The sequence below is a fragment of the Chromohalobacter sp. 296-RDG genome (genome assembly GCF_029889885.1).
Classification (GTDB): domain Bacteria; phylum Pseudomonadota; class Gammaproteobacteria; order Pseudomonadales; family Halomonadaceae; genus Chromohalobacter.
The window spans coordinates 1-57,671 of the sequence record NZ_JARANY010000008.1 but is presented as its reverse complement, the minus strand read 5'-3'; the positions used below and the strand labels follow the sequence as shown (position 1 = coordinate 57,671).

At 61.2% G+C, this 57,671-nt stretch carries 48 protein-coding genes, 1 tRNA gene and 1 other RNA gene (1 of these 50 running past the window's edge); 29 read left to right on the top strand and 21 right to left on the bottom strand.

All coding sequences use genetic code 11. From position 1 onward, the window contains the following. Positions 1–88, top strand: the 3' end of a protein-coding gene (locus OP495_RS05275) for a YiiD C-terminal domain-containing protein (protein ID WP_280561884.1). Its footprint begins 392 nt before the window's first position; only the last 88 of its 480 coding nucleotides appear in the window; the start codon falls outside the window, past its left edge; the stop codon is at positions 86–88. Positions 89–194: 106 nt separating this feature from the next. Then, positions 195–282 (top strand) — tRNA-Ser (locus OP495_RS05270). A gap of 68 nt (positions 283–350) precedes the next feature. Here OP495_RS05270 and OP495_RS05265 read toward each other — a convergent pair. Both OP495_RS05265 and OP495_RS05260 read right to left on the bottom strand, forming a co-directional pair. After that, positions 351–1,427, bottom strand: a complete 1,077-nt coding sequence (locus OP495_RS05265; RefSeq protein WP_280561483.1) for a type I restriction endonuclease — start codon at positions 1,425–1,427, stop codon at positions 351–353. Positions 1,428–1,635: 208 nt separating this feature from the next. Further along, the gene (locus OP495_RS05260; protein WP_280567687.1) at positions 1,636–2,160 is read right to left on the bottom strand and encodes a cytochrome b; all 525 of its coding nucleotides are present in this window, start codon (positions 2,158–2,160) and stop codon (positions 1,636–1,638) included. Positions 2,161–2,355: 195 nt separating this feature from the next. On the opposite strand from OP495_RS05260, the gene OP495_RS05255 reads away from it, so the two are divergent. Continuing rightward, positions 2,356–3,570 carry an ABC transporter substrate-binding protein gene (locus tag OP495_RS05255; RefSeq protein ID WP_280567683.1) on the top strand — a complete coding sequence of 405 codons (1,215 nt, stop codon included), beginning with the start codon at positions 2,356–2,358 and terminating at the stop codon, positions 3,568–3,570. A 136-nt stretch (positions 3,571–3,706) separates the two neighbouring features. On the opposite strand, the gene OP495_RS05250 is transcribed toward OP495_RS05255, so the two are convergent. The 6 genes from OP495_RS05250 to OP495_RS05225 form a co-directional block, all read right to left on the bottom strand. Next, a complete protein-coding gene (locus OP495_RS05250) occupies positions 3,707–4,654 on the bottom strand; it encodes a branched-chain amino acid ABC transporter permease (RefSeq protein ID WP_280567680.1) in 948 nt (315 codons plus the stop codon). Next, a complete protein-coding gene (locus OP495_RS05245) occupies positions 4,651–5,520 on the bottom strand; it encodes a branched-chain amino acid ABC transporter permease (protein WP_280567678.1) in 870 nt (289 codons plus the stop codon). Before OP495_RS05245 ends, OP495_RS05250 begins: the two co-directional genes overlap by 4 nt. 3 nt (positions 5,521–5,523) lie before the next feature. Beyond that, on the bottom strand, positions 5,524–6,231 hold the full coding sequence (locus OP495_RS05240) for an ABC transporter ATP-binding protein (protein WP_280561478.1): 708 nt from the start codon (positions 6,229–6,231) through the stop codon (positions 5,524–5,526). Then, on the bottom strand, positions 6,228–7,043 hold the full coding sequence (locus OP495_RS05235; protein ID WP_280567676.1) for an ABC transporter ATP-binding protein: 816 nt from the start codon (positions 7,041–7,043) through the stop codon (positions 6,228–6,230). Before OP495_RS05235 ends, OP495_RS05240 begins: the two co-directional genes overlap by 4 nt. Positions 7,044–7,315: 272 nt before the next feature. Further along, positions 7,316–8,830 (bottom strand): Na+/H+ antiporter NhaC family protein, encoded by a 1,515-nt coding sequence (locus OP495_RS05230; RefSeq protein ID WP_280567675.1) that lies wholly within the window; start codon positions 8,828–8,830, stop codon positions 7,316–7,318. 388 nt (positions 8,831–9,218) lie between these two features. Next, on the bottom strand, positions 9,219–10,448 hold the full coding sequence (locus OP495_RS05225) for a multidrug effflux MFS transporter (RefSeq protein ID WP_280567674.1): 1,230 nt from the start codon (positions 10,446–10,448) through the stop codon (positions 9,219–9,221). 332 nt (positions 10,449–10,780) lie between these two features. Between OP495_RS05225 and OP495_RS05220 the strand changes: the two genes are divergently transcribed. Further along, positions 10,781–11,782 (top strand): aldo/keto reductase, encoded by a 1,002-nt coding sequence (locus OP495_RS05220; RefSeq protein WP_280567672.1) that lies wholly within the window; start codon positions 10,781–10,783, stop codon positions 11,780–11,782. Positions 11,783–12,014: 232 nt separating this feature from the next. On the opposite strand, the gene OP495_RS05215 is transcribed toward OP495_RS05220, so the two are convergent. Together OP495_RS05215 and OP495_RS05210 are read right to left on the bottom strand one after the other, a co-directional pair. Next, entirely contained in the window at positions 12,015–15,119 is a 3,105-nt protein-coding gene (locus OP495_RS05215) for an efflux RND transporter permease subunit (protein ID WP_280567670.1), read from the bottom strand. Beyond that, complete coding sequence (locus OP495_RS05210; RefSeq protein ID WP_280567668.1) at positions 15,119–16,264, bottom strand: efflux RND transporter periplasmic adaptor subunit; 1,146 nt, start codon at positions 16,262–16,264, stop codon at positions 15,119–15,121. The genes OP495_RS05215 and OP495_RS05210 overlap by 1 nt, the downstream gene beginning before the upstream one ends. A 114-nt stretch (positions 16,265–16,378) precedes the next feature. Here OP495_RS05210 and OP495_RS05205 point away from each other — a divergent pair, with 114 nt between their 5' ends. Both OP495_RS05205 and OP495_RS05200 read left to right on the top strand, forming a co-directional pair. Continuing rightward, on the top strand, positions 16,379–17,563 hold the full coding sequence (locus OP495_RS05205; RefSeq protein WP_280561471.1) for an NAD(P)/FAD-dependent oxidoreductase: 1,185 nt from the start codon (positions 16,379–16,381) through the stop codon (positions 17,561–17,563). Between the two features lie 40 nt (positions 17,564–17,603). After that, positions 17,604–18,017 carry a hypothetical protein gene (locus OP495_RS05200; protein WP_280567666.1) on the top strand — a complete coding sequence of 138 codons (414 nt, stop codon included), beginning with the start codon at positions 17,604–17,606 and terminating at the stop codon, positions 18,015–18,017. Between the two features lie 43 nt (positions 18,018–18,060). Here OP495_RS05200 and OP495_RS05195 read toward each other — a convergent pair whose 3' ends face one another. The 4 genes from OP495_RS05195 to OP495_RS05180 all read right to left on the bottom strand — a co-directional run bounded on the left by OP495_RS05195 (position 18,061) and on the right by OP495_RS05180 (position 20,183). Then, positions 18,061–18,351, bottom strand: a complete 291-nt coding sequence (locus tag OP495_RS05195) for a YqjK-like family protein (protein WP_280567662.1) — start codon at positions 18,349–18,351, stop codon at positions 18,061–18,063. Beyond that, positions 18,338–18,733, bottom strand: coding sequence for a phage holin family protein (locus OP495_RS05190; protein WP_280567660.1), 396 nt, complete (start codon positions 18,731–18,733; stop codon positions 18,338–18,340). The genes OP495_RS05195 and OP495_RS05190 overlap by 14 nt, the downstream gene beginning before the upstream one ends. Next, on the bottom strand, positions 18,733–19,065 hold the full coding sequence (locus OP495_RS05185; RefSeq protein ID WP_280567658.1) for a YqjD family protein: 333 nt from the start codon (positions 19,063–19,065) through the stop codon (positions 18,733–18,735). The genes OP495_RS05190 and OP495_RS05185 overlap by 1 nt, the downstream gene beginning before the upstream one ends. A gap of 83 nt (positions 19,066–19,148) precedes the next feature. Beyond that, on the bottom strand, positions 19,149–20,183 hold the full coding sequence (locus tag OP495_RS05180; protein ID WP_280567656.1) for a phospholipase A: 1,035 nt from the start codon (positions 20,181–20,183) through the stop codon (positions 19,149–19,151). 146 nt (positions 20,184–20,329) lie between these two features. Between OP495_RS05180 and mscK the strand changes: the two genes are divergently transcribed. Next, entirely contained in the window at positions 20,330–23,806 is a 3,477-nt protein-coding gene (mscK, locus tag OP495_RS05175; RefSeq protein ID WP_280561465.1) for a mechanosensitive channel MscK, read from the top strand. Positions 23,807–23,819: 13 nt separating this feature from the next. Here mscK and OP495_RS05170 read toward each other — a convergent pair whose 3' ends face one another. From OP495_RS05170 to OP495_RS05150, 5 genes are all read right to left on the bottom strand, one after another. Continuing rightward, positions 23,820–24,578, bottom strand: coding sequence for a TlyA family RNA methyltransferase (locus tag OP495_RS05170; RefSeq protein WP_280567654.1), 759 nt, complete (start codon positions 24,576–24,578; stop codon positions 23,820–23,822). An 83-nt stretch (positions 24,579–24,661) separates the two neighbouring features. Continuing rightward, complete coding sequence (locus tag OP495_RS05165; protein WP_280567652.1) at positions 24,662–25,762, bottom strand: ABC transporter substrate-binding protein; 1,101 nt, start codon at positions 25,760–25,762, stop codon at positions 24,662–24,664. Beyond that, entirely contained in the window at positions 25,759–27,141 is a 1,383-nt protein-coding gene (locus OP495_RS05160; RefSeq protein ID WP_280567649.1) for a sensor histidine kinase, read from the bottom strand. The genes OP495_RS05165 and OP495_RS05160 overlap by 4 nt, the downstream gene beginning before the upstream one ends. Next, entirely contained in the window at positions 27,138–27,827 is a 690-nt protein-coding gene (locus OP495_RS05155) for a response regulator transcription factor (protein ID WP_280567647.1), read from the bottom strand. The genes OP495_RS05160 and OP495_RS05155 overlap by 4 nt, the downstream gene beginning before the upstream one ends. Further along, positions 27,824–28,414, bottom strand: a complete 591-nt coding sequence (locus tag OP495_RS05150) for a helix-turn-helix domain-containing protein (RefSeq protein ID WP_280567646.1) — start codon at positions 28,412–28,414, stop codon at positions 27,824–27,826. Before OP495_RS05150 ends, OP495_RS05155 begins: the two co-directional genes overlap by 4 nt. A gap of 199 nt (positions 28,415–28,613) precedes the next feature. Here OP495_RS05150 and OP495_RS05145 point away from each other — a divergent pair, with 199 nt between their 5' ends. The 10 genes from OP495_RS05145 (at position 28,614) to OP495_RS05100 (ending at position 37,126) form a co-directional block, all read left to right on the top strand. Further along, positions 28,614–29,600 (top strand): tripartite tricarboxylate transporter substrate-binding protein, encoded by a 987-nt coding sequence (locus OP495_RS05145; RefSeq protein WP_280567642.1) that lies wholly within the window; start codon positions 28,614–28,616, stop codon positions 29,598–29,600. Beyond that, entirely contained in the window at positions 29,597–30,049 is a 453-nt protein-coding gene (locus OP495_RS05140; protein ID WP_280561457.1) for a tripartite tricarboxylate transporter TctB family protein, read from the top strand. Before OP495_RS05145 ends, OP495_RS05140 begins: the two co-directional genes overlap by 4 nt. Beyond that, the gene (locus OP495_RS05135) at positions 30,049–31,563 is read left to right on the top strand and encodes a tripartite tricarboxylate transporter permease (protein WP_280561456.1); all 1,515 of its coding nucleotides are present in this window, start codon (positions 30,049–30,051) and stop codon (positions 31,561–31,563) included. The genes OP495_RS05140 and OP495_RS05135 overlap by 1 nt, the downstream gene beginning before the upstream one ends. A 327-nt stretch (positions 31,564–31,890) precedes the next feature. Next, positions 31,891–31,987: signal recognition particle sRNA small type (ffs, locus tag OP495_RS05130), an RNA gene on the top strand. A gap of 170 nt (positions 31,988–32,157) precedes the next feature. Then, complete coding sequence (gene dnaX / locus OP495_RS05125) at positions 32,158–34,230, top strand: DNA polymerase III subunit gamma/tau (RefSeq protein WP_280567636.1); 2,073 nt, start codon at positions 32,158–32,160, stop codon at positions 34,228–34,230. Positions 34,231–34,275: 45 nt separating this feature from the next. Next, entirely contained in the window at positions 34,276–34,602 is a 327-nt protein-coding gene (locus tag OP495_RS05120) for a YbaB/EbfC family nucleoid-associated protein (RefSeq protein ID WP_280561454.1), read from the top strand. A 3-nt stretch (positions 34,603–34,605) separates the two neighbouring features. Next, complete coding sequence (gene recR / locus OP495_RS05115) at positions 34,606–35,217, top strand: recombination mediator RecR (RefSeq protein WP_280561453.1); 612 nt, start codon at positions 34,606–34,608, stop codon at positions 35,215–35,217. A gap of 28 nt (positions 35,218–35,245) precedes the next feature. Beyond that, positions 35,246–36,373, top strand: a complete 1,128-nt coding sequence (rnd, locus tag OP495_RS05110) for a ribonuclease D (protein WP_280561452.1) — start codon at positions 35,246–35,248, stop codon at positions 36,371–36,373. Positions 36,374–36,385: 12 nt separating this feature from the next. After that, entirely contained in the window at positions 36,386–36,676 is a 291-nt protein-coding gene (locus tag OP495_RS05105) for a YcgL domain-containing protein (protein ID WP_280561451.1), read from the top strand. Between the two features lie 3 nt (positions 36,677–36,679). Next, complete coding sequence (locus OP495_RS05100) at positions 36,680–37,126, top strand: YcgN family cysteine cluster protein (protein WP_280561449.1); 447 nt, start codon at positions 36,680–36,682, stop codon at positions 37,124–37,126. A 71-nt stretch (positions 37,127–37,197) separates the two neighbouring features. Here the strand turns inward: OP495_RS05100 and OP495_RS05095 are convergent, their stop codons facing one another. Further along, positions 37,198–39,294 (bottom strand): prolyl oligopeptidase family serine peptidase, encoded by a 2,097-nt coding sequence (locus tag OP495_RS05095; protein WP_280567633.1) that lies wholly within the window; start codon positions 39,292–39,294, stop codon positions 37,198–37,200. Positions 39,295–39,342: 48 nt separating this feature from the next. Here OP495_RS05095 and OP495_RS05090 point away from each other — a divergent pair, with 48 nt between their 5' ends. From OP495_RS05090 to OP495_RS05055, 8 genes are all read left to right on the top strand, one after another. Next, on the top strand, positions 39,343–39,798 hold the full coding sequence (locus tag OP495_RS05090) for a hypothetical protein (RefSeq protein WP_280561447.1): 456 nt from the start codon (positions 39,343–39,345) through the stop codon (positions 39,796–39,798). 38 nt (positions 39,799–39,836) lie between these two features. After that, the gene (locus OP495_RS05085; protein ID WP_280567631.1) at positions 39,837–41,654 is read left to right on the top strand and encodes a vWA domain-containing protein; all 1,818 of its coding nucleotides are present in this window, start codon (positions 39,837–39,839) and stop codon (positions 41,652–41,654) included. Between the two features lie 339 nt (positions 41,655–41,993). Further along, positions 41,994–43,688 carry an AMP-binding protein gene (locus tag OP495_RS05080; protein WP_280567629.1) on the top strand — a complete coding sequence of 565 codons (1,695 nt, stop codon included), beginning with the start codon at positions 41,994–41,996 and terminating at the stop codon, positions 43,686–43,688. Positions 43,689–43,770: 82 nt separating this feature from the next. Then, complete coding sequence (hrpA, locus tag OP495_RS05075) at positions 43,771–47,754, top strand: ATP-dependent RNA helicase HrpA (protein ID WP_280567627.1); 3,984 nt, start codon at positions 43,771–43,773, stop codon at positions 47,752–47,754. Positions 47,755–47,802: 48 nt separating this feature from the next. Beyond that, positions 47,803–48,945 carry a beta-ketoacyl-ACP synthase III gene (locus OP495_RS05070; protein ID WP_280567626.1) on the top strand — a complete coding sequence of 381 codons (1,143 nt, stop codon included), beginning with the start codon at positions 47,803–47,805 and terminating at the stop codon, positions 48,943–48,945. Beyond that, on the top strand, positions 48,945–49,694 hold the full coding sequence (locus tag OP495_RS05065; protein ID WP_280561441.1) for a VacJ family lipoprotein: 750 nt from the start codon (positions 48,945–48,947) through the stop codon (positions 49,692–49,694). Before OP495_RS05070 ends, OP495_RS05065 begins: the two co-directional genes overlap by 1 nt. A 15-nt stretch (positions 49,695–49,709) precedes the next feature. Then, entirely contained in the window at positions 49,710–50,849 is a 1,140-nt protein-coding gene (locus OP495_RS05060) for a PP2C family protein-serine/threonine phosphatase (RefSeq protein WP_280567625.1), read from the top strand. Then, entirely contained in the window at positions 50,842–51,357 is a 516-nt protein-coding gene (locus OP495_RS05055; RefSeq protein WP_280561439.1) for an STAS domain-containing protein, read from the top strand. The genes OP495_RS05060 and OP495_RS05055 overlap by 8 nt, the downstream gene beginning before the upstream one ends. Before the next feature lie 37 nt (positions 51,358–51,394). On the opposite strand, the gene OP495_RS05050 is transcribed toward OP495_RS05055, so the two are convergent. Then, positions 51,395–53,098, bottom strand: a complete 1,704-nt coding sequence (locus OP495_RS05050; RefSeq protein ID WP_280567623.1) for a methyl-accepting chemotaxis protein — start codon at positions 53,096–53,098, stop codon at positions 51,395–51,397. A gap of 246 nt (positions 53,099–53,344) precedes the next feature. On the opposite strand from OP495_RS05050, the gene OP495_RS05045 reads away from it, so the two are divergent. The 4 genes from OP495_RS05045 to OP495_RS05030 all read left to right on the top strand — a co-directional run. Then, positions 53,345–54,562, top strand: coding sequence for a Bcr/CflA family multidrug efflux MFS transporter (locus OP495_RS05045; protein WP_280561437.1), 1,218 nt, complete (start codon positions 53,345–53,347; stop codon positions 54,560–54,562). Between the two features lie 97 nt (positions 54,563–54,659). Beyond that, positions 54,660–55,694 (top strand): PstS family phosphate ABC transporter substrate-binding protein, encoded by a 1,035-nt coding sequence (locus tag OP495_RS05040; protein WP_280567621.1) that lies wholly within the window; start codon positions 54,660–54,662, stop codon positions 55,692–55,694. 113 nt (positions 55,695–55,807) lie between these two features. Further along, positions 55,808–57,064 (top strand): phosphate ABC transporter permease subunit PstC, encoded by a 1,257-nt coding sequence (gene pstC / locus OP495_RS05035; RefSeq protein ID WP_280561434.1) that lies wholly within the window; start codon positions 55,808–55,810, stop codon positions 57,062–57,064. A 17-nt stretch (positions 57,065–57,081) separates the two neighbouring features. Continuing rightward, positions 57,082–57,671 (top strand): DUF3333 domain-containing protein (locus OP495_RS05030; RefSeq protein ID WP_280567619.1); only part of this gene is annotated, 590 nt, incomplete at its 3' end.

Below are 57,671 nucleotides of genomic sequence, written 5' to 3'. Positions count from 1 at the left end.
GCGAGGGCGGATCAAGCTCGTACAGCGTGTCTACTGTGGTGACACCCTCTGCATGGAAGCTCAAGGCCGCTACGCGGTACTCAAGTGATTCCCCGCCGAGACGGAAAATCGCTTGCAAAACAGCACTTAGCTCGATAGTATGTGCGCCGTTCTGACGGACAAGGCCGACGCCATTCGGCGGAACGACAATTTGCGGAGGGGTGTCCGAGTGGTCGAAGGAGCGCGCCTGGAAAGCGTGTAAGTCGAAAGGCTTCGAGGGTTCGAATCCCTCCCCCTCCGCCAGAATTTAAAAAGCCGCTGAGCCATCAGCGGCTTTTTTGTGCCTGACTTTTGGAAAGGCTATGGGCCTTTTATTCGAGATATTCGCTCACAGTCTTTTTCAGTTGGTCCTTGTACTGAAAGAGGTCGCTGACGGAGTCTATCTCGATGCGGCTTTCTTGTTTGTCGCTGAAGAAGCCCACCCGTTTGACGGACTTCGCGTTGAAGTGAAAGCGGCAGATGGGCTTGCGGTTGTTGTCGTCGAGGAGCACTGCGCAGTAGGACTTCGCATCGCGCATGGCGATACGGCTGACATCGACCTGTTCTGCGAGCAGTGATCGAACAATATTATAGGCGTCGATCTCTTCTTGGGTGGTAATGATCCCATCATCATCAGGCTCGGGCTCTTGCGATGCACTTTCGGGAGTCGAGGTAGGGTGGGGCGCATCAGTATCGTTGCTGGCCAGAGCGCCACGTAGTCGTTGGGCGACTTGCTCTTTGATATAGAGCTTGCCCGCTTCCTTGATTATCGGCGTGAATTCTTCGACCACTTGCCGTGTCTGGCGGCCCTCGTAGATCTTGCCCACTACGAACTTGACGAATTCTTCCGGGGTGTCTCGGAAAACTTCACCAATGGCCTGTTTGGCAAGGTTGGTGTACTTGAGCCGGTTGGCCGTACTCAGAATGGCATCAACATCAAAATTGGGCTTGGTGAATTTCTGAAGCTCGTCGATATCCTGTTCGTTAAAGTCTTCCAAGTTGAAAGTGAAAAAGGGGCGGGTGTCCAGCTTGTTCTCGGAGTCCAGATCAGAATAGAAACGGTACTCAAAGCCGTTCGTCAAGATGGCGAATTTGGCATCCGTGCAAGCAAAGTAGCGGTAGAGTTGGTTGTACTGAACGTTGGCGAGGTTGGTGCCTAAGGGCTTACATTCCATGAGAATCGAAATGTTGCCATCTGCGCGGATGGCGTAATCTACCTTTTCACCCTTCTTGGTGCCTACATCTGCTGTGAATTCTGGCACTACCTCTCGGGTGTCAAAGGGGTCATACCCAAGCGAGCTGATGAAGGGAAGCACTAAAGCCGTCTTGGTCGCTTCCTCGTTCTTGATGTGTTCGACCTGTTCCTCACCACGACGTGCAATGCCGTACAGCTTTTCGCTAAAGTCCATGATGCCTCCCTGCGTTTAGTTTTTGGTGTATAAGCAATCTTACACTACTCGACTTTTCCTGCCCTTACCAAAAGACCAAAGTCAAATAAGAGCCTCGTTTTGGCTATTTCCTTGCTTTTATTTGGATGGCCAAGCACGGCCGCTGATTTGGCATCGGCAGGGAGGTGGTCCGTCAGGGGAGAATAGAACGGTACGATACCGTGAACGTTTAGCGCCCGATCATCCGGTGTAGCGTGTCGTCGCGCCTAATCAACCGGTGATAACCCGCCATGACGATATGTCCGGTCACCAGCGTGGAGAGGAACCAGGAAAGAGGCACATGGATTTGGCCGAATGCGGCGGCCCAGGGCACATCGGCGTCGGTCCAATACGCCGTATCGAATACAGAGATGCCGTAGCCCGATCCCCAAGTGGATGCCATACCCGACAGCGGCATTAGCAACAGCACCAGATACATCAGCGCGTGACCCCATATCGCCGCCTTTTGCAGTGCGCCACGGTGCTCTGGCCGGTACCTGAGTTGCGAGATGGCCCATAGCGTACGTATGGCCATCAAGGCGAGAATGCCGACGCCAATGGTCGTATGCCACTGCACGACACCCTGACTGTAGACGTTCCCCTCCCACAGGATATTGAAGAACACGCTGGTCAGTTGAAGGATGACCAGAATCGCGATGAGCCAGTGCAGGCATCGCGTGATGCTGCCGTAGTGGCTGGGTGAGTCACTCAACATGGCGCAAGCTCTTATTAACGATAATGTTTCATTTTCTCATCTTTGGGTTCGGATTTCCTCATCGATGTTCTCTCTTCTCGGTGCTTTGTCTAATGTCAGCGATCCGCTTATGCTGGACGTCGGGTTGATAGCAACATGCAGGGTCATACCCGCCGAACAATGAACAATCAAGGTCTGCAAAAGGAGTCCTCTGCAATGACCGTCAAGAAACCGCTTATCGGTGCCATTTCCGCCGTGGCCTTGGCCACCAGCATTTCCGCTTTTGCCGAACCGCTCAAGATCGGTGTGCTGGTGCCGCTGACCGGCGATTTGCAAAGCTATGGCGAACCCGCGCTCAAGGCAGCGCAACTTGCCGCCAAGGAGATCAATGCCGCTGGCGGCGTGCTCGGCGAAGATGTTGCGCTCAGCAGTGGCGACACCCAGACCTCACCGCAGCCAGGTGTCGCTGCGGCTCAGAAGCTGGTTAATATCGAAGGTGTCGATGCGATCTTCGGCGCGCTTTCAAGCGGTGTCACTATTCCTGTGGCACAAAGCGTCTCCAAGACCGAGCAGATACCGCAGATCAGCAGTGCCTCGACCTCGCCGGTGATCACTTCGCTGGACGACGATGACTTTCTCTTTCGTACCGTGCCGTCGGATGCCTTTCAGGGCGTAGCGCTCTCTGAGGTGACTAAAGAGAAAGGCTACGACAACGTAAGCATCATCTATATCAACAACGACTATGGCAAAGGGCTTGCCGATGCCTTCACCGGCGCTTTCGAAAAAGCGGGCGGTACCGTTTCTGCGACGGTAGCCTACGAGCAGGGCCAGGCGGCCTATCGCGGTGAACTGCAGCAGGCGGCCAGCGACGATGCGGAGGCGCTGGTACTGGTCGGCTATCCGGAGAATGGCCAGACCATCCTGCGTCAGTCGTTGGAAGGCGGGTTCTTCAAGAACTTCGTGTTCACCGACGGCATGAAGGCTCCCGAGCTGGTCGACAACCTGGGCGCGCAATACCTCGAGGGTTCGGTGGGCACGGTGCCGCAGGCCCGTGACGACTCGCCGGGGGCGCAGCACTTCAACAGCGCCTACGAGAGCGAATACGGCTCGCTACCGCCCAAGCCTTATCTGGATACCGCTTACGACGCCTTCTATCTGTTGTCGCTGGCGGCTCAGGCGGCTGGCTCCACCGACAGCGTGGCGATTCGCGATCAGCTGCGCGCGGTTGCCAATCCGCCGGGCGAGCAGGTCGGTCCGGGTGAGTTCGAGAAAGCCGTCAACTTGCTCGAGGAAGGCCAGGAGATCGATTACGAGGGCGCTGCCGGTTCGGTCAACTTCGACGACAACGGCGACGTACCGGGGACCTTCGGCGAGTGGACCTTCAAAGATGGCGAAGTGGTTACCAACAGGATTTTCGAACCCAAGATGTGATCGCTCGTTAAGCGGTCGGTGACGTGACGGTCTTTCCAGCAGTACTCATGCAACGCCCGGCCTATGCCGGGCGTTGTCGTTACAGAGCAGTCGTTACAGAGCAAAATCCGGTAGCGCGTCGCCGGCGCGCTGGTATTCAGCGCTTTCTGGCGATCAACTTGGGCGGCTTCTCGGGCAGGATACCCTCGGGGCGCAGCACCAGAATCACCTGCAATAGTACTCCGATCAATAGGACGCGCAGAGCCGCAGCCTGAGTGGCGTGCTCGGAGGGTAGCAATCCGGTCAGCAGGTCAGTACCCGACCATACGCCCCACACTACGATGGCACCGAGGATCGCGCCGCGGTTGTTGCCGCTGCCGCCGGCGATCAGCATCACCCAGACCAGGAAGGTGCCGTAGAGCGGCATGAACGCCTCAGGACTCAAGAAGCCAAAGAAGTGGGCATAGAGCCCGCCGCCCAGCCCCATGATCGCTGAACCCAGAACGAACGCCTGCAACCGGAAGCCGGCGATGGATTTACCCGCCGCCGCGGTGGCTGGCTCGTTCTCGCGAATGGCGCGTAGCACACGACCCCAGGGCGAGGCGTAGGCGCGCTCGACCAGGAAATATACCCCGGCGACGAATAGCGCTACGATCACCAAATAGGCGAACCCACTGTCCAGTACGGTGCCGGCCAGAGGTCGGTCGATACCGGCGATACCGCGTACGCCGTTGGTTAGCCAATCCTCGTTCTTGACGAACAGGCGAACCATTTCGGCGATGCCGATCGAGGCGATGGCCAGGTAGTCGGTACGCAGCCGCGCGGTGATAAGACCGACGATCAAGCCGAGCACGGTCGAGGCGATGATGGCGCCGAGCAGGCCGACCAGAAACGGCATGCCGAAGCCGCCTAGGTAGGCGGGGCTCGACGGCGTGGTGAGGATCGCGCTGGTATAAGCGCCGACTGCAAAGAAGCCGGCGATACCGATATTGAACTGGCCGGTAAATCCCCACTGCATGTTGAGGCCCAGCGCAAGTACAGCGTAGACACCAGCGAAGGTCAGAAACGAGGTCAGGTATGAGGCGATATTTGTGAGTTCCATCATACGGTCCCCTTGAAGATGCCCTGTGGACGTAAGATCAACATGCCGACCATGATCGCGAAGGCCACGGCGGGTTTATAGGCGGCGGGAATCAGCAGCGTCGACATCTCCATCGACACACCGATGATCATGCCGCCGGCGATGGCGCCGTAGGGTCGGCCGATGCCGCCGAGAATCGCCGCTGCGAACACCGGTAGTAGCGTGGTCCAGCCCATCATTGGGTGCAGGCGTGTGTCGATGCCCAGGAACACGCCGGCCGCAGCCGCCAGTGCGCCGCCGATCACCCAGGTGACCACGATGACGCGCTCGGCGGGGATGCCCGAAATCAGCGCCAGATCCATGTTGTCGGACATCGCGCGCATTGCCTTGCCCAGCCGAGTACGTGTGAGGAACAGATGCACGCTGGCGACCAGGCCCAGCGAGATCAGCATGATCCACAGATGATCGGGCTTGAGCCGCAGTCCGCCCAGCCAGTCGAGCTGCCACGGAAACTGGATGCCCGAGGTGTAGGTCTGGTTGTCGGACCCCCAGATCAGCTGTACCAGGCTGCGCAGGATCAACGCCATGCCGAACGAGGCGATCAGCAAGATGACCGGCTGGGTACGGCGAATGCGCCGGTAGAGCACCTGGTCGATGAATACCGCGACCACGGCCATGCCGACCATTGCCGCGGGCAGCGCCCACCATGCACTCAGCCCGAACGCCGATATGAATGCCAGCCCCAGATAGGCGCCGAGGGTCATGAAATCGCCATGCGCGAAATGTGCGAAGCGCAGGATGCCGAAGATCATCGACACGCCGATCGCGCCCATGGTCAGGACACTGCCCAGCACCAGGCCGTAGACGAGCAGTTGCAGGATATCGATCATGGTTCAGCCTCCCAGGAACATTTCGGCGACTTCCGGGTTGGCCAACAGGTTGGGACCGGTGTCTTCGTGGCGGTTACTACCGGTGGCCAGCACGTAGCCTCGGCTGGCGATGGACAGTGCCTGTTTGGCATTCTGTTCGACCATCAGCACACCGATGCCCTGGGCATTGATCTCCTTGATGCGTTCGAAGGTCTCGTCGATCAGCAGCGGCGAGAGGCCGGCGGTGGGTTCGTCGAGCATCAAAAGCTGCGGGTCGATCATCAGCGCGCGGCCCATGGCGACCATCTGGCGTTCGCCGCCGGACATCAGCCCTGCTTGCTGGCGGCGCCGCTCGGCGAGTTTGGGGAACAGCGTATAGACCTTGTCGAGACGTTTGGACAGATCGCCTTTCATCAGGTAGGCGCCCATCTCGAGATTCTCGCGCACGGTAAGCGACGGAAAGACGTTCTTCTCCTGGGGGACATAGGCGATACCGCGGCGTACCATTTGTTCGGGCTTGGCATTAGTGATGGTCTCGCCGCGGTAGCGGACTTCGCCTGCGCGGATGCGCAGCAGGCCGAACACCGCTTTCATGGCGGTGGACTTGCCGGCGCCGTTGGGGCCGACGATGACCACGATTTCGTCGGTCTCCACGCGCAGATTGGTGCCCTGGAGGATGTCGGCACTGCCATAGCCGCCGTAGAGGCCCTTGGCTGCGAGCAGACTGCTCATGAGGGCTCTCCTTGATCCGTTGCAGGCTTGCTGGTCGTTTCGCCCATCCGGCCGCTGGCACCGCCGCCGAGGTAGGCTTCGCGGACCTCCTCGTCCTGGCGCAGCACCTCCATCGAGCCGGAGGCGATAAGCTCGGCATTGGCCATCACGTGAACCGGCTCGCAGAGTGCCGAGATCAGATCCATGTCGTGCTCGATGACGCAGAAGGTGTAGCCGCGTTCGCGGTTGAGGCGCAGGATCGCCTCGCGAATCTTGCCGAGCAGGGTGCGGTTGACGCCGGCACCGGGTTCGTCGAGAAGTACCACCTTGGCGTCGGTCATCATCGTGCGGCCCAGATCGAGAAGCTTCTTCTGACCGCCCGACAGATTGCCTGCCAGCTCGTCGGCGACGTGGGTGATCTCGAGAAACTTGAGTACGTCGTCGACGCGGTCCAGCACCTCACTGTCCTGTTGTTTGACCTTGCCCCAGCGCAGCCAGGTCTTGAACAGGTTCTCGCCGCTCTGGCCGGGCGGCACCACCATCAGATTTTCGCGCACCGTCATGCGCGAAAATTCATGGGGGATCTGAAACGTGCGTACCACGCCACGGTGAAATAGCGTGTGCGGCGGCAGGCCGGTGATGTCCTGGCCGTCGAGCAGTACGCGGCCGCTGGAAGGGGGAAAGAGTCCGGCGACGATATTGAACAGAGTACTCTTGCCGGCCCCGTTGGGGCCGATCAGCCCGGTGATACTGCCCTGCGTCACCTCGAAGGAAACGCCCCGCACGGCCTGCAGGCCGCCGAACGCCTTGGAGACGTTGTCGATTCGAATCAAGGAAGTGTTCCTCGTAAGCGTCTTGTTGTGTTTGTGTGCGCGCGGAAATTAGCGGGAGGGTATTGCGCCTCGCCCACCTTGCCGGCAACGCTTTTCACGGATCGATGGTGCGATGTGGGTCGTCGCCATACCTTACAGCGCGACGTACAGGTTTATAGACCAAAGCATCACGCAATGGCCTGTGTCACGCAACGATATAATCGAGTCTATCAGGCTCTTGATATCGACGTCATGCCTGCCTGGCGGGCCGGCCCAGGGGCGGCCCGCTCGCGTTAGGTGCGTCTCGAGGCCAAGAACTTGATGACCACGGCCTGGAGGACCAGGCCTATAGCCAACAAGATATAGGGAGACGCGATGATGATCGTCCCCAGGTAGAGCAGTGCGCTCACGGAAGCCGGAACGAGCGCATAGGGGATCTGGGTCTTGACGTGTGCAACGTGGTCGGAGCCGGAGAAGATCGAGGCCATCACGGTCGTGTCCGAGATGGGAGAGCAGTGATCGCCGAAGATCGAGCCGGAGAAGATGGCGCCGATCGCCATGCTCACGAGCGTCATGTCGCCGATGTTGTATGCCAGGGGGACACCGATCGGCGTCAGAATCGCCATGGCACCCCAGGAACTGCCGGTCGAGAAGGATATTACCATGGCGATGGCGAAAATGAGGATCGGCAATAGCGTCGGCGATAGCCAGCTCTCCGTTGCTGCTATGACATGATCCCCGGTTTCGAGCGCGCCGGTGACGGTGCCGATCGACCAGGCCAACACCATGATGACCAGTGCCGGCAGCATGGTCTTGAAGCCAGCCAGCAAGGTGTTTTCGCAGGCCTCCAGCGATTGGCGCTGAAGCAGCGCCATGACGATCCCGACGACGACCATCGCGAAAGCGGCCCAACTGAGTGAGACACTGACATCGGTATCCGCGATCGCCTCCATCAGCGGCTTGCCTTCGCTGCCGCCGCCTGTGTACCAGAGTGCCCAGCAAGCGACGCCGATGAGTACCACAAGCGGGATCAAGAAATTCCAGACGCGCCCCCGGCCTTCGGGTACATCCCCCAGGTCTTCTTCGACGCTAGATAGCGGGTTGTCGCCGGGGGCGACGAGTTCGCCGGTTTTTTGCGCGCGATGCTCGGCGCGCTTCATGGGGCCAAAGTCGCCCATGATGAGGATCATGGGCACCGAGGCGAGGCAAAGCAGGGCGTAAAAATTCCAGGGAATCGATTGCAGAAAGGTCCAGTAGGGTTGTTCGCTAGTCAAGCTGAGCACGGCGAACGCGCCAGCGATGAGCGAGACCTGGTAACCGATCCAGTCGGAGACGGGACCTAGGGTCGCCATCGGCGCGGACGTTGCGTCGATGGTCCAGGCCAGCTTTTCCCTCGAGACGTTGTGCCTGGCCGTCAGATCGCGCGAGGCATTCCCCACGATGACCGAATTGACGTAGTCGTTGAAAAAGATCACGACACCCAGCAGCCAGGTGAGAAGGAGAGAACCTCTCGAGGAGGAAACCTTGCCGGCAAGCCACTTGGCCAAGGCCTGGGAACCACCGGTGGTATGCATGAAGGCAGCACCAGCGCCGAGCAAGGAGACAAGGACGAGGAATCGCGCGTTCCATTCATCGGTCATCACCTCCGCGAACCAGTCGAACGTCTGGCCGACGGCGGCAATCGGGTTGCCTGCGACGATCCAGGCGCCCAGCAAAATGCTCAAGAAGAGCGAGATGTTGACCCGGCGGGTAAGCAGGGCCAGCACGACGGCGGCGATGGGCGGAGCGAGCGATATTAGAGCATCCATTCGATCTATCACTTTTGTCGTTGGCGGGTGCGTGTCAGGACAGGCGTTAGCCAGTAGACCGATCTCCAGTCCATGTTCCTTTTTTAATCTCTCCCGTTGTAGCAGCAGTCACGAAACAGTGTCGATATTCAAGTACCGAAAAGCTCCATAACGCTGGGATTTTGCCACCAAACCTTGGATTCACTGTAGCCATCTTGCCTGCCGTCTCGAGATTGATGCGGTGCTGTGAGTGATAATGCCTGTAGGGTGGGGCATATCATATCTCCTGTGACGGTGAAGAAGCCCGGGGAGGGCTTGACTCACAGGAGTGATAGAGATTTTAAAGTTTTTTCACTGGTCTGCTCTCATACCATGAATAGCCCTTGTGTCTCCCTACACTGTTCGTGACTCAACTCTTTGCTTGGCGATCGAAACGCAATGCGGCTCTCAGCGCTATCTGCCCGATAATGGCAGCTGTGGCCAGCACCATGGCCGCTGCCTGAGCCGGATTGTCACCCAGCCCGGCGAGCGCGGTACACAGAGCACCGATACCCATCTGGGCAAACCCGTAGAGGCCAGCGGCCGAGCCCACGACCTTGGGGTTGATGCTGACGGCCAGTGTCAGTGCCGTCGGTCCGGTCATGCCCACGCCCAGCGTGAAAAGTAGCATCGAAGCTTCGAGGGTAATGACGGATGCCCAGCCGGCGAACACTATGACCAGCATCGAAATGCCTCCGGCCAGGCTCAGCAGGCTCGCCGACAGCATCAGTCGAGACAGCCCGACACGATGAGTGGTGCGGTTAGTGATGAAATTGCCCAACGAGATACTCAGAATCAGCAGCGAGAGATAATACGCCACGTGACTCGCTGGCTTTCCCAGTTGTTCGACGAAGATGAATGGCGCCGAGGCCACAAAGGCAAACATGGCCGTGGTGGCGCAGCCGCCTCCTATTGCATAGCCGATGAAAGCGGGAGAGCGAATCAAGGTGTGATACTCATGGGCTAGACCGGGCAGGTTAACGCGACCTGTAGCTTGTGCAGTTTCCGGCATCAATCGCCATACGAATAGCAGGTTACCGATCCCCATCAGACACAGCGCCAGGAGTACACTACGCCAGCCCAGCGTGATGGTTAGCATGCTCCCGATCAGCGGCGCCAACGCTGGGCCGATGGCCACCACCAGATTGAGCACCGCTAGCCGTTGTACGGCGCGGTCCGGGGCGGCAGTATCGCGGATCATGGCGCGCCCTAAAGCCAGGCCTGCGCATCCGCCGAATGCTTGAAAGAACCGGGCCGTTATCAGCGTTTCGACGCTCTGAGCCTGCCAGGCGATGATGCCAGCGACGCTATAGATCAACATGCCCAGCATCAGCGCGGGTCTTCTACCTAGCGCATCGGAAAGCGGCCCGTAGAAGAGCTGGCCGAGCGCCAGCCCTAGAATGTAGAGACTGATCGTCAACTGCATCTGGGCGTTGTCAGCGTGCAAGGCTTCACCGGCGACAGGTAGCGACGGCACGAAGATATGCATGGCCAATGTGCCGGCCAGCGTGATGAGTACCAGCATCCATAGCGCTGGCACTGCACGTGCAGAAGTGGTTTGTTCGGCGGAGTTAGATGTCGAAGTGGCAGGGTCGGTCACGAAGCGCCTCGTGAAGATGAAATGAGAGTCTGCGAGAATTAAATAGCATGATAGCCATTAGCACCTTACGCGAATTGGCGTTGTATGACTATTTGACCAAAGCCTCGCAAGTGTTCGAGGGCGGCTTCTCGAGGGAAAATCCTGCTTCTTTTGCCGAGGGGTTGAGTCCAGTAGTTTTCTTAGGTTCTGCGCTTCAGAAGGTGGGGTCGTCCGGCGCTTTGCGTCCTGAGTTCGAAGAATAACGAAGCCCTGTCCGACGTTATATTGCTAAGCTGTGTGTCTGTCATCCAGGCTGCTACTCAGTCTTTTACCCGTTTTACAAGGATTCTCCCATGCCGAACGTATTGTCTCTTCTTGCAGAGGTTGCGTCGCCGAGCGTCGGACTTGGCTGCATGAACCTGTCCCATGGCTACGGGACGCCGGTGCCGGATGCCGAGGGCGTGCGGGCGTTGCAGGCGGCATTCGAGATGGGCTATCGCCATTTCGATACTGCGACGCTTTATGGCGCGACGGCGAATGAGTCGCTGGTGGGCAAGGCGCTCGAGGGGCGGCGCGATCAGGTGCTGCTGGCTAGCAAGTGTGGCATGGCGATCGATCCGGCGCTGGGCCGTAAGGTGATCGATGGGCGCCCCGAGACGCTGCGTCGCCAGTGCGAGGCGAGCTTGCAGCGCCTGCGAACCGACCGGCTGGATCTCTATTACCTGCATCGTATGGATCGCCAGGTGCCCATCGAGGAGAGTGTCGGGGCATTGGGGCGGTTGGTCGAGGAGGGCAAGCTGCGTGCGGTGGGCCTGTCTGAGATCTCTGCCGAGACGCTGCGCCGTGCTCATGCCGAGTATCCGGTGGCGGCGGTGCAGTCGGAATATTCGCTATGGACGCGTAACCCCGAGATCGCCTTGCTCGAGGCATGTCGCGAACGGGGTACCACGCTAGTGGCGTTCAGCCCGCTGGGCCGGGGCTTTCTGGCGGATGCAGTGCCGGATCCGACGCGTCTGGAAGAAAACGACATGCGCCGTGGCATGCCCCGTTTCAGTGACGAGTACTACCCGCACAATCAGCGTCTGTTGGCGGATTTCACTGCGCTGGCCGATGAGCTGGAGATAACGCCAGGACAGTTGGCGCTGGCGTGGGCAAAGGCGCAGGGGAGCGATATCGTGCCCATTCCAGGCACGCGTAATGTCGCGCACATGCGTGAGAACCTGGCAGCGGAGACGTTGCGATTGGATGCTGCCTCGCTCGAAAAGTTGGGCGCGATGATGACGCCCGATCAAGTGCGTGGCGGACGCTACAGCGATGCGCAGCAGGCGGATATCGATACTGAGGAATTCGCCTGATGACGAGGCGTCCCACGCGGTGCGTTTAGCGCACAAGTCGTGTCAGTAATATCTGACAGGCAAATTTTTGCCCAGGCTCTAATATAAAAGTGCGGCAAAGGACACGCCGTGCAAACTCCCGGCCAGGACGGCCGGGGTTTTTATTTACCCGCCGCGTCCGAATTTTACCGTTGTCTGCTGGTTATGCCGCCGATGTTGTCGGCGGCGCTTTTTTATCACGACGTTCCTCTTATCACGACGCTCCTTCCATCTCGCGCGTCAGACGACGTCTGACATCGCTGGGCGAGCCGGTATGCCGGGCCAGGATATCGTAGGCGACGGGCACCACCAGTAGCGTGAACAATGTGGCAGCGGCCACGCCACTGAAGATGACCGTGCCGATGACCAGGCGTGTTTCAGCGCCAGGGCCGCTGGCGAGAATCAACGGCACGGCGCCGGCCATGGTAGTCACTGCGGTCATCAGGATCGGGCGTAGGCGCGTCACCGAGGCATCGATCAGGGCGTCGCGGAAGGCGCGCCCTTCGTCGCGGAGCTGATTGGCGAACTCGACAATGAGGATGCCATTCTTGGCGGCCAGCCCGACCAGCATCACCATGCCTACCTGGCTGTAGATATTCAGCGACTGACCGGTCAGCCACAGGCCGAGCAGAGCGCCGCTTATCGCCAGGGGCACCGTCAGCATGATGACCAGCGGATGCACGAAGCTCTCGAACTGCGCTGCGAGTACCAGAAAGACCACCAGCAGACCCATGAGCATCAGGAAGGCGGTAGCGCCACTGGATTCCTGATAGTCCCGCGATGGGCCCTTGTAGTCGATCATGGCGTCGGCGGGCAGTTCCTCGTCGGCGATGGCGTTGAGATATCCCAGCGCCTCGCCCATGGAAGTGCCGTCCTCGAGATTGGCTTCCAGGGTGATCGCGCGGACGCGATTGAAGCGATTGAGCTCGCTGGCGTCGGCATAGTTGCTGAGAGTGACCAGACTCGCCAGCGGAATCAACTCGCCGCTGCGTTCGGAGCGCACCTGGATGTTGTCCAGTGCGCTGGGACTGCGCTGTGTGTCGCGCTCGCCTTCGAGCATCACGTCGTATTCCTCGCCGTCATCCACGTAGCTGGTCACACTGCGCCCACCGAGTAACGTTTGCAGGGTGCGGCCGATGGTATTGACGGTCACGCCGAGGGCGGCGGCGCGCTGGTAGTCGATCTCGATGCGCAGTTGGGGCTGGGTTTCCTTGTAGTCGCTCTCCACGGCGGTGAGTCCTGAATCATCCTCGCGGATGCGCTCGAACAGTCGGTCGCGCCAGGTGACCAGCGATTCGTAGGTACCGCCGCCGATCACGAATTGCACCGGTTTCTGAATGCGCCCGCCGAAGCCTTGTCGCATCACCGGGGCGGCCTCGACGCCGGGGAGGCCCGCGAGTCGCTGTCGCACGTCGGCCATGATGTCCCAGGCCGAGCGCCGCTCACCCCAATCAGCGAGACTGACAATTACCATGCCGTCGTTGAAGTTCTCGATATTGCCGTAGCCGCGCGGTGCGCGCACCGAGATGTTGCGGATCTCGCCTTCGTCGACCAGTGGCAGCAGGCGCGCCTCTATCTCGTCCATATAGTCCTGCATGTAGTCGAAGGTGGCGCCTTCGGGGCCGTTGACGAGGATGAAGAAATTGCCACGATCTTCCTTCGGGGTGTACTCGTTGGGTAGCTCGGTGAACAGCCAGGCCGTGGCGCCGAGCAGTGCGACGAACACGACCAGGCATAGCCAGCGCACGCGTAACAAAGTGAAGAGTACGTAGCGATAGAGGCGCTGGGTGGCGTCGAGCAAGGTATGTACGGCATGGCTGATGCGGCTTTCGTGCATACGCGGGTCGAGGATCTTGGAGCACATCATGGGGGCCAACGACAGCGCCAGCAGGCAGGAGATCGCCACGGCGGCGGCCAGGGTCAACGCGAATTCGGAAAACAATCGACCGATGTCGCCACGCAGAAAGCTCAACGGCACGAACACCGCGATCAACACCAGGGTGGTAGCGATGACCGCGAAGCCGATCTGGCGGGTGCCATGAAAGGCGGCTACCAACGGTGTTTCACCATAGAGCTGCATGCGGCGATGGACGTTTTCGAGTACCACGATGGCGTCGTCGACGACCAAACCTATGGCCAGCACCAGGGCAAGCAGCGTGAGCAGGTTCAGTGTAAAGCCGAAGGCGTTCAGGGCGATGAAGGTACCGATGATCGAGATCGGCACGGTGACCGCGGGCACCAGTGTGGTCCGCACATTGCCTAGAAACAGGAAAATCACGATGACGACCAGGCCCATGGCGATGAACAGCGTGGCGACGACTTCCTTCAGGGCGCCGGAGACGAATACCGAGGAATCGAAGTTGAGGCGCAGTTGCATGCCATCCGGCAGGGTCGATTTCAGGCGTTCCATCTCTGCCTTGATGCCTTGGGAGACCTCGAGAATGTTGGCGGTGGATTGCTTCATGACGCCCAGGCCGACCATGGGTACGCCGTTGCCGCGAAACAGAGAACGTTCCTCCACCGAGCCCACTTCGACACGTGCCACGTCGCTCAGTCGCGTGAGGTAGCCGTCATTGCCCTGGTCGATGACCAGGTCGCGGAAGTCGCTGGCGGTCTCGAAGCTGCGCGGCAGTCGCAGAGTGAATTGGCGTGAGTCGGACTCTAGAAAGCCCGCCGGGAGTTCGACGTTTTCGGCGCGCAATGCGCCTTCCACATCACTGACGGTCAGGTCGCGGGCGGCCAGCGCGTTGCGCTTCAGCCACACGCGCATGGCGTATTCCTTGCCGCCGCCGACGCGCACGCGCGAGACGCCGGTTTGCGTGGAGAAGCGGTCGACCAGGTAGCGATTAGCGTAATCGGTCAGTTCGGGAACCGAGTAGCCTTCTGCCGTGAGGCTCAGCCACATGATGACGTCGTCGCTGCTATCGGACTTTTCCACTTCGGGGGGATCGGCTTCCTCGGGCAGGTTGTCGCTGACCCCGGAAACCCGGTCGCGAATGTCGTTGGCCGCCGCTTCGATATCACGGTCGAGGCTGAAGGTGATGTCGATCTCGGATTCGCCATCGCTGCTGGTCGACTCGATGAGATCGATGCCTTCGATACCGGCGATGCGGTCTTCGATCACCTGGGTGATGCGAGTTTCCACGATATTCGCCGACGCGCCGGGATAGTTCGTTTCGACGCTGACCACCGGTGGGTCGATGGCGGGGTATTCCTGCACCGGCAAGCGTTCGAGCGCGAGGATGCCGAAGGCGATCAACAACAGGGCGAAGACGGTTGCCAGCACCGGACGCTGAATGGCGGTATCGGAAAGACGCATCAGCCATCTTCTCCGTCACGTTCTTGCTCGCCGCGTACTTCGACGTCACGCGCGGCCTTGAGAATCTCGCTGATCGTGCGGCTGCCATCGTCGAGCGCCAGGACATCCACGTGATCGCCATCGCGTACCTTATTCGTGCCGTGGCTGACGACCCAGTCGCCCGGTGCGAGGCCGTCGAGGATTTCGACGCTACCGACGTGGCGTTTGCCGATCTCCACCTGATGGCGTTGGATGCGGTTGTCCTTATCACGGATGATACGCATGACGTATTGGCGCTCGCCGCTGGGCACGAGGACGGACTCCGGCACCACCAGTGTCTGGCGTGAATTGCGTTCCAGCGTGACCACCATCAGCATGCCGGGGCGCAGCGTGCGCTCGGGATTGGGCAGGCGCGCGCGTACACTGACGCTGCGCGAGACAGGGTCGATACGCGTGCCGATGCTGGTCACTTCGCCATGAAAGGTACGTGTGGGATAGCTGGGCGTGGTGGCGCTGATCGGCAGCCCTGGTGCGAGCATGTCGAGCGCCGTCGCGGGGACAGTGAAGTCGAGCTTCATGTAATCGAGCTTGTCGAGCGTGACCAGCTCGGTGCCGGGTGTGACCAGTGCACCGACGCTGAGATTGCGCTGGCCGACGGTGCCGTCGAACGGCGCGCGCAAGCGGTGATCGGCGAGGCGTGTTTGTATCTCGTCGATCTGGGCGTCGGCCTGGGCGAGTTGAGCCCGGGCATCCTCAAAGTCGGCGCGGGTACCGACATTGCGGTCCTGCAGTTGTCGGGCGCGCCGCACGGCATTCTCGCGTTCTTGACGCAATGCGCGGGCGGCGCGCAGTTCGGCCTGTACCGCACTATCGTCGAGGCGAATCAGTAACTCGCCCTCGGCGACGCGTTGGGCGTCATCGAAATTGATTTCGGCCACGGCCTCGGTCACGGTCGCGGAAAGCGTCACGCTTTCGTCGGCACGCAGCGTGCCCAGTGCTTCCAGAGGGTCGCTCCACCTGGCGGTGGAGGCCTTCACGGCGATGACCTGCGTGCGGTCGGTGTCTTCCTGTGCCTTTGCGCCTGTCAGTGCCAGCAGGCTCAATGCCGCCAGCCCGAGGGTATACCGACCGAGTGCGCTCCCGGCTGGGAGAGAGAATACGGGCATAGTGTCTCGTTGTTGTGCTGTCGGTGACGATGACGAGCATACAGAATATACAGGTTCGTCGCTGTGACGCTTAACGCTTAGAATGTTCGCCTTTGCCAGCAATGAGACGCGACGATGGCACAGACCTATGATGTAGTGGTGATCGGTGCCGGCGCGGCGGGACTGATGTGCGCACTGACCGCCGGTTACGAGGGGCGGCGTGTGCTGGTGCTCGACCATGCCAACAAGGCGGGCAAGAAGATCTTGATGTCCGGGGGCGGGCGCTGCAATTTTACCAATCTGGCGACGGGGCCGGAGCATTTCTTCTCCGCCAACCCGCATTTCTGCATCTCTGCACTCAAGCGCTATACGCCGGGCCATTTCGTCGAGCTCGTCGAGCGCCACGGCATCGAGCATGTCGAGAAGGCGCCGGGGCAGCTTTTCTGTGCCGATTCGGCCAAGCCGATAGTGTCCATGTTGCTCACCGAATGCGAGTGGGCAGGCGCGGAAGTACGCCTCAAGACATGTATCACATCCCTCGAGCGACGCGGTGAAGGCATGCGTCTCAAGACCTCGAGTGGCGTCATCGACGCCGGTACGGTGGTCATTGCCACCGGCGGATTGTCGATTCCCACCATGGGTGCCACCGGTTTCGGCTATGACATCGCCCGTCAGTTTGGCTTGGGCGTCACCGAGACGCGTGCCGCGTTGGTGCCGTTCACATTGACCTCGCAATGGCGGGAAAGAGCCGCGTCGCTGGCGGGGATAAGCTGCCCGGTGACGGTCGAGGTCGGCGAAGGACGCTATCGTGAACCCATGCTGTTCACGCATCGCGGTGTCTCGGGGCCGGCCATGCTGCAGGCTTCCAGCCATTGGCAACCGGGCATGGCATTGTCCATCGACTTGCTGCCGGATACTGACGTTGCCGGGGAGCTGACCGCCATGCGTCACGAAGTGCCCAAGCGGCATGTGTCCACGTGGCTGGGCGAGCGGCTTCCCAAGCGCCTGGCGCAGGCCTGGTGCGAATGGCAAGGAATGACGGAACAGCCGCTGGGAGCGCTTTCCAATCGTGAGGTGTCACGCCTGGAGGACGATCTGAAACGCTGGCAGCTCAAACCCGCAGGGACCGAGGGCTGGCGGACCGCCGAGGTGACGCTAGGTGGCGTCGAGACACAGGCGATTTCTTCCAAGACCTTTGCCGTGGAAGGGCTACCGGCGCTGCGTTTCATCGGTGAGGCGCTGGATGTCACCGGTCAGTTGGGCGGCTTCAATTTTCAATGGGCTTGGGCCTCGGGCGTGGCCTGCGGGCAGGCCATGTAGTATAGCCTAGCAAGCGATGAGCAAGGTAGAGGAGTCGTCCATGCTGCGACGTGCATCGCAAGCGCTCTGGCAGGCCGTAGGCCAGTGGCTTCGTGCCAAGAAAACGACGCGGGAGCGCTTACCGGTGGTGGTGTGCGGGCTGGAATACGCGCATTATCGATTGCTGACGCATTTCGCACGTTCGACACGCTATAGGGCGTTGGCGGTGATCGACGATTACCCCTGGCATCACGGTACGCAAGTGGAGGGCGTACGCATCTACTATCCCAGTGAGGTGCCGTCACTGGTGGAACGTCATGGCGTGACGGCGGTGGTGTATTGCCATGAGGACGAGCTGGGCGTCTTCGCCGATGAAACGCGTGGGCAGTTGGCGACGTGGGGCGTGCCCTGTGTACGGCTGTTGCCGGACGAGGAGGATATCGATGTCGAGCTGACTCGCTGGCTGACACATTGAATATGAAAAAGCCCCCGGGCGGGGGCTTCATAACAATCGCGGGCTAACGGCGTGCGAGGCGGTACAAGGCGCGCGCTCGATTGACCAACAAGAGGGTCGAGAGTCCGCGACGCATCCAGGCGCGTGTGGACCTTGGCCGTCGTACGCCCTGCGCCGCGAGCAGACCGAAGCCACCGAGCAAAGGCGCACGCCACTGCATCAAGTGTTGCCAGCCGTGATCGATGGGTGCCGTGGCATCGCGCCAGTCATGCAGTGCATGCCCCATATCGAGACGTTGCTGCAGGATGCGGGTCTCGAGATATTCAAGTTCCGTAGCACGTTCACGACGATTCACGAGAGGCCCCCAGTGCTTGGCGGTCTTGTTCTAAATGACTCAAGGTGGATTGCATGAGTCGCCGACGTTTGGCGATGCGCTTGGCACCGTAAGCAAAGCATGCGGTGATGATGAACAGCACACCCGCGCACACACCAATTGCCAGTAAGCGATGATCTTCCCAATACAGGACCACCAGCATTAAAAGCAGCATGCCGATGGCGAACGAGAAAGTGATCAACGCTGCGCCCGCCAGCAACAGTAGGCTGAGCATGCGATCGCGTTCGGCTTCCAGCTCGAGCACGGCGAGGCGCAAACGCGTCTCGCCCGTGGCAATCACATTGGAAAGCAGACGCCGCGCCGAGGTAATGACGCGCTCCGCCGGTCCCTGGCGATCTGCCATTAGCGACGCCCGATGAGCAAGCCAATGACGACCCCGACACCAGCGCCGATGCCGATGCTGGTCCAGGGGTTGTCACGCACGTAACGATCGCAGCAATCCATCTGGTCGCGTGCGCTTTCGTAGAATTTTTCGCCGCGCGCCTCAAGCTTGGCGCGCGTATCGCTCAGACGCTGTTGAGCTCGCTCGCGCGCCTCGGTGATGTGTCCTCGAGAATCGTCAGCTGTCGCTTTGACCAGTTCTTCAACGGTCTGTGATAGGTGACGCAGGTCATCCTTGAGCTGCTCGGTGGAAGCTTCGCTTTCGCGGTGGCCGCCGGTAGGCTGCATGGTCATGGTGTCTTCCTTTGACAGGTTAATGGCATATTTAGCATAGCAGGCCAGGCCACCGTATCAACAGTGCTTCCTGGCCTGCATCGTTACTCTAGGCCAGGAATACCGGCCAGGAAGGTGTTGATGCTGAAACCGAGCCCTATACGGCGATTGATGTGGTCGTAGTCGATCAGGCTTTCGCCATAGCCATGATAATACTGAACGTAACCGCGAACCTTGCCGAATAGCGGGAAGGAGTAATCCAACTGGGCGCCGTAATGGTCCTTGCCGGGGTTGCCACGCATCAGCAGGGAAACTTCCTGATCGCCGAACGCGCGCACCATGGTGATGTCGCCATAGCCGATGTAATCCTGGAGGTCGGGGTTGTCGTCGTCTTCCTCGTTCTCGGGGACTCGCCAGTGGGGCGCGACGCTCACCGCCCACTCGCCGCGTTGGAACACCATATCGGCGTAGACACGATTCCAGCTACGCGACAACGGGTCAGAGCGGCCGTTGGACTGGTGAGCGAAACCGATGCGATTGATAGTGTTAGTCCAGCCTAGGGCGCTCATGTCGTTATCGAAGCTGACGAACATTTCGGGCTCGTAATTGGTTTCGCGAAATGGCGCCGACGCTTCGGAATTGTAGGCTTGCCACCAGCTTCGCTGGGTGTAGGCGAAGTACACATCGCCGTTATCGTCGAACAGGTCTTCGACCAGGTTGACCTTGAAGCTCAGCTGATACTTGACCTCGGCATTATCGGCGTTGGCCGCATCGCTGACCTGGCGGAAGCGGGCTTGATCCGGATTGGCGTTATAGGCCCACGGTAGTAGGTAGTTGCGCCGATACGTGGTCACTGCCAGAGGATTGCGCGACGACTCGCGTTCCAGTTCGCGACGTTTGTCGGCGCGGACTTCCACGTTCTTAGCCGCGCTTTCTTCGGGGGTGGCGTCAGCCTCTGTGGTCGCGGCGTCGTCGGCCAAGGTTTCGCGCAGCTCGTGAAGCTCCGCTTCCAGGGATTGGACGCGTGCTTCAATGGCCTCGCGTTCGCTATCGCTCAGGGTTGTGGCGGCCTGCGCAGAGGCGGACAGCATGAGCGTGAGCAACACGAGAATCGGCAAGCAGGGGCGTGGTGACTCCATGTCATTTAGTACCTTGTCGATGGCTAGCATTGGTCAGCGTGAATGTTTCTATCACGCTGGTAGTCGAACGCAAATATCCGCACGAGATTGCCATGTGCGTGTCACGCACCGACAATCGGCGCAACGTATGAGAACGAGGACAGAGCATGTCGTGTCGACGCTGGCATCATTTCTTCGCTTGGCAATGCTGGCCTGGGCGAGCGCATGCCAAGTGGCGTGTGATCCATTGTATCGCATGTGTCTCGATTTGCCTGCTGTGGGCGATTGGCGACGCCTCGGCGCAGTCGGCATTACCTGAACACGACGCGCTGACGACGCGTCTGGAGCGGCTGCAGTCCATTGAGCAGCCCGATAGCGACCAGCGCGCGGCCATAGACGATACGCGCGCGACGCTGGAGGCACTGAAAGAACTCGACTCGGTCGACGATAAACTCGACGCGCTCGAGCAGCGTGCGCAGAACGCCTCTCAGGAATCGCAATCCTTGACGCAACAGCTGCAGCGTCTGGAAGAGTCGTCGACGTCACCGCGTGAGAGCGACCTTGGCGATTTGTCGCTGGATGAGTTGCGCGAGCGTACCGGCGATGCCTTGGGAGAGCTCGAGACGCTGCAAAGCCGTCTGGCGGACGTCAATGCTCAGTTGATTAGTGCCCAGACTCTTCCCGAACGTGCCCAGACCTCGATCGCCGAAGCTCGGGAACGTGCCGATAGGCGTCAGTCGCAACTTGCCGAGCTGGGCGACGTCGAGGGATCAAGCGAGGCAGAACTTGCCCAGCGCGACCGCTATCGGGTCGAGCAGGCATTGGCCGAGCGACGCGCGCGCTGGCATCAGAGCGAGCTTTCGCACAATACCCGCCTGCGCGAGTTGGCGATGCAGCAGCGCGACGTGCTGGAAAAGCGAATTGCGCTCCAGGAAAGTCAATTGTCGACGTTGCAGGCCGCGTTGGACCGGGAGCGGCGCGAGCAGTCGGAGAAGGCTATCGCCGATGTCGGCCGCGAAGATGCCGAGGCCATCGCTGCCCACCCCGTGTTGACCAAGGTTCAGCAGGTCAATCGCGACCTGAGCGGTGAATTGCTGGAGGTGACCGATCGCGCTAACGAGCTGGTGCGCGAGGGGATCGAAACGCGAACCCAGCTTGATCGTGTGCGCCAGGTCCAGCGCACGCTCAACGAACAGATCGATGCGATTCGCGGCAGCTTGCTGCTGTCGCGAATCCTTCGCGAGCAGCGAGAGTCGTTGCCCGAAGTGGACGCACAAAGCGGGTTACAGGATGAAATCGCCGACCTGCGCCTACGTCAGTTCGATCTGTCGCAGCAACACGACGCCTTGCGACGCCCCCAGCAATTGGCCGATAAAAGCCTGGCCGATGCTGATATAGACGACGCCCCGGGGTTGCGTGAGGCGTTGACCAAGTTGTTCGAGTCGCGCCGCGAGTTGCTCGGCCAGCTCGATGAGGAATATGGCAACCTGCTGACGATTGCCATCAACCAGCAGCTCAATCAGCAACAGTTGCTGAAGATCAGTGACGAGCTGCGCGCGACCATCGAAGAGCAGTTGTTCTGGGTGGCCAACGGGCGCCCGCTGGACTTGACATGGTTGCGGCAGTTTCCGCGCACGCTGTGGCAGGGCACGACCGACGGCGACTGGCGTTCGACATTGGTGTCCGCGCAGCAGCGCCCCGATGGCGAGGCGTTCGCCATGGTGCCGCTGTTGATGCTTTCCGGCGGGTTGTTGTTATGGCGGCGTCGCCTCAAGGCGTCACTGCTACGGCTGCATGGGGAAATCGGGCGCCTCAAGCGTGACACCCAGATGCACACGCCCCGCGCGATTGCGCTCAATGCGTTGCTGGCCGCGCATGGCCCCTTGTTCTTGGCGGCCGTGGGTGGGGCGCTCAATCTGGGCGGGCATGGCTTCGCCGTGGTGCTGGGCGATGCGTTGCTGCAGCTGGCGCTGGCGTGGGGTGTCATCGCCTGGTCGCGACGACTGCTGGTCGCCGATGGCGTGGCTGCGCGCCACTTTCACTGGTCACCGCAGTACGTGCTGCGCTTGCGGCGCCTGTTGCTATGGTTGGGCATCGCACTGATTCCGGTCATTCTGATCAGCAACGTCGCGCCCTACAGCGATGGACGTCTGGCGGAGCGGCCGTTGTCGCTGCTGTTGCTGCTGCTGGGACTGGTGGCGATGACCGTCGTATTGGTGCGTCTGATCCTCGCTCATGTACCGTTTTTTGGTCTCAAGCTTTTCCGTCTGCTGCTGGGCTTGGCGTTATCGGTCGTGCCTTTGATACTGGCTGGCCTGATTGTCATGGGGTTCGAGTACACCGCGCTAAGTTTGATCGGCCGATTCATCACTTCGATCTATATTCTCGGGCTGTGGATTCTCGTCGAAGCTGCGGTCGTCCGCGGGTTGGCGGTTGCGGCGCGGCGCCTGGCCTATCGGCGCGCGGTGGCGCGTCGCCGTGCGCAGGCCAAGGAGGACACCGAAAGCGGCCTCGAGGTGGTCGAAGAGCCGCCGCTGGATATGGAGCAGGTCAACCAGCAGTCGCTGCGCCTGTCCAAGTTGATTCTGTTTCTGGGTTTTACCCTGCTGCTATACGTGGTGTGGGCGGACTTACTGAGCGTGTTGTCCTATCTCGACAACGTCACCGTATGGCAGGTTGAGAGCGGCCAGGGCGAGGCGATGACCACTAGCCCGATCGCCGTGGCCGATGTGCTCACGGCGCTGGTGCTGGTCGCGCTGACTTTGATGATGGCGCGCAACCTGCCTGGGCTTTTGGAGGTCATGGTGCTCTCGCGCCTGAGCCTCAAGCAGGGCAGTGCCTATGCTATTTCCTCGCTGCTTTCCTACACCATCGTGGGGACGGGGGTCGTGGTGTCGCTGGGAACGCTCGGGGTGTCGTGGGATAAGCTGCAATGGCTGGTCGCCGCACTGGGCGTGGGGCTGGGCTTCGGGCTACAGGAGATCTTCGCCAACTTCATTTCGGGGCTGATCATCCTGTTCGAACGCCCAGTACGTATCGGCGATACCATCACCCTGGGGAACTTGCACGGTACGGTCAGCCGTATTCGCATTCGTGCCACCACGGTGACGGATTTCGACCGCAAGGAAATCATCATCCCCAACAAGACCTTCGTTACCGATCAACTGATCAACTGGTCGCTTTCCGACAACATCACGCGGGTGGTGCTGACCTATGGCGTGTCGCATGGCTCCGACCTGGAACAGGTCCACCGCCTGATGCGCCAGGCCGCCGAGGAAAACCAACGCGTGCTGCGGGAGCCCGAGCCGCAGATATTCTGCCTTGAATATGGCGCGACGGCGTTCAGCTTCGAGTTGCGGATCTTCGTCAACGATTTGATGGATCGCCTGTATGCCAGCGATGAAATCAATCGACGCCTCGATGCCTTGTTCCACGAACACGGCATCCGCATTGCGTTCAATCAGATGGATGTCTGGCTGCACGATGCCTCGGGGCGGCAGGCTTGGGTAAGTTCGCAATCCCAGCAGAATGCCCCGTTGGGCGGCGAAGTAACGTCCTCAAGGCCGACGCGCCGCGATGGCATCGAGGATGTCGATACCGGTCGCAGCCCCGATGGAGACGGCACGGCTGGCAGCGATGAATGAGGGAGAGCGGCCGTCAGGTGCGCTTGATCGCATGCAGCAGGAACTCGCGGTTACCATCGCCGCCGCGCAGCGGGCTTTCCTGCCAGTGGCGAATCTCGAAACCGGTGTCGGCGCAGCTCTCGCGGATGCGAGCTTCCACCGTCGCGTAAAGAGCCGGATCGCGGACGATGCCGTGGGCGTCGACCTTGCGTGGACCGATCTCGAATTGCGGCTTGACCAGTGAGACCAAGTGCGCGCCAAAGGATAGCACGGCGGCGAGCTCGGGCAGGATCAAGGTCTGCGAGATGAAGGAAACGTCCATGACCGCCACGTGCAGTCCCTCCGGTGCCAGGACGGCGAGCCGCTCTTGGGGAAGCGCGCGGGCGTTGACGCCTTCCAGGCAGATGGCGCGTTCATCCTCGCGCAGCGACGCGTCGAGCTGCTCGCGCCCGACCTCGATACCCACCACACGCGCAGCGCCGTAGCGCAAGGCGCAATCCGTGAACCCGCCGGTGGATTGTCCCACGTCGAGTACCGTCATGCCTGCGAGGCGGAGTCCCAGTGTGTCGAGAACGGCCTCCAGCTTGAGTCCGGCGCGCGAGACGTAGCGCTCTTCCGGATCGTCGGCGAGCTGGAAACGGCTGTCGTCGGCGACTTTCTCGCCGGGCTTGGTCAGCGTGCGCGGAGGGTCCGTCGAGACCAGTGTGACTCGCCCATGACGGATCAGACGCTGAGCCCGCGTGCGTGAGCGTACCCAGCCCTGGGCGACGAGAAGTTGGTCGAGACGTTGCATGCCCACACCGCTGGAAGAGTTGCTGAAAAAGTGTCGATAAAACGACGTGCAGTATAGCGCGAGGCTGGGCGACGTTCATGCGTTCACGGCCCGCTGTCGCTGAGTCGCGTGTACTCGCGCTGCCAACGCTCGAGCAGCGAATGGCGCTTGAGGGTGTCGAGCGTGGCCAGCAGGCTGGGGTCGATGGCGATCGGGTGAATGGCATCGCCAAGGGTCTTGCGTAAGTCACGGGCAGTGCCTTCGCCTTCGAGTGCGGTGTGTACCGCCCCGAGCGGAGTCTTGTCGCGGATCACCTGCTGACCTTGACGGCTGAGCAGATAATCGACGAAGCGCTCGGCAGTCTTGGGGTGGGGCGCGCGCTTGGGAATCAGCACCAGACGCTGTGTCACCAGGGCATAATCGCTGGGAATGACCATTTCCAATTGCGGGTGATCGGCCACGAAATCGCGTGCATAGGAACCCAGCAAGTTATAGCCGACGGCGTAGCGTCCCTCGGCCAGGCCGTCGAGCATTTCTCCGGTGGTATCGGCCAGTTCTGCTTCCACGCCGCCCAAGGCGGCTACCAGTTCCCAGTAGCGCGGTGACATGTACGCGTCTTCGGTGGCATAAGTATAGCCGGCGCCGCTGCGCCAGGGGTCGTAAGTCACCACGCGACCTTTGAGACGCTGGCGTTCGCGGGTGAGCAAGCTCAGCAAGGCTTCGTGGCTGTCCGGTGGCGTGGCGCCCTCGAGGGCATCGCGTCGATAGACGATGACCACGGGTTCGAAGGTGAAGCCGAATAATTCGTGGCGCCAGCGAGACGCCTGAGGCCACTGCCGTGCTGCAGGCGTGGTCAGTGCCTGTGCATGACCGCGGTTGGCGAGTTGGTATTGCCAGGGCATCGCCGAGGACATCACTACGTCGGCAGAGGCCTCGTCTTCCGACAGGAAGCGCCGGTATAACGTGAGCGTGGTCAGGTTACGGTAGGTGAGGTCGATGTCGGGATAGCGTGCATGAAAATCGGCCAGCAGCGGGGCCATCAGACCGTTATCCAGAGCGCCGTGAATTTCCAGTGACGGCGCGTTGGCCTCATGGTCGGCGGTGTAACGCAGCACATGGGCGCCATCGGCCAGCGCCATGGCCGATAGCATCATGCCGGCGAGGGCGGCGGCCCAGCGCGCGAGCGAACGATAGGGCGCGGTCATGGTGTTGACTCCTCGGTGAAATGCAAGCGCACGCGCAAACCTGGTGGCTCGGCATTCGGGCGTGCCGGTACCAGAGTGAGTCTGGCGGCATGGGCCCGGGCGATACCGTCGACGATCGCCAGGCCAAGCCCCGAGCCTTGGTTGCCTTCCATGCCGCGATGGAAGGGACGCAGCACCAGCAGGCGTTGCGCCTCGGGGATGCCGGGACCGTCATCTTCGACCTCTAGACGCATCGGGTTCTCGCCGACGCGCACCGTAATGCGTGATGCGCCATAGCGGCTGGCGTTATCGATCAAGTTGGCCAGTGCCTCGGCGATCTGCCATTCGACCGCGTGCTGGATGACCGCATGTGACGGCGTCTCGACGCCCAGGTCGATGCCCGCGCGATGGCAGCTCGTCAGGGCGTCGCGTACGGCTTGCCGCGCGATGTCGCAAAGATCGATATCGCGGGCTTCCGGCATCGACTCGGGGTTGTTGAGGCGCGTCAGGGAGAGCAGTTGTGATGCAAGGCGCGCGGTCTTGTCGGCACTGCCGCGCATGACGCCGAGTGCATCGTGCCAGGCGCGTGGGTCGTCCTGACGCAGGGCGAGCTCGGCGCGTGCCGAAAGCCCTGCCAGCGGGGTGCGCAATTGGTGCGAGGCATCGCCGATGAAACGTTCCTGGTTGGCGCGCACGCGGCGCATGCGCGCCAACAGGTCGTTGAGGGTCTCGCGCAGTTCGGCGAGCTCGCGGGGGAGCGTCAGGTCGAGCGGTGCCAGGGTGCGCGGATCGCGGGCGCGGATCGCCCGGCGTAGTCGGGTCAGGGGCATCAACGCCATGCGTACCCCGAGCAGCACCACGCCAATGGCCAACATCGCCATGGCGATCAAACGCAGCATGCTGCCCTGGAAAAGCGTCTGTGTCAGGGCCTCGCGCCCTTCGCGGGTATGCGCCACGCGGACCTCGAAAGGCTGACGGTCGCGCCATCCCTCGAGTTGTGAGCGCCGCACGCCGAGGCGCAGCGCCATATCGTGCCACTGGATGTTGGTGAAGCGCATGCTGCCTTGCCCGTTATCGATGCGTGGCAGCTCGGCGTTGCCGCTGATGAAGTTGTCATGGGCATCGTAAAGGGCATAGAAAACGCGCTCTTCGGCGTTCGAGGCCAGCATTTTCAGGGCCGCCGGAGGCAAATCCATCCACAGTTGGCCCTGCTGGCGCTTGACCTGCTCGGCGATGGAGAGCGAGGCCGACTCGAGCAGTCGATCGAACGCCCGATCGGCGGTATCGCGCGAGGCCAGGTAGGACTGAACGAGCATCAAGGTCCCTAGGGCCAGCATGGGCACCAGTAGCCAGATCAGCAGGCGCCGGTAGAGGCTGGGCGAGTTGACTGATGGGCTCACGCCTCGCTCTCCAATAGATAACCCAGCCCCCTCACGGTGCGCAGCGTCAGTGACGAGTCGGCAAGACGCCGCCGCAGGCGGTGGATATAGACCTCGATGGCATTGTCACCGAGCGCGTCCTCGGCGAAGACGTGCTCGAGCAGATAGGCTTTTTCCACCGGTTCGCCAGCATGCCGCATAAGATACACCAGCAGGCGCTGCTCGCGAGGCGGCAGCTCGAGCGTGACATCATCAAGGGTAAAGCGTTGCGTCAGGGTATCGAAATGCAACGCCCCGACATGCAGCTGCGTGCCGTCGTCATGCTGACGACGACGCAAGAGGGCCCGCACCCGGGCTTCCAGTTCGTCCAGCGCAAAGGGCTTGGCCAGATAGTCGTCGGCGCCCAGATCGAGTCCCCTGACGCGATCTTCGATGGCACCGCGTGCGGTCAGGATCAAGACCGGCGTGTCGCTATCATGGCGACGCATGGCCTCGAGTATCTCGAGGCCGCCGCGGCCCGGCAGATTGAGATCGAGCAGGACCAATGCATAGCCATGCCCGGGGGAGCCCAGGCGCGTGAAGGTGGCGTCGCCGTCCTCGAGGGCGTCGACCCGGTAGCCAGCCAGGCTCAGGGCGTCGTACAACGTGCTGGCCAGCAGGGCATCGTCCTCGACCAGCAACAGGGGAGCAGTGGTTTCGGGGGTCATGACGGATAGTCCTGCAATGCGCGTTGGCTCAGTCGCGTCGCGGCTTCTTGCAGGGCGCGCCTCGCCTCACGAGCGGGCAAACGTCCTTTGGGGCCGGAAAGACTCAGCCAGTACGCGGTGTCGGGGACCGCTTGGCAAGTCATCGTCCCGCCTGGCAAGGCCAAAGAGGGGTCGCCGTCCTGCCACTGCCAGCGATAGCCGGGGTGTAACGTATGGCGCAGATCCGTGTCCGGCAAGGTGCTCAAACGGCACTCCACCTGGCCTTCCTCACATGAAAGTAGCGCGGCGGTTTCTCCGGTGTCGCGGCATAAACGTTCGAGAATCGGCATGACCAGGCTGGCCAACTGACGCGAAGGCACATGTCGGCGGGCTAGGCGCGCCGGCGTGGCCCCCAGACGATAGCGCCCGCGTGCATCGCGCTGCACGTAATCGTAACGCTCCAGCGAACCGAGCAAGCGTAACAGCGTGCTTTTATAAAGTGTGGTTGCCTCGGCCAGCTCGGCCAAGGTCAGGCTTTCATGCTGCGTGTCGAAGGCTTCCATGACGGATAGCGCACGCTCGACAGCCTCTACCCGGTCTTGCGCCATGGCGGGTCTCTCCAGGTGTTTGCGTGTCGCAATGGCGGTATTCAACTTTAGTCTTGAACGGCGGCGTGAGCGTTGACGCTCGCTTGTGACACGCCTAGTTTTCTGCTCAAGGGAACGTTGTTCTGCCTTACAGAACTGTAAGGTAAGTGTCAGGTTGCCTGCAACCCATTTCAATTCTCGTTCAAAGGGGATAACAACAATGTCTTTCAAGACGCCGCTCAAAATCGTCATGGCGGCCGCCCTGACACTGGGGGCCAGCACGGCCATGGCTTTCGAACCGTCCGGCAAGGTCGAGTGCATCGCGCCTTCTGATCCGGGCGGCGGCTGGGACTTCACTTGTCGCAGCATTGGCAATGTACTCGAGGATCTGGATCTCGTGCCGAGCAGTGTGCAGACCATCAACATGGCCGGCGCCGGTGGTGGGGTGGCCTATGCACACACCGTGAGCAAGCGTGCCGGAGACGAGCAGTTGCTGGTCGCCGCCTCCACTGCCACTACCACGCGCCTGGCGCAGGGCCAGTTTCAGGGCATGGATGCTGACATGGTCAACTGGATCGGTGCGCTGGGTGCCGATTATGGCGTCATCGCGGTAAGCAAGGATTCCGAGTACGAAAACCTCAATGATCTGATGGATGCCCTCAAGGACGATCCGCGTGCGGTGAAGTTCGCCGGTGGTAGTGCCAAGGGTGGCTGGGACCATCTCAAGGTGTTGATCGCGGCGAAAGCGGCCGACGTCGGCAAGCTGCCGAAGATCCCCTACCTCTCGTACAACAATGGGGGCGAGGCGCTGACACAGGTGGTCGGTGGCCACGTGGACGCGTTTACCGGTGATATTTCCGAGGCGAAAGGCTTCATGGAATCCGGTGATCTGCGCATCCTGGCCGTGCTCTCGGAAGAGCGCCTGCCTGGCGAATTCAGCGACATACCGACCGCCAAGGAGCAGGGCATCGATGCGCTGGGTCCCAACTGGCGTGGTTTCTACATGCCGGCGGATATTTCCGATGACGCCCGTGAGTACTGGATCGATGCGATGGACACCGTCTACGCAAGCGACGAATGGAAAGAGCTCATGAAGAAGAACGGGTTGATGCCGTTCCACAAGAGTGCTGATGAGTTCAACGCGTTCGTGAAAAAGCAGATCCAGGATATCCAAGAGCTTTCCAAGGAAATCGGACTGTCTAAATGAAATGCAATGACCGCGTCTTCGGTCTACTGATGCTCGTCCTGGCCGTCGCGTACGGCTGGGGCGCCACTCAGTTTCCCGAACCTTTCGGAGGAGGCGAGGCCATCGGGCCCGAGACATTTCCGATCTTGCTGGCTGTGGTGCTCGCGCTAAGTAGCCTGTATCTGATCGTCAAACCCGATTCGGGATCAGCATGGCCACCGATGCGTACGGGGCTGGAGCTGCTGATCGCCGTGGTGGTATTGATCGTCTACGTGCTGTTGCTTCAGCCCCTGGGCTTCATTATCACCACGACCCTGGCTGTCGGCACTCTGTGCTGGCGTATGGGGACGGCGCCCATTCGTGCCTACATCACGGGGCTGATTGCGGGAATTGTGGTGTATTTTTTGTTTACGATCGGCCTTGATTTGTCCCTGCCGCTGGGCGTGTTGAGTGTACTGGAGGGAAGTTGATGGAAACCCTGGGCTATCTGATTGATGGGTTTAGTGTCGCGTTGGCGCCGCACAACCTGATGTTTGCCTTGATCGGGGCCTTCCTGGGGACTTTGATCGGGGCCTTGCCGGGATTGGGACCCGCTAATGGCGTGGCCATCCTGATCCCGCTGGCCTTCACGCTGGGCCTACCCCCGGAGACCGCGCTGATCATGCTGACCTCCGTCTATGCCGGGGCCATGTATGGCGGGCGTATCTCGTCGATACTGCTCAATATTCCCGGTGATGAGCCGGCCATGATGACGTGTCTCGACGGTTACCCGATGGCCCAGAAAGGCAAGGCCGCCGAGGCGCTGGCGATCTCGGCGATCGCTTCCTTCATGGGGAGTTTGATCGCCACGATCGGTCTTATACTGCTGGCGCCGTTGCTGGCCAAGTTCGCGTTGACGTTTGGACCCGCAGAGTATTTCGCGCTGTTCGTGCTGGCCTTCGCCACCCTGGGGGGAATTACCGGCAAGAATCCCGTCAAGACGATTCTTGCGGCGGCCATTGGGTTGATGATCGCCACGGTGGGTATCGACAACACCGGCACCCAGCGCTACACCTTTGGTGTGCTGGAGCTCTACGAGGGCGTCGACTTCATCATTGCCATCGTCGGCTTGTTCGCGATTTCCGAACTGCTGTTCTTCATCGAGGCGCGTGCGGGCAGTGGCGGCGCTTCAGTGATGGTCAACAAGCTCAAGCTGTCCTGGAAGGATATCGGTTCGATCTTCCCCACCACGCTGCGTGGTGGTGTGCTGGGGTTCATTTCCGGGGTGCTACCGGGCGCCGGCGCGTCGCTGGGAAGTTTCATCAGCTATACCCTCGAGAAGAAGGTTCTGGGTAAAAAGGGAGATTTCGGCGAGGGCGATCCGCGCGGTGTCGCGGCGCCTGAGGCGGGCAACAACGGGGCGTCCTCCGGTGCCCTGGTGCCCATGCTCACGCTCGGCGTACCGGGAAGCGGTACAACGGCGGTGCTGCTGGCGCTGTTGATCTCGATGAACATCACTCCCGGGCCGATGATGTTTACCCAGAATGCCGATATCGTCTGGGGGGTCATCGCTGCCTTGTTGGTGGGTAACTTCCTGCTGTTGCTGCTGAACATTCCTTTGGTGGGGATGTTCGTCAAGCTGCTCTCGGTGCCGCCCAAGTACTTGCTGCCGATCGTGACGATGGTGGCGTTCGTGGGTATCTACTCGATCAGCAACTCTGCTTTCGATCTGTATTTCATGGTGGCCTTCGGCGTCGCCGGCTACATCCTGCGCAAGCTGGAGATCCCGCTGGTACCCATTATTCTGGGCTTGCTGTTGGGGCCGGAAATGGAAAAGAACCTTGGCCATGCACTAACAGTCTCCAATGGCGACTGGAGCGTGCTGTGGGGTAGCGGACTGTCGATCACGCTGTGGGCACTGGCCATCATCGGGTTGGTGTTGCCCGTGGTCGTGGGACCGGTCCTGCGGCGTCGCATGCGTGCTGCGCAGGAGAACGTCGGTTAACTCGATCCCCGACGTCTGATCAGTACGGTGCGTTTCTCTCGCCCCCGCCGGTATCCCGGTGGGGGCGAACGTCGTTGACGGTTGATCCAATGTCCCGTATCGGGAGCATGATCATTCTCCTTGAACGCGGGGAAGGCCGTGCTTTTCCACTCTCGTCCATAGTGCACGACAGGCGCTGGATCATTTGATGCCTTGCCGACCAGCGGTCACGCTGTTATAGTGCTGCGGCGTTCGGGGCAAGTCATTGAAAGCGCGTGGCGTTTTCCTTACATCCGGACGTATCGGTAGCGACATCATACTCGTCAACCGATTTTGCTGTGGTGGCCCTGTCGGTCCTCCCGCAACGCTAAACCGCGAACCCCGCCAGGCCCGGAAGGGAGCAACGGTAGTGGTGGCTGCGTGTGCCGGGATGTGGCTGATGGGGCCGCCTCCATTATGTCCCCCGTATTCTTGATCGACCTCGATGTCGACTCGCCCCTCGTCGAAGTTCCCGCTACCCGCTAGAATGGATGTTTTAACGATCTTCCCCTCTGTGTCGAGTGCTTGGTGCTGCCAGGTGAGAATCGGCCCGATCTGCAAGGACATCCCGACGGTATGAGTTACCAGGTTCTGGCCCGCAAATGGCGCCCCCGCACATTTCACGAACTGGTCGGCCAGGAGCATGTGTCGCGTGCATTGGTCAATGCGCTCGACCAGGGGCGTCTGCATCATGCCTATCTGTTTACCGGCACGCGCGGGGTCGGCAAGACGACGCTGGCGCGGATTCTCGCCAAGTGCCTGAACTGCCGGCAGGGCGTGACATCGGTACCATGCGGTGAATGCGAGACTTGCCGCGAGATCGACGAGGGCCGTTTCGTCGACCTGATCGAGGTCGACGCCGCCTCGCGGACCAAGGTTGAGGATACCCGCGAGCTGCTCGACAACGTGCAATACGCGCCGACCCAGGGGCGTTACAAGGTGTACCTCATCGATGAGGTGCACATGCTTTCCACGCACAGTTTCAATGCGCTGCTCAAGACGCTCGAGGAGCCGCCGCCTCACGTCAAGTTTCTGCTGGCGACGACCGATCCGCAGAAGCTCCCGGTGACGGTACTCTCGCGCTGCCTGCAGCTCACGCTCAAGAACATGCCGCCGGAGCGTGTAGTCGGGCATCTGACGCATATTCTCGAGGCCGAGTCGGTGGCTTTCGACGATCAGGCACTGTGGCTGCTGGGTAAGGCCGCCGAGGGCTCGATGCGCGACGCCTTGAGTCTGACCGACCAAGCCATTGCTTTCGGGCAGGGTGAGGTGCGTCATACCGATGTCGCCGCGATGCTGGGTACGCTCGATCATCGTCACCTGTTGGCACTGGCCGAAGCACTGGCCGAGGTCGATGCCGCGCGGGTCTTGCAGGAAGTCGCCAGCCTGGCCGAGCAAGGACCGGATTTCGGTGCCATCCTCGATGATCTGGCCAGCGTCTTCCATCGCCTGACCATCGCCCAGATGGTGCCGGATGCGCTGGATAATGGCCACGGTGACCGCGACACACTGCTGCCGCTGGCTGCGCGCTTCACCGCCGAGGACGTGCAGCTCTACTACCAGATCGCCTTGCAGGGGCGTGGCGACATGGAGAGCGCGCCGGACCCGCGTACCGCGCTGGAGATGACGCTGCTGCGCATGCTGGCGTTCCGGCCCCAGGGCGTACCCAAGCCGCCGCAGACACCGTTGCCGATTCGCGGCGCGGCCGAGAATGAAGCGCCATCCGCCGCGCCGCCGAGCGCTCCCACGGCTGAGCCCACGCCAAACCAACCGGCGTCTGCCGTCGCACCTTCGCCTGGCGAACCGTCGTCCCCCGAGAGCCAGGCGCCCGCAGCAGGCGATAGCAGTCCTGCGGCGGACGATAGCGGTGAAGATGTTTCGCGAGAGGTGCTTGAGACAGAAGGGCTTGAGACACAAGGGCTTGGAACAGAGCTGCCTGACACTGAAGTACCGGAAGTCGAAACGCCTACGGTAGCGGAAGAGACGCCACCTCCCATGGCTGATGCGCCGGGTGAATCTGCCGATGCCGCGCTTGAAGACGAGGCGCAACGCCAGGCGGACGCCGCTGGCGTTGCCGATGTGGACGATGCGCCGCCGTGGGCGCTAGATGACGCCCCGGGACCTGTCGCCTCCGAGCCACCCGCCGCCGTGCCGGAGCCCCCGGCGATGGATGTCGTCGCTGAGGCGGATGAGCCTGATCCCGAACCCTCGGCGCCTGTCGCCGCCATGCCCGAGACGGGCGCTTTCGACCACGCGCGTTGGCTGACGGTTTTCGAATCGCTGGCGCTGGGTGGGCTGACGCGCAACCTGGCGGCGCACTGCATCGTCGAGCACGACGACGGCGAAACGCTGGCGCTGCGGCTGGATCCGTCGCAGGGGGCGATGCTGGCCGATGTGCACGTCGAGCGTCTCACCAAGGCCTTGGCTGATCAGGGCATCGAGCGGCGCTTGAATGTCACGGTCGAGGCCCTGCCCGAGAACCTGGATACGCCGCGTTCGCAAAGTGAGCGGCTGGCACAAGAGCGTCATGCTCAAGCGGTTGAAGCGTTGCGCCGCGACCCGCACATTCAAATGCTAGAACACGATTTTGGCGCCCACTTGCTGGAACGCAGCGTGGCGCCGACCGATGGCGCCGCTTCCGATACGTAAGTCGTCGGCGGCTCTGACTTTTTAGAACTCCTTGAGGATACGAACATGATGAAAGGTGGAATGGGCAACATGATGAAACAGGCCCAGGAAATGCAGGAAAAGATGCAGAAGGTCCAGGAGGAAATCGCCGAGACCGAAGTCACGGGCGAGGCCGGGGCCGGCATGATCAAGGTCACCATGAACGGTCGTCACGACGTGAGTAACGTGAATGTCGACCCCTCGGTGATGGAAGAAGACAAGGAGCTGCTCGAGGATTTGCTGGCCGCTGCCGTCAACGATGCGGTGCGCAAGGTCGAGACGACATCCAAGGAGCGTATGGAAGAAGTCACCGCAGGGATGAACCTGCCGGCGGACTTCAAGATGCCGTTCTAAGCGATGGCGTTCTCTCCTCTCGTCGATCAACTGCTGGAGACGCTGCGTGTGTTGCCGGGCGTGGGTCCCAAGACCGCGCAGCGCATGGCTCTGCATCTGCTGGAACGTGACCGCGATGGCGGCCGTCGGCTTGTCGCCTCATTGGGCGAGGCCCTGGAGCAGGTAGGCTATTGTCAGCGCTGCCGCACGTTGACAGAGACGCCGCTATGCACCATTTGCCAGGATGCGCGGCGCGATGAAGGACTGCTGTGCGTCGTCGAATCGCCGGCCGACATGCTGGCGATCGAGCAGGCCGGCGGCTATCGCGGCCACTATTTCGTGCTCCACGGCCATTTGTCGCCGTTGGATGGCATCGGCCCCGAGGACATTGGGCTCGATCAGCTCGATGAGCGGCTCGCGAACGGTGCCATCGAGGAATTGATTCTGGCCACCAATCCCACCGTGGAAGGCGAGGCCACTGCGCACTACATCGCCGAACAACTGCATGGTACCGGCGTGCGTCTGTCACGCCTGGCGTACGGCGTGCCCATGGGAGGCGAGCTGGAATACGTGGATGGTGGCACGTTGAGTCGCGCCTTCAATGGTCGTTTGCCGTTCGCGCAAGAGTCGAGCTGACCCTCATTATCGTCAACAAGGATACGGGATGCCTCCGAGTTTCGAGATTCGCTGGGTGGAAACGCCCACCGCGCTGGCTGAGGCGTGCGAGGCGCTGGCCGACGCCGATTGGCTGGCGGTGGATACCGAGTTTCATCGCGAGTCGACGTTCTTTCCCATCGCGGCGCTGGTGCAGCTCTACGCCGGCGGCGATGAGGCCTTCCTGATCGATCCGCAAGTCGTGGCGGCCGATAGCGCTCTACAATCGCTTCTTGGGGCGGATGGACCGCTCAAGTTGCTGCATGCCAGCGGCGAAGACCTCGAAGTACTGGAGAGCTGGGCGGATGTCGCCGTCGCGCCAATCGTCGATACGCAGGTGGCGCAAAGCCTGCTGAGTACCCAGGCATCGCTGGGCTATCAACGCTTGGTCGAGCAGTGGACCGGTGACGTGTTGCCCAAGGAGGAAACGCGCTCGGACTGGCTGCGGCGTCCGTTGTCCGACTCACAGCTACGCTATGCCGCGCTGGACGTGGTCTATCTGCCGCTTGTCTGGCAGGTGCAGCGCGACGCGCTGGTACAGCAGGGACGTTTGGCCTGGCTGGAAGAAGAGTGCGCGCGCCTGTGCGAAGCGCATCGTCGCAACCGCGATGCCGATGAACAGTGGTATCGTCGTCATCGTCAGTTGTGGCGGCTCGAGCCGCGTCAGTTGGCGCTTTATCAGGCGCTCACGTGTTGGCGAGAAGGCGAGGTGCGACACCGCGATCTGCCACGGGGCTGGCTGGCGAGTGATAAGGTGCTGTTCGCGATCGCGGTGGAGATGCCGCACAACCGCCATCAGCTCTCGACCATCGAAGGCGTCAGGCCCAAGCTGATCAAACATGACGGCGATACCTTGCTGGCGATGGTGCAAGCCGCCGTTCACCTAGATGACGAGGCATTACCGGCATCGCTTCCACCACCGCATTCATCGGCGTTCAAGACGCGGCTCAAGGCGCTCAAGACTGTCGTCAACCGCGAGGCGGAACGCCTGGACATCGCTCCTGAGGTGTTGGCCAATCGCCGCGATCTCGAAGCCCTGGTGATGGCGGATCTGGACGGTGTGCCGCTGTCATTACCCCAGGGCTGGCGTGGCCACTTGCTGGCCGAGGCGTTCACCCAGGCACTGGCCGATCACTGAAAGGTGAAGACGATGCCCAAACGACTCTGTGAAATCTTCAAGAGCCCGCGTCGCGACGAGATGTATTTATACGTGGATCGCGCACGCGGGCTGACGGATGTGCCCGAAGCCCTGCTTGAGCGGTTCGGTAAACCGGTATCGGTGCTTGTGATGCTGCTCGGTGAAGACAAGCCGCTGGCGCGGGCCAAGCCGGGGGACGTACTGGCCGCCATCGAGACACAAGGCTTTTATCTGCAGATGCCGCCGGCACGCGAGGATTACATGCTGGATCTATACAAGGCGCCCACCGAGGCACGGTACTGACCCATGCGTGAACGTTTCTGGGAGCGCTTTTCCCTCCAAGAGCTCGACGATGAAGAGTGGGAAGCGCTCTGCGACGGCTGCGGGAAGTGTTGCCTGCTCAAGCTCGAAGACGACGAGAGCGGCGATGTCGCCACGCTCAACGTGGCCTGCCAGTTGCTGGATATCGATACCTGTCGTTGCAGCGATTACGAGAACCGCTTCGAGCACGTGCCGGGATGCACCAAGCTGACCCGCGATAACCTGGCGGCGTTTCATTGGCTTCCGGCGTCGTGTGCCTATCGTCGATTGGCCGAGGGGCGCAAGCTCGCGGCCTGGCATCCGCTGATCGCGGGCGATTCACGGCGCATGCATCGCCAGCAGAAGAGCGTGCGCCACTTCGCGGTGAGCGAATGCGAAGTGGCGGACGACGACCTCGAGGAGCACATCATCGACATCATTCCGTGCCAATGACGTTTTCGGTGGCATGGTGAGGTGACTGATATGAAGAAGGCCCCGGTAGGGGCCTTCTTCATTATGCGGTGTCAGTCCGCTCGGTTAGCAAGCATTTCGTTGTCGGCGAGGCCCAGGGCCCAAAGCAGGAAGGCATCCTGACGGGCGTTGTCGTGCCAGGCCTTGAAGCGACCCGAGGCACCGCCATGCCCGGCGGCCATGTCGGTGCGCAGGAGGATGGGGCGGCGCTCGGCGGCGGGCAGTTGGGCCGCGAGTTCTGTCAGGCGCGCGTAAAGCTTGGCCGGTTCCCAGTAGGGCACACGCGAGTCATGCCAACTGCCTTGCAGAAACAACATGGGATAGGGTTGCGCGACGAGGTTGTCGAGAGGCGAGTAGTCGCGAATGTGACGTTTCGCTTCCGGCTCATTGGGGTTGCCCCATTCGCTGTATTCTGCGGTCGTCAACGGCAGATCGGGGTTTTTCATGGTGCGCAGCACATCGACGAATGGCACATCGAGCACGGCGGCGCAAAAGGCATCCGGTTCGAGATTGAGACTGGCGCCCACCAGCAGCCCACCGGCGCTGGCGCCATAGGCGGCGATACGTTCGCCATCCGCGATGCCGTGTTCGACCAGCGCGTGCCGTGCGGCCAGGAAATCGCGGAAGCTGTTTTCCTTGTGCGCCAGCTTGCCGGCGAGATACCAAGGTTCGCCCCGGTCGCCGCCGCCACGTACATGGGCGACAGCGAATGCCACGCCCCGCGACAGCAGTTCGAGCCGGGCTATGGAAAACCACGGGTCGAGTACGTCGCCATAGGCGCCATAGCCGTATAACAGCGTAGGCATCGGACCTTGCTCGATAAGATCGCCCCGTGCCACGACGGAGACCGGGATGCGTTCGCCGTCGTGGGCTTCGGCCCACAGGCGGCGGCATACCAATTGCTCGGGAGCAAGGTCGCCGTGCACGGGCTGGGCCTTGAGCAGGCGCCGCGCGTCGGTATCGAGGTCGTGCTCGATCCAGCGCGGCGGCAGTGTGAACGATTCCTCGTGTAGACGCAGGCGGCGAGTGTCGAAGTTGGGTGTATCGCCCAGTATCAGGCTGCAGGGCGCTTCGGGCAGCGGCAGGCGATGCTTGATCGGCGTATCCGTGTCGAGCGCGACTATGCTGAGATGCACCTGAGCCTCGCGGTGATCGCGTTCGGTGATGACCAGCCCCCAGGCAAAGGCATCGACGCCTTCCAGCGTCAGATGCTCCTGGTGGTCGAGCAGCGGTGTCCAGTCACCCGGCGTGGACTCGTCCGCGATATCGAGCCGGAAATGCGGCGCGTCCTGGTTATGCAGGATGTAAAAGTGCCCGGGGCGATGTTCGAGGCCGTATTCGACGCCTTTGACGCGTTCGCGTACGCAGCGCGGCGGCGTATCGGGTGCTGCCGCTGGAATCAGATGGCACTCCGAGGTGTCCTTGGAGGCGGTTTCCAGCACCAGCCAGGCGCGTGAACGGGTTTTGCTCAGCCCTACCCAGAACTCGGCGTCCGTTTCACGAAACAGGCACGCGCTTTCCACGCTTTCGATATCCAGCCGCCAGATGCTGTCCGGGCGCTGCGTGTCGTCGTAACGCGTGAACAGCAGGCTGCGGTTGTCCTCGGCGCAACATAGCTCCGGGCCGATATCGGTCAGCAGACACCGGGGCTCGCCGTCGGGCAGGACGCGCAGGAAAAGATCGAAATTCTCGTCGCCGTTGGTGTCCTCGGTCCACGCCAGCCAGTCTTCATCGGGTGCGATGGCCATGTCGGCGACTTCCATGAAGTCGTGATGCAGGGCGCGGGCCTGGACATCAAGCACGCATTCACGCCGTGATGCGTCGTGGTTGGGATGGCGCCACCATATCGGATAGTCGGCGTCGTGGGCGGTTTCGCTCCAGTAGGTATGGTGATCGAGCGGTGTGCGCAGACCATCGACGGCCAGTTCACGACGCGCCAGGTGGCCGGCGTAGAGCGTCTCGACGAGCGGCTCGAGGGGCGTAAAGCAGGCGGTGGACTCTTGGTTGGCCTGCTCGAGAAAGCTCTCCACCTCGGGGTCGTCGCGATTCTCCAGCCAATGCCAGTGAGGATCGTCCTTGCGTTTGAAGCGTGCGACCGGCGAGAGTTGGGTCGCGTCGTGAAGCGCAGGGATGTGCGGCTGTGCTTTCATGTGCAGCGGTGTACCATGTCGAAGAAAGATCGAACGCGAGAGGACGCGATGCTGATTTCCGATTCCTTGCCACAGTTGTGGCTTAGTTACTTTGTATTATCGCTTCTGGTGCTGGTCACCGGCTACCTCGGGGTGCGCTTTTTGCCCAATTTACCGCGTTGGATCGTCACGGGTGCGGTTGCGGGGATGTTATGGGCGGTGGCGCCATTTACCTCGCCCTTGCTGGAGGACGGTGAGCATTATTCCGGCCTCGCGCCGGCCATCGTCGTCACGGCGGTGGGCGTCTTGCAGGGCGATGGTGGCCAGCTTGCCGTGGCCACGCCGCTGTTGTTGGTCGGCATGGCGATAGGCGGCGTGCTAGGTGCGCTGATGTGGATATGGCGCCGGCGTCGCAATAGCGGTGGTGATAACGACGCCCCCCGCGGTGGTGGCAAGCAGCGTAAGTCGTCCTCCGAAGATTCGCGGAACGATGCCGCTCAGCGTCGCGAGCCGGTGCTCAACTGAAACGCTCTGATATCCGCATTACAAAAGAAGGAAGGGTCATGCGAGCGCTGTTCACGTTGCTGTTGTTGTGCATTGTTGGGGGGCTCCCGCCCCTGGTCTGGGCACAGGATTCCACCGCATCCCGGACGCCGGATGTCCGCATGATTTTCGACGTCTCGGGGAGCATGAAAGCCAACGATCCCGGCAACCTGAGAGCCTCTGCCCTGCAATTGGCGGCGACCTTGTTGCCTTCGCAGGCGCGTGGTTCGGTGTGGACATTCGGCTCTCAGGTGCGCAATCCCTTGCCCGACGGAAAGGTCGACGCCCAATGGCGGCAGCGTGCTCGGTCGCTGGCACCGCAACTGGTCGACTATCAGCAGTTCACGGATATCGAAGGGGTGCTGCGTGATGCCACCGATGCGCCGGGGGGCAAGCGCCATGTGATGCTGTTGACCGACGGCATGGTCGATCTGCCGGGGAGTGGCGAGGAAAAACGCACCCGCGATACGGCGTCGCGCGAGACATTGCTGGCCTCGCTGGCGCCTGAGCTTGCCTCGCGCGATGTGGTGGTGCATACCATTGCGCTCTCGCATAACGTGGATCGCGAGCTGCTCGAGCGGATATCCCAGACGACAGGTGGCTTGGCGGCGGTGGCCGAAACGCCTGAAGCATTGCTGCGGGCGTTTCTCGATGTGCTCGAGCGCATCGTGCCCAGCGACCAGTTGCCGCTTGAAAAGGGAAGCTTCGATGTCGATGACGAGGTCGAGGGCTTCAATGCGCTGCTGTTTCACGACGAGGACGCTCCCGAGATCGCTCTGGTCGGTCCCGACGGTGCGCGTTATACACGAGACGATCATCCCGATGACATGCTCTGGCAGAGCAACCCGCGTTATGACCTGATCCGCGTGCCCGAACCGCAGGTGGGCGAGTGGCATATCGAAGGGTCGGTGGGACGCGATAGCCGCGTGAGCATCGAGTCGCCGCTGCAATTGCGCAGTGATACTCTGCCACCGACCTTGTATCTGGGCTTCGATGTACCGCTCGATGTCTGGCTATCCCGTGAGGGTGAGACCCTCGAGGGCGATATGTTGCCGGAAGACGTGCGCCTTCGGGGAGAGTTGCGCGGGCTCGATGACGAAACGCTGGCCTCCACGTCCTTGAAAGCGGGTGGCGATGGGCACTTCACGGGTACGCTGGCGGCGCCCGAGGAGACAGGCAATGCTCGCTTGGTGCTTAACGCCGATAGCGATTCATGGCAGCGCGAGCGCGTGCAGGGCGTCAATGTCGTCACCCCCGTGACCGCGACGCTGAACGACGACGCCACGCAAGTCACCCTGGAAGCGCAGCATCCGCGCCTGAACGTCGACAACACGCAGATATCGGCGGACCTTTTGGGCGAAACGCTCGACGTGGTGCCCGATGGCAAGCGGACATGGCAGGTAGCGCTGCCGGAGGTCGATCCCCAGCAATCGGTGCCGCTGGATCTTGATGTGTCGGTGACACTCGATGATCGCACCTGGTCCATTGCCTTGCCTGCGTTACGCCTCAATCCCGAGGCGCGTATCGGCGTCTCCGGGGCCGATGTCGATGGCGATGGGCCGCGGGCCGAAGCGTTGCCGGACGACGATGCTGCCACCATTCAAGAGGATGAAAGCGATGCGCGCGAAGAGGGCAATTTGATCACCCTGGCCGGCGCGTTATGGGATAAGGCCGGTGACGAGTGGCAGGCGCTGCGACCGCATGTCGAACCCTACGCCAAGCGTCCCACGACCTGGGCGGTGTTCGCCGCGCTATTATTGGCGCTGGCACTCTTGTGGAGGCTGGGTCGGCGTTCCCGCCGGCGTCGTCATCGTCAGCGGCACGAACCGCAGTTATGACCATCGACAAGATTCAGAGCCTCGGCATGGTGCCGGGGCTTTTTGTCTTCCGGCCCTCGTGAACCGTTTTTATGGATATGTGTCGATGATCGCTATTGAACGTTAGTTTCAATCGAGTGTTTTAATTCATGCTGACCTGGTATAACGGAAACGGATCCACCAAGGATGTTGTCCGACAGATTATCGAACAATGTTTCATCATGTGCGCCGAGCCGGCTGGTGTAGTCGCTTGTGTCGCGCTATCTTGCGGAGAGCCTGTATTTTTTCAGCATCACCCAGGCGCGAGATTCAATAATAAATATCGGCATCCTCTGAAGTCGATTCGGTCAGCGGAGATATATGATGAGCCACGCCACCTCGCCGGTCGTTTCCGGTCCGCCTCTCGAAGGAATGGAGGAGTTCGCCTCGGTCAACGAGGTGTTCGTCCACACCTGCGGGCGCTTCGCCGACAAGCCGGCATTTACCTGCATGGGGCAAACGCTGAGCTATGCGGAGCTCGAGCGCCTCTCGCGGGATTTCGCCGCCTGGCTCAGCGAGGAAACCGATCTCGTCCAGGGGGATCGCATCGCTATCCAGTTGCCCAATGTGCTGCAGTTTCCTGTGGCGATCTTCGGCGCCATACGCGCTGGGCTGGTGGTGGTCAATACCAACCCGCTGTATACCGAGCGTGAGATGGCACATCAATTTCAGGATGCCGACGTCAAGGCAATCCTGATTCTCGCCAACATGGCCGACAAGCTCGAGCGAATACTGCCGCGCACGGCGATTCGTCACGTGTTGGTGACCGAGCTCGGCGACATGCATGACTTTCCCAAGCGCACGCTGATCAATGCCGTGGTCAAGCACGTCAAGAAGATGGTGCCGCGCTACACATTGCCCGAGGCGACGCGCTTTCGCGATGCTCTGACACGCGGGCGAGGGCAATCGAGTGACGCCGCCATATGCCAGACCGACGATGTGGCCGTGTTGCAGTACACCGGTGGTACTACCGGCGTGGCCAAGGGCACCATGCTCACGCATCGCAACCTGATCGCCAACATGCTGCAGACGCGACAGATGATCGCCGGGCTGATCGAGGAAGGGCGCGAGACGATCATCGCGCCGTTGCCCGTTTATCATATCTACACCTTTACGGTGAATTGCCTGTTCACCATGATCACCGGCAATCATACCGTGCTGATTCCCAATCCGCGCGATATCGACGGCTTCATCAAGACGCTGCGCAAGACCGATTACACCGGTTTCGTGGGGCTCAATACGTTATTCAATGCGCTCTGCCAGCGTGAAGACTTCCGCGCCCTGGATTTCTCGCGTCTCAAGCTGACTATCTCCGGTGGCATGGCGCTGACCAAGGCCGCCGCGAAACGTTGGGAAGAGGTGACGGGCTGCGCGATCCTGGAAGGTTACGGGATGACCGAGACCTCGCCCATCGTATGCGTCAATCCGCCGGACGGTATTCAACTGGGCACTATCGGCAAGCCGGTGCCGGGCACCTCGATCAAGGTGATCGGCCCCGAAGGCGAAGAGGTTGCGCGGGGCGACCCTGGCGAGTTGTGCGTGCAGGGCCCGCAGGTGATGAAAGGGTATTGGAATCGCCCCGAGGATACCGCCAGGACGCTGGACGCCGAGAGCTGGATCCGCACCGGTGATATCGCCGTGATTCAGGAAGACGACTACGTGCGTATCGTCGACCGCAAGAAGGACATGATCATCGTCTCCGGCTTCAACGTCTATCCCAACGAAATCGAGGACGTGGTGGCCACGCACGAGGATGTGATCGAGGTCGCTGCCATCGGCGTGCCCGACGATGCCTCCGGCGAGGCGATCAAGCTCTTCGTGGTGAGCCGCGATGAGGCATTGGATGCCGAGACGTTGCGCGCCTGGTGCAAGCAGGAACTTTCCGCCTACAAGGTGCCCAAGCTCATCGAATTTCGCGATGAACTGCCCAAGACCAATGTCGGCAAGGTATTACGTCGCGAGCTACGCGATAGCCAGGACAGCAAAGAATCGGCGCCAGGTGACGGGGCAACATAGGCGTGAGGTCGGGCTTGGCGTTACAATTGACGGCTCGTCTTCCTGTGGAGACGAGCCGTTTTGCTGATTTCATGAGGCGCCCTTGAGCACGACACCGACGAGCGATGCCCACGATCAACTGGCGCACCTGCGCGCGCAACTCGACGACTGCCTGCTGCGCGACGCCCGCGATCAGGGGCGGCGTCTCGACAAGCTGGTAGGACGCGCGCGGGGTGGCAAACCCATCGACCGTTCGCTGCGCGAGATCGAAGCCCGTCTGGCGCGCTCGCGCGAGGCCTTGGCGGCGCGGCGTGCCCAGCCGCTGACCCTGCGTTATCCCGAAGAGCTGCCCGTGGTCGAGCGCCGTGATGACCTGCTGGCGGCGCTCGACGAACACCAGATTGTCGTGGTGGCCGGAGAAACTGGCTCGGGCAAGACCACCCAACTGCCCAAACTGTGTCTCGAGTTGGGGCTGGGGCGGCGTGGCCTGATCGGCCATACGCAGCCACGGCGTCTGGCGGCGCGTACCGTTGCCACGCGTCTCGCCGAAGAACTGGAAGTGCCACTGGGGGCGCAAGTCGGCTACCAGGTGCGTTTTACCGACCAGACTGATGAGCGCACGCTGGTCAAGCTGATGACCGATGGCATCCTGCTTGCCGAGACGCAGAACGACCCGGATCTCGAGCGCTACGAGGCGATCATCATCGACGAGGCTCATGAGCGCAGTCTCAACATCGACTTTCTGCTCGGTTATCTCAAGCGTCTCACCGAACGGCGCCCGGACCTCAAGATCATCATTACCTCGGCGACCATCGACGTCGAACGTTTCAGTCAACATTTTGGACGTGAAGGCAAGCCGGCACCGGTGATCGAGGTCTCGGGGCGCACCTACCCGGTGGATGTGTTCTATCGGCCGCTGGTCCGTGATGCCGACGACGAGGAAGACCGCTCCCTGCAGGAAGGCATCCTGCATGCGGTGGAAGAGGTCGAGGCCATCGAGCGCGAGCGAGGCTGGTTCAGCGGACCGCGCGATGTGCTGATCTTTCTGCCCGGTGAGCGCGAGATCCGCGAGACGGCGGATACCCTGCGGCGTGCCGATCTTCGGGGCACCGAGATCCTGCCGCTCTATGCGCGACTCTCCAACGCCGAGCAGAATCGCGTGTTTCAGTCGCACACCGGGCGCCGCATCGTGTTGGCCACCAACGTCGCCGAAACCTCGCTGACCGTGCCGGGCATTCGTTATGTCATCGACCCTGGCCTGGTGCGCATGAGTCGTTACAGCTACCGCGCCAAGGTCCAGCGGCTGCCCATCGAGCCCGTCAGCCAGGCGAGTGCCGATCAGCGCAAGGGGCGTTGTGGGCGCATCAGCGAGGGTGTGTGTATTCGCCTTTACAGCGAGGAAGATTTCCTGGCGCGGCCGACCTATACCGAACCCGAGATCCAGCGCACCAATCTGGCCTCGGTGATCCTGTCGATGCTGGCACTCAAGCTTGGCGACATCGAAGCGTTTCCCTTCGTCGATGTGCCGGACTCGCGCTTCGTCAAGGACGGTTATCGCCTGCTCTATGAGCTGGGGGCGGTGAATGCCGGGAATCGTCTGAGTGAGCTGGGGCGGCGCCTGGCCCGTTTGCCCATCGACCCACGCCTGGCGCGCATGGTGCTGGCCGGCGCCGAGCATGGCAGCCTGCGCGAAACCTTGATCGTGGTCAGTGCACTGGCCGCCCAGGACCCGCGTGACCGCCCGGCCGACAAGCGTCAGGCCGCCGATCAGCAACATCGCCAGTGGCAGGACCCCGAATCCGACTTCACGGCCTGGCTGAACCTCTGGCATGGCGTCGAGCATGCGCGCGAGACCTTGTCCGGCAACCAGCTACGGCGCTGGTGTCGTGACAACTATCTGAGTTATCTGCGCTTGCGCGAGTGGCACGATACTTTTCGCCAGCTCAAGCAATTGACCCGTGACATGGGGCTCGAATCTTCCAGCGCGGTGCTGCCGCCCAAGGAAGATGCCCCCGCGACGGCGCATCCTCGTGTCGACGGTGAACGCCTGCACAAGGCGCTGCTCTCTGGGCTGCTTTCGCACCTGGGGACGCTGCAGGAAAATCGCGAGTATCTGGGCGCACGCAATCGCAAGTTCATGATTCATCCCGGCTCGGGGCTGGCCAAGAAGACGCCCAAGTGGGTCATGGCCGGCGAGTTGGTAGAAACCTCGCGGCTGTATGCGCGTGATGTGGCGCGCATCCAACCGGACTGGGTCGAGCCCATGGCCGAGCATCTGATCAAGCGCAGCCACAGCGAACCGCATTGGGAAATGAAGCGTGGCCAGGTCGTGGCTTTCGAGCAGGTCACCTTGTTCGGCCTGCCCATCGTCACCGGGCGGCGCATCGACTACGCCAAGGTGGCGCCGGCGGAAGCGCGCGAACTCTTCATCCGCCGCGCTCTGGTGGAGGGTGAATATCGCAGCCAGGCTGATTTCTTCCAGCACAATCGTGCCTTGATCGACGACGTCGAGGAGCTCGAGGATCGCGTCCGCAAGCGCGATATCCTGGTCGACGAGGAGACGCTGTTCGCCTTCTACGATGCGCGCTTGCCGGCGGACGTCGCCGGCACTCGCAGCTTCGAGCGCTGGCGCAAGAAAGCCGAGCATGAGGCCCCCGAGGTGCTCAAGCTCGACCGCGATACGCTGATGGCGCGTGACGCTGAAGAGATCACGCAAGAGGCCTATCCCGATGTGCTGGTGCACAATGGCGTGCGTTACCCGCTCAGCTATCATTTCGCGCCCAGGCAGCCCGATGATGGCGTGACTCTGACGGTGCCGGCGGCGATGCTCTCGCAACTCCCCGAAGGACGCCTCGAATGGCTGGTGCCGGGAATGTTGCGCGAGAAGTGCATCGCGTTGCTCAAGACGCTACCCAAGGCGATTCGCCGCCAGGTGGTGCCGATTCCCGATTGGGTGGATGCCGCCCTGGCAACGCTGGTGCCCGATGAGCGTCCGCTGACCGAGGCGCTGGGTGAGTTCCTGCGCCGGCGTACCGGCGTGCGCCTGGGCCCCGATGACTGGCACACCGAGGCCCTCGAGGCGCATCTGGTCATGAATCTGCGCGTGGTCGATCACGATGGCAAGATACTTGGCGAAGGACGCGACCTGGGCGCTCTCAAGCAGCGTTTCGACGAGGCGGCGAGTCAAGGCGCCAAGGCACTGGCGGCGAGCGGGCCGACGGCCGAGGCCTTGGCGGAACTACCGGAACAGGCGATTCCCGAATCGCGTTCCACTCAGCAGGCGGGCATTCGCGTCGAGGCCTATCCGGCGCTGGTCGATCAGGGTGATAGCCTGGCCATCGAATCGTTCGATCATCCAGACAAGGCGTACGCGGTGCACCGTCATGGTATCAAGCGCGCGGCAATGCTGCGCTTGCCCGAGCAGGTGCGCTATCTTGCCCGCGAGCTCGAGGGTGTGGATCGCTGTGCGTTGCTGTTCGCCAAGGTGGGCAGCAAGCAACAACTCGTCGATGACCTGATCGAAGCGGTCTTCCTGCAAGTCGTCGCCGTGGATCCATTGCCGCGCGATCGTCAGGTCCTGGAGTCGCGCATCGAGGCTACGCGCGGCGACCTCGTCGCGCATGCCGAATCCCTGGTCGCGACCCTCCAGAAGGCCCTGGAAGGGCATCTCGAGGTGACCAAGGCACTCAAGGGTAACCTCAATTTGTCCCTGGCTCTGGTCTATAGTGATTTGAAAGCCCAGATGAGCCGCCTGGTACATCCCGGTTTCATCAGCGATGCCGAGGCCTGGCTCGAGCAGTATCCGCGCTATATGCAGGCGGCGCTGATCCGGCTCGAGAAGGCACCGCGTGAACGCAATCGCGATCAGGCGGCCATGCATCAGGTACACGAATTCGAGGAGCGCTTGCACGCGCGGCGCGATGCCGATCAGCGCGAGGGACGCCGCAATCCGCAGTTCGTTGAGTTCGGCTGGTGGCTTGAAGAATTGCGGGTGTCGTTGTTCGCCCAGCAGCTCGGCACTCTGGCGCCGGTCTCGGTCAAGCGCCTCGAACGTCGCTGGGCGGAGCTGACGGGACGTCAGCAGTGACACCGCGCCCCTAACGTCTACACGTCAAACGCACCTGGGAGCACGCTCATGACGCACGCGGCCATCACCGGAACGGGGCTTTACACACCCCCCAATGCCATCGACAACGCGACGTTAGTGGCCTCGTTCAATGCCTGGGTGGACCGTGAAAACGCGCGCCATCATGAGGCGATTCGCGACGGACACCGTGAGCCACTCGAACATTCGAGCAGCGAGTTCATCGTCAAGGCGTCGGGGATTCAGAGTCGCTACGTGGTCGAAGCGGCGGGGATCCTCGATCCCGACCGCATGCGCCCACAATTGTCGCCACGCGCTAATGACGAGCTCTCCGTGCAGGCCGAAATGGGGGTGGCAGCGGCGCACCAGGCGCTGTCCAATGCCGAGGTTGCGCCCAGCGAGCTGGATATGGTGATTGTAGCGTGTTCCAACCTGCAGCGCGCGTATCCGGCCATTGCCGTGGAGGTACAGGCAGCATTGGGCGCTGATGGGCACGCCTTTGACATGAACGTGGCGTGCTCCAGCGCGACGTTCGCCATCGATGTGGCCAACAATGCAATCCGTGCCGGCAGTGCCAGGCGTGTGTTGGTGGTGAGCCCTGAGATCTGCTCGGCGCATCTCAACTTCCGTGACCGCGATAGTCACTTCATCTTCGGTGATGCGTGCACTGCGGTCCTGCTGGAGGCCGACGATGTGGCGCAAGCGGAGGAGCGCTTCGAGATCATGAGCACGCGCCTGGTGACGCGTTTCTCGAACGCGATTCGCAACAATTTCGGCTTTCTCGACCGGGTGACGGAGCACAGAGTCGACGCCGAGCCGGCGTTCGTCGCCGACAAGTTATTCGTGCAGGATGGTCGTCGAGTCTTCAAGGAGGTGTGTCCGCTGGTGACCGAATTGATTGGCGCACACCTCGAAGCGCAGAATGTGGCACCCCGTGATCTCAAGCGGTTGTGGCTGCATCAGGCCAATCGACATATGAACGATGTGATCGCACGGCGCGTGTTGGGGCGCGACCCCGATGAAAGCGAGGCGCCGGTGATTCTCGATCGCTATGCCAACACCAGTTCCGCTGGTTCGATCATCGCCTTGCATCTGCATCGCGACAATCTGGCCGTGGGGGATGTTGGGGTGGTCTGTTCGTTCGGAGCGGGCTACAGTGCGGGCAGTATATTATTGCAGAAGGTAAAGGCTTGATGAAAATGACCAAGTGGCTGGCCGTGGCATGCATGGCGGCGGCGGTAAGCGGCTGCGCGACGCAGGGCCAGACGGACGCTAATCCCGACGACCCCTGGGAGGGGTATAACCGTAAGGTGTTCGCTTTCAACGATACACTGGATCGTTATGCGTTAAAGCCCGTCGCTCAAGGGTATGACTATGTAACCCCCGAGCCGGTTCAGTCGGGGGTTGGCAATTTCTTCAGCAACTTGGGAGAGATCGGCACCACGGTCAACAGCGTATTGCAGTGGAAGTGGGCCAACGCCGGCTTGGCGTCCGGGCGTTTCGTGATCAATTCCATCCTGGGGATCGGCGGCATTCTCGACCCGGCATCACGCATGGGCCTTGCCGAACGCGAAGAAGATTTCGGCCAGACGTTGGCCACCTGGGGCGTCGGCGAAGGCCCTTACGTGGTCTTGCCGGTGCTGGGCGGACGCACGTTGCGCCATGCCTCGGGATTACCCGTGGATTGGTATACCGACCCGGTAACCTATGTCGAAGAAGATTCGGTGCGCTATGGTTTGCGCTTCGTCGATCTCATCGATACCCGAGCGGGACTTCTCGACCGCGAAGAGTTGATTAGCGGCGATCGTTACAGCTTCATTCGTGATGCGTATCTCCAGAACCGGCGCTATGAGGTCAACGACGGTGAAACGGGAGAAGACCCCTTCGCCAGTGGTGACTTCGGCGACGATTTCGAATACGACGAAGACGCCTTCGCCGATTGATCCCGAGGCCCTCGCATGGCCAACGCACGTACTCTGATCGGTCTGCTCGACACGCCCGGCGCATCGCGAGATGCGCTGGCGCGTCTCATTGGAAGTGGGCAGTTTGCCGTATTGACGACGACGTCGGTAGACGCGTTACCCGAGGACGTGGCCTTGGTAGTCGCCCATGTGCGAGCGGTGGCACGGGATGACTGGACCATGTTGGCCGCACGCTGGCCGACCATCGTTATCAGCGAGACACGCCTCGACAGCGACCTGCTGCAGGCCGTGGACGCCGGTTTGGTCGACTATCTGGTTGAGCCGGAATGCCATGGCGATATCTTGCGTCGCTTGATCGAGCGCTCCATCGAACATCATCGGTTGGCCCAGGAGCACGCACGCGACCGCCAACGCCTGGCTGAGCTCAATGAAAGCCTGGAAACTCATTTGGCTATGTTACGGCTCGACCAGCAGGCCGGTTGGCAGATCCAGCGTAAGCTGCTGCCTGCCAGCCCGATAACGCTGCATGGGGTGAGGGCCGATTACTGGCTAGCGCCGTCGCTTTATCTGTCGGGCGACTTTCTGGACTTTCAGCGTTGCGATGCGCGCTACAGTTTCTTTTATTTCGTCGATGTCTCGGGGCACGGGGCGTCGTCGGCTTTTGTAACCGTGCTGCTCAAGTATCTCAGCAATCGTTGGCTGACTCAGTGGCGGTTGCAGGAGGCTGAGACCTTCCCCGCACGCTGCCTGACGGAGCTCAACCGCGAGCTGTTGGAGACGGGGATCGGCAAACATGCCACGGTGTTTGCCGGGGTGCTTGACCATGAGCAACGCTATCTCCACTATTCGCTCGGCGCGCAGATGCCGATGCCCTTTTTGCAAGTGGATCGCGACGTCAGCGTGCTCGAGGGCGCGGGGCCGCCGGTGGGCTTGTTTCCCCATGTCGAGTTCCCCACCTATGGTTGTACATTGCCAGAACGATTCCGCCTTTGGCTTTGCTCCGATGGCATCCTGGAGTGCCTGGGCGGCGATAACCTCGATCAGCGTCTCGAGGCACTGAAACACCGGATTGCGGCTTGTGACTCGGTGGACGCGTTGAAAGACGGATTCGTGCTGGGCGATGAATTGCCGGATGATCTCACCATGATGACTTTGAGTGGATTCGACCATGCATGAAGGGCGTATTCAGGCGGCGTTCGACGCCGGTGTGTTCGTGCTCAAGCTCAGTGGTGACGTGCGTCTGACGTTATGCGCGACGCTCGATCAGCAGGCGCAGCGCGTGGCCGAGAGTCCGGGCCTTGTCGCGGTGATGATCGACCTGCGTGAGGCGACCAATGTCGATTCCTCGGCGCTGGGCTTTCTGGCCAAAGTGGCGATGGCTGTCCAGGGGCGTCTCGAGCAGCCGCCGACCATCGTCGCTGAGCATCCCGATGTGCGCCGCATGCTCGACGTCATGGGGTTTTCACGCTACTTCACCTTGCTAGAGGCACCGCTCACCGAGCCAGCGAGTCTCGATGAGCTTCCCCAAGTGAATGCCGACAAGCATGACCTGCAGCAACGCATCCTCGAAGCACACCGCATCCTCATGCGCATGAGCGATCATAACCGTGACGAGTTCCAGCCGCTGGTCGACCTGCTCGAAGAGCAGAAATCCGACGAGGATTGTTCCAAGGCGCACCGCTGAAAGCCTCGGGTCATTTACTCGAGACATGTGCCTTGCGTCATACGGCGGTGGTGAGTGCCGGGGGCTGAGTCGCTGTGGAGGCGGTGCTGTCCCGAGGGGCCGGCGAGATGTCGTGCGATGACGAGGCGGTGGGCCTGACGTCGGTATCCTCGAGCACGAATTCGCGTACCGAGGCTTCAAGCCGGGTCGTTTCCTTCCCTAGCGTCGTGGCAGCATGCGTGGCTTGACTGGCCATGTGGGCATTGTCCTGGGTAAGTTGTTCCAATTGCTCGATGGCGCGGTCGATTTGTTCAATGCCCTGATGTTGCTCCTGGCTGGCGTCGGCAATGTCGCGCATGAGCTGTGCCGTCTGTTCGACGGACGCGACGAGCTCGCCGATGGTGGCGCCGGTTTCCGCGACGCGCTGGCGCCCGATTTCAACATTGCGTCGGGCGTTGTCGGTGAGCGTGCGAATCTCGCGTGCGGCATCGGCGCTTTGACTGGCAAGGCGCCTGACCTCATTGGCGACGACCGAAAATCCTCTGCCGTGTTGCCCGGCGCGTGCCGCTTCGACCGATGCATTTAACGCCAGGAGGTTGGTCTGGAAAGCCAGCGAGTCGATCATGGCGACGATATCCTCGACCTGACGCGAATCGGTGTAGATGTTGTCCATCGTGGTGGTGACGTGTGAAACCGCTGTCTGACCGCGTTCGGCCGAGTGCGAGGCCGTGGCGGCCAGGGTAACGGCTTGCTCGGCGTGTTCGGTGTTGCGCCCCACGGTAGCTGTCAGTTGTGTCATGCTGGCGGCGGTCTCTTCCAGAGCGGCGGCTTGCCGCTCGGTTCGCGCGGACAAGGTCTGGCTGTCTTCGGCAATGCGCTGGGTATCGCGGTGAATTGTCTGGCTGCGGGTACGCACCTCGCCGACGTTGGCGGCGAGGCGCTGGCGCATACCATCGAGCGCTTCGAACAGGCGGCGAACGTCGCGTTGTCCACGGGCAGTGACCGGGCTATCCAGACGCCCTTCGGCAATGCGCTCGAAATGTTCGATCAGCCCGTTGAGTGGTGCCACCACGCGGCGTGTAATGCCCCACATGACAAGCGCGATAGCGATCAGCGAGGTGACAATGGCTGCACCGATCAATAGCCGTAGCGTGTTAGCCATGACGCCGAAGTCGTCGACCAGGGCCGTGCCTTGCTGCTGGCTAGTGGCCTTGAAGGCATCGGCACTCTCCATGAAGGCGGCATTCATATCGTGTAGACGCGACTGGCCGGAGCGATAGCCGCTGAGATCGCGTGCCGCGTTGTCACCGTTTGAAAGTCGTTCGTTGGCCTCCTGAAGCTGCATCAATTGTAGGGACATTCCGGTATTGAACAGCGAGTGGAAGCGTTGACCCAACGCCTCGAGCTCGGGCGAGGAAGATGCGGGGTCGAGGCGCTCGAAGGCATCGCTTGCTTGGTTCATCAAGGTTTCGGCTTCGTCGAGGACCGGCCCCGGAGAATCGAACGACGGCCGTTCGATCAGCGAGGCGGCACGATTCATGGCCAACTGGGCACGTAGTGTATCCACATAGACTTCATCGAGAACGGTGGTGCGTTCGGCGTTGAGATGGTCGAGCGTGTCGAAGGCTTGTTGGCCGACATTTAGCGCATACCCTCCCAGCAAACCGACGGCCACCACTATCATGCTGAATGCGCCCAGCACCAGCATGCTGATGGAGCGGATCGTCAAGGGCGGTAAACGGCGGAGCAAAGAAACGCGCATGGTGAGCAGTCCCTGTCGTTTTGTGAGATTGAAGGCATGCAGGTTCGTGAAAAATTTGTCGAGCGCTGCAAGGTGACTGCCATGATGGCGCGGGATTGTTGCGGTTTATGGACACACGGTCTGTACTCGGTCCCCAGCGCAACAGTTATCGGCTATGATGAACGTACTAGCCTTTAGCCTTCTTCATGATCGAGTGCCGAGCCTTCAGGGCATCGGTGCGTCGACGTATGTTTTTCGGGAGATGTCGTGACTCAAATCAATGCGCGGCGATTGGCCTTCCTGGTGGCGGCCAACACCGCTTTAGCGCCTTTTGCCATCGATGCCTACTTGCCTGCCATGCCCACGCTTGCCGAGGCGGTGAACGCCAGCGTTCACCATACCGAGCTGTCGCTGAGCGTGTTCCTGTTCGGGTTCGCCATCGGACAACTGTTGTGTGGGCCGCTATCGGATCGCTTGGGCCGGCGCCCGGTGCTGTTGACCGGCCTGGTGGTGTTCTTGCTCGCCAGCCTGGGGATCATGCAGGTCTCGTCCCTGGAGACACTGTGGGGATTGCGGTTCATCCAGGCACTGGGGGGTGGCGCCTGTGTGGTCAACTCGGCGGCCATCGTGCGTGACTGTTTCAGTGGGCGCGAGGCCGCCAAGGTGATGTCGACCATGGCGATGATCCTGATGCTGGCGCCGCTCGTGGCGCCCACGGTGGGGAGTGTGCTGCTGGGTATCTTCAATTGGCAGTCGATTTTCCTGTTTCTGGCCTTGTACGCGGCATTCCTGTTGTTTTTTCTTGGCACCAAGCTTCCTGAGACCCACGGGCGCGATCCCGATGCGCCGTCGCCACGCCAGGTGCTGGGCAACTATGCCAACGTGATTCGTCATCGCGAGGCGATGGGGTATATCTGTGCGGTGTCGATGTCATTCGCGGGCATGTTCGCATTCATCACCGGCTCGCCTTATCTGTACATGGAGCATTACGGATTATCGGCGGCGGTCTATCCCTTTGTGTTCGGGGCTAACATCCTGGTCATGGCGTCTTCCAATCGGCTCAACATTCATCTGCTGAAGAAGCGTACCCCGCAGCAGAACCTCGTCGTTGGATTGGGCATCCAACTGTGTGCTGGCGTGGCCCTGGTAGCGTTGATCCTCTCGGGGTTGGATTCGATCTACAACGTGGCGCCGTTGATGGTCATTTTCGTCGGGATGCAGGGGCTGATCGCGCCGAACGCCATGTCGTCGATGCTCGATCATTTCCCCAAGATGAGTGCCACGGCGACGGCTCTACAAGGATGCCTGCAATTTTCCAGTGGTGCGTTCGCCGGCATGCTGGTGGGGGCCTTCGAAATCGCCAGTGCCTGGCCGACGGTGTTGACGATGCTCGGTGCCTCGTTGCTGGGCAATATTGGTGTGCGCTTGCTGGCCGGTCGAGCGCTACGCGGGAGCGCAAGCGAAGAAGCAGTCGCCAGTCGTTAGGGAAAAATGCGTTCACTCCTGTCATGAAGCTGTCATCTTCATTGGGCATCTTAGGTGTCGCGAAGGTTGAACACTCTCATCGACAGGAGTTACCCGCATGAACCGTATCCTCAAGAGCCGTGTCTTGAAGAGCACTGCACTGACCGCTGCCGTGATGAGCGTCGCGGGTGTCGCTCAAGCGCAGGAACGCGAACAGCTACGTATCGTCGGTTCCAGCACCGTCTATCCGTTCGCTAGCTATGTCGTCGAGGAGTTCGGCGCGACCACCGATTATCCAACGCCCGTTATCGAGTCCACGGGCTCAGGTGGCGGCTTGCGCTTGTTCTGCAACGGGGTCGGACTGGACACGCCGGATATCACCAACGCCTCGCGCCGCATGAAGCCTTCCGAGTTCGAGCGTTGCCAGGAAAACGGCGTGACCGATATCACCGAGGCTAGAATCGGCTATGACGGCATTGCGTTCGCCGAGTCCAACGCCAATGAGCCGGTCAATTTCACCCGCGAGCAGCTCTTCCTGGCACTGGCCGCCAAGGTGCCCCAGGACGGAGAGCTGGTCGACAACCCCTACACCAAGTGGAGCGATATCGACTCCTCGCTGCCGGACCGCGAGATCATGGTATACGGCCCGCCGACCACCTCCGGAACGCGTGATGCCTTCGAAGAGTTGGTGATGGAAGCCGCTTCCGAGGACATGGAAGCATACGGCGGTGAGGGCTATACTGATATCCGTCAGGACGGTCCCTATGTCGACGCTGGCGAGAACGACAACCTCATCGTTCAGCGTCTCCAGGAGAACACGACCTCGTTCGGTATCTTCGGCTACTCCTTCCTTGAAGAAAATGCCGACTCCCTGACGGCCGCGAGCATCGACGGTGTGTCGCCCAAGCCTGAAGCCATCAGCTCCGGTGAGTATCCGGTGTCACGCTCACTTTTCTTCTATGTCAAGAATCAGCATGCCGACAACGTGCCGGCCTTGTATCCCTACGTCGACTTGTTCATGAGCGAGCAGATGATTAGCCCGATGGGTTATCTCAAGGGACTAGGGCTCATCTCTTTGCCCAAGGATGCGCGTGAGCAGGCGCGCAGCGATGTCGAAAATCGCGAGAGCCTCGAGCTCAGCGACCTGCAGTAAGGCCGTCCGCGGACCTATGAAGTGGCCGGCAGCTCTCGCTGCCGGCTCATTTGCTTGATGGGCCCTAGGGGGTAGTGGCTCCCAAGGGAGCAACATTTGTCTGAGAGACCGATATGTCGACGAATATCGTCTTCCTGCTGTTTGGTGCAGTCCTCGTGGGACTCGGCGGAGTGGCCTTTATCCTGAGCCGGGCGAAAGCCTCGCGTGTACGCGCGGCGGGTACGTTGATGCACGCACAGCCGGATCAATATGCCTGGTTTGCGGTACTCGTTACCGCCGGGCCGGCGCTTCTGGTCAGCGCCTTGGGGGCCTTCGCCCTATTACTGATGGGGGCGGAGATCCCCACGTCTTATCTGTTGGCGGCGAGCCTGGTCATTGCCTTGATTGGCCTGGTCATGGGATTGAATCAGGTGCGCTCCGATTTTCATGCCCGGCGCGCTATTGAAGGAGTGATTCGTAAGCTGTTGGCCGCCGCAGCGATGATCTCGATTCTCACGACGCTGGGCATTTTGCTGTCGATCATCAGCGAGGCGCTACGCTTCTTCCAGATGCACAGCTTCTGGGACTTCGTAACCGGTACGACTTGGAATCCAGGGGCAAGTTTCCTATCCGCCGCTGGGCGGGGCGACGAGGGTGGCAGTGCCGCTCAGTTTGGGTCGATTCCGCTCTTTGCCGGGACATTCATGATTACCTTGATCGCCATGTTGGTGGCGATTCCGTTTGGCCTGGGCGCAGCCGTTTACATGGTCGAGTTTGCACCCATGCGCGTTCGCAAGGCGGCCAAGCCGGTCATCGAAGTGCTGGCGGGGATCCCCACCGTTGTCTATGGCGTGTTCGCGGCCTTGACCGTGGCCCCGTTGGTGGTGGATATCGCCGGATTGTTCGGGCTGGATGCCTCCTATTCCAATGCGCTGGCGCCGGGGCTGGTGATGGGCATCATGATCATTCCGTTCATTTCCTCGCTTTCCGACGATGTCATCAACTCGGTGCCCAATAGCCTGCGCGAAGGCGCCTTGGCGCTAGGGATCACCAAGAGTGAAATGGTACGCAACGTGGTGGTACCCGCCGCCGCGCCGGGCATCATCTCGGCATCGCTGCTGGCCGTTTCGCGGGCCCTGGGAGAAACCATGATCGTGGTCATGGCGGCTGGCATGCGTCCCAACCTGACCGCCAACCCCCTGGAAGATATGACGACCGTGACGGTGAGTATCGTGGCGGCACTGACCGGCGATCAGGAATTCGAAAGCGCACAGACACTCTCGGCCTTTGCCCTGGGACTGGTGCTGTTCATCGTGACGCTGACGCTGAATGTGGTATCGGTCTTCATGATTCGCCGCTTCCGCGAGAAGTATCGCGTCAACAACCTGTAATCCGATAGGTCGAGAGCATGAGCCAATCGTTCGAAGAAATTTCCGCGCAGCTCAAGAAACGCCATCGGCGTTCGGCGCGCATGAAATGGATGACCATGGGCGCCTTGATACTGTCGGCGGCTTTTCTGGTGGTCTTCATTTCCGACATGGTGGCGCGCGGATGGCCCGCTTTCCAGCAAGCGCAGATACAGGTCGAGGTCAGCTACGACGAGCAGTCCCGGAAGTTACCGTTGGCCGCCGTCGACGAAGATGTGCGCCCACTGATCTCGCGCGGGTTTTTCCGGCCCTTGCCGCAGAAGATGGAAAACAATCCGGCGTTGATGGGCACGACGCAGACTCAGTGGGTCATCGCCGATAGTCGTGTCGATCAGTATCTCAAGGGCAATGAAGACCGATTGCGTCCCGCCGACAAGGAAACACTCCAGGCCTTGGTCGAAGAGGGGCGTGCGGCCCTGAAGTTCAATGCCACCTTCTTTACCACCGGTGATTCCAAGATGCCGGAGATGGCGGGGATTGCCTCGGCGGCTATCGGGACGGTAATGACCATGCTGGTCACCATGGCGGTATGCTTTCCGGTGGGCGTGATGACGGCCGTCTATCTCGAGGA

Excerpts from the sequence above, each read along its gene's own strand:
- OP495_RS05065 (WP_280561441.1), top strand. The coding sequence starts at position 48,945 with ATGAAAATGACCAAGTGGCTGGCCGTGGCATGCATGGCGGCGGCGGTA.
- OP495_RS05180 (WP_280567656.1), bottom strand. The coding sequence starts at position 20,183 with ATGGAGTCACCACGCCCCTGCTTGCCGATTCTCGTGTTGCTCACGCTC.
- OP495_RS05070 (WP_280567626.1), top strand. The coding sequence starts at position 47,803 with ATGACGCACGCGGCCATCACCGGAACGGGGCTTTACACACCCCCCAAT.
- OP495_RS05185 (WP_280567658.1), bottom strand. The coding sequence starts at position 19,065 with ATGACCATGCAGCCTACCGGCGGCCACCGCGAAAGCGAAGCTTCCACC.
- OP495_RS05220 (WP_280567672.1), top strand. The coding sequence starts at position 10,781 with ATGCCGAACGTATTGTCTCTTCTTGCAGAGGTTGCGTCGCCGAGCGTC.
- OP495_RS05210 (WP_280567668.1), bottom strand. The coding sequence starts at position 16,264 with ATGCCCGTATTCTCTCTCCCAGCCGGGAGCGCACTCGGTCGGTATACC.
- dnaX (WP_280567636.1), top strand. The coding sequence starts at position 32,158 with ATGAGTTACCAGGTTCTGGCCCGCAAATGGCGCCCCCGCACATTTCAC.
- OP495_RS05200 (WP_280567666.1), top strand. The coding sequence starts at position 17,604 with ATGCTGCGACGTGCATCGCAAGCGCTCTGGCAGGCCGTAGGCCAGTGG.
- OP495_RS05040 (WP_280567621.1), top strand. The coding sequence starts at position 54,660 with ATGAACCGTATCCTCAAGAGCCGTGTCTTGAAGAGCACTGCACTGACC.
- OP495_RS05055 (WP_280561439.1), top strand. The coding sequence starts at position 50,842 with ATGCATGAAGGGCGTATTCAGGCGGCGTTCGACGCCGGTGTGTTCGTG.
- OP495_RS05105 (WP_280561451.1), top strand. The coding sequence starts at position 36,386 with ATGCCCAAACGACTCTGTGAAATCTTCAAGAGCCCGCGTCGCGACGAG.
- OP495_RS05165 (WP_280567652.1), bottom strand. The coding sequence starts at position 25,762 with ATGACCGCGCCCTATCGTTCGCTCGCGCGCTGGGCCGCCGCCCTCGCC.
- OP495_RS05140 (WP_280561457.1), top strand. The coding sequence starts at position 29,597 with ATGAAATGCAATGACCGCGTCTTCGGTCTACTGATGCTCGTCCTGGCC.
- OP495_RS05080 (WP_280567629.1), top strand. The coding sequence starts at position 41,994 with ATGATGAGCCACGCCACCTCGCCGGTCGTTTCCGGTCCGCCTCTCGAA.
- rnd (WP_280561452.1), top strand. The coding sequence starts at position 35,246 with ATGCCTCCGAGTTTCGAGATTCGCTGGGTGGAAACGCCCACCGCGCTG.
- mscK (WP_280561465.1), top strand. The coding sequence starts at position 20,330 with ATGTCGTGTCGACGCTGGCATCATTTCTTCGCTTGGCAATGCTGGCCT.
- OP495_RS05050 (WP_280567623.1), bottom strand. The coding sequence starts at position 53,098 with ATGCGCGTTTCTTTGCTCCGCCGTTTACCGCCCTTGACGATCCGCTCC.
- OP495_RS05060 (WP_280567625.1), top strand. The coding sequence starts at position 49,710 with ATGGCCAACGCACGTACTCTGATCGGTCTGCTCGACACGCCCGGCGCA.
- OP495_RS05170 (WP_280567654.1), bottom strand. The coding sequence starts at position 24,578 with ATGCAACGTCTCGACCAACTTCTCGTCGCCCAGGGCTGGGTACGCTCA.
- pstC (WP_280561434.1), top strand. The coding sequence starts at position 55,808 with ATGTCGACGAATATCGTCTTCCTGCTGTTTGGTGCAGTCCTCGTGGGA.
- OP495_RS05095 (WP_280567633.1), bottom strand. The coding sequence starts at position 39,294 with ATGAAAGCACAGCCGCACATCCCTGCGCTTCACGACGCGACCCAACTC.
- OP495_RS05190 (WP_280567660.1), bottom strand. The coding sequence starts at position 18,733 with ATGGCAGATCGCCAGGGACCGGCGGAGCGCGTCATTACCTCGGCGCGG.
- OP495_RS05150 (WP_280567646.1), bottom strand. The coding sequence starts at position 28,414 with ATGGCGCAAGACCGGGTAGAGGCTGTCGAGCGTGCGCTATCCGTCATG.
- OP495_RS05240 (WP_280561478.1), bottom strand. The coding sequence starts at position 6,231 with ATGAGCAGTCTGCTCGCAGCCAAGGGCCTCTACGGCGGCTATGGCAGT.
- recR (WP_280561453.1), top strand. The coding sequence starts at position 34,606 with ATGGCGTTCTCTCCTCTCGTCGATCAACTGCTGGAGACGCTGCGTGTG.
- OP495_RS05255 (WP_280567683.1), top strand. The coding sequence starts at position 2,356 with ATGACCGTCAAGAAACCGCTTATCGGTGCCATTTCCGCCGTGGCCTTG.
- OP495_RS05090 (WP_280561447.1), top strand. The coding sequence starts at position 39,343 with ATGCTGATTTCCGATTCCTTGCCACAGTTGTGGCTTAGTTACTTTGTA.
- OP495_RS05265 (WP_280561483.1), bottom strand. The coding sequence starts at position 1,427 with ATGGACTTTAGCGAAAAGCTGTACGGCATTGCACGTCGTGGTGAGGAA.
- OP495_RS05230 (WP_280567675.1), bottom strand. The coding sequence starts at position 8,830 with ATGGATGCTCTAATATCGCTCGCTCCGCCCATCGCCGCCGTCGTGCTG.
- OP495_RS05135 (WP_280561456.1), top strand. The coding sequence starts at position 30,049 with ATGGAAACCCTGGGCTATCTGATTGATGGGTTTAGTGTCGCGTTGGCG.
- OP495_RS05155 (WP_280567647.1), bottom strand. The coding sequence starts at position 27,827 with ATGACCCCCGAAACCACTGCTCCCCTGTTGCTGGTCGAGGACGATGCC.
- OP495_RS05085 (WP_280567631.1), top strand. The coding sequence starts at position 39,837 with ATGCGAGCGCTGTTCACGTTGCTGTTGTTGTGCATTGTTGGGGGGCTC.
- OP495_RS05205 (WP_280561471.1), top strand. The coding sequence starts at position 16,379 with ATGGCACAGACCTATGATGTAGTGGTGATCGGTGCCGGCGCGGCGGGA.
- OP495_RS05215 (WP_280567670.1), bottom strand. The coding sequence starts at position 15,119 with ATGCGTCTTTCCGATACCGCCATTCAGCGTCCGGTGCTGGCAACCGTC.
- OP495_RS05120 (WP_280561454.1), top strand. The coding sequence starts at position 34,276 with ATGATGAAAGGTGGAATGGGCAACATGATGAAACAGGCCCAGGAAATG.
- OP495_RS05100 (WP_280561449.1), top strand. The coding sequence starts at position 36,680 with ATGCGTGAACGTTTCTGGGAGCGCTTTTCCCTCCAAGAGCTCGACGAT.
- OP495_RS05260 (WP_280567687.1), bottom strand. The coding sequence starts at position 2,160 with ATGTTGAGTGACTCACCCAGCCACTACGGCAGCATCACGCGATGCCTG.
- OP495_RS05145 (WP_280567642.1), top strand. The coding sequence starts at position 28,614 with ATGTCTTTCAAGACGCCGCTCAAAATCGTCATGGCGGCCGCCCTGACA.
- OP495_RS05250 (WP_280567680.1), bottom strand. The coding sequence starts at position 4,654 with ATGATGGAACTCACAAATATCGCCTCATACCTGACCTCGTTTCTGACC.
- OP495_RS05245 (WP_280567678.1), bottom strand. The coding sequence starts at position 5,520 with ATGATCGATATCCTGCAACTGCTCGTCTACGGCCTGGTGCTGGGCAGT.